This window comes from Paenibacillus prosopidis, assembly GCF_003337375.1.
GTDB lineage: Bacteria > Bacillota > Bacilli > Paenibacillales > Paenibacillaceae > Pristimantibacillus > Pristimantibacillus prosopidis.
Genome location: NZ_QPJD01000006.1, coordinates 160,515 through 218,185 on the forward strand (window position 1 = coordinate 160,515; position 57,671 = coordinate 218,185).

A 57,671-nucleotide genomic window follows, 5' to 3' on the forward strand; every position below is an offset into this window, starting at 1 on the left:
GATGATATCGTCTCCGCTTCGGAAGGCGCGGAAGTCCTGTTCCATTGCGCGAACGTGCCGTATCACGAGATGGTAAGCAAGCTGATTCCTCTTGGCGAATCGGTGATGGAGGCGGCTGACCGTCTGAGCATAAAGGTTGTCGCCATCGACGGTGTCTATCCCTATGGAAGAAGACAGATGGCTCGTGCGACCGAGGAGCATCCGAAGCAGCCGCATACGAGGAAGGGCAAGGTCAGGCTCGCTTACGAGGAGATGCTGCTCGATCAAAGGTGGAACCGAGCTAAGGTTATGATCGTCCGCTTGCCGGATTATTATGGCCCCACGGCGAATGAGGCTTCTTATCTGGGTTCTACGCTTGAAGCGATCGCGGCCGGAAAGATGGCATTTTTCATCGGCAATATGCATGTCCCCCGGGAGTTCGTCTATTTGCCGGATGCGGCGTTCATGATCACGGAACTCGCCGGAAGGGACGATGCTTATAGGCAGAACTGGCATATTCCAGGTGCAGGCTTGATCTCGGGAAAGGAGATCGAGCGAATAGCCCGACAGGCAAGCGGGAGCGCCAAACCGGTCATTCCGCTTGGAAGAGTCGGGCTGTCTTTGCTCGGCATGGCCGTACCGGTAATGAAGGAGGTAGTGGAAATGCTCTATTTGACCGAAGAACCGCTTGTCTTGAGCGGGGAGAAATACGAGCGGTTGATCGGCCCGGTACGGGCGACCGCCTTCGAAAAGGGAATCGCGGTTACTGTTCGCGAGTTGCAGGGAAGAAATGGCTCTCTTTTACATCAGAAGTAATTGATTAATCACTAATTGATTTGGAGGAAACAGAGATTTAATGTGCGGTGGAGATCGAGGCGGCCGCGGTTGACGGATGCCGGCCGATAGGAATATAACAAGATTTATTCTGCCATTGACCATGCCGGCTATTGTGACAACGACGATCTTTACCTTCATTTGGACGTGGAATGATTTCTTTAGCCAGCCGCCATGCGTTATATTATCGAAGGTATTGCTACATCCGGCATCAAATAAAAATAAACATTAATTGTACGTAGGTTCGACTAACGAGAAACAATAGTTTTCAATTTACCGCCTTTTCATCAGGGCGGTTTTCTTTGTTAATCCCGCTATCATTCGATCGTCTGCCAAATTTGACAGGCCCGGGATGTGATCGGAGGAACGCTTGTATTCCTAGCCGGATTCCTGCTGCTGAACTTTCCGGTTCCGCGCCGAGGTGACTGCTAAGGAAGCGGCGGCTCAGGCATAGTCGGAGAAATGCGATTGAGAAAGCCTATCGTCGCCGGTAGGCTTTCTCATGAAATTTCGTAATGTAGCGGAAGAGCGTTTTCCCGTCCTCGGGAATTGTGTCACTATCATTCAGAGGAAGTACCATCGCAAGGTAAGGCTCAGGTACCCATATATACTTGTGCACGTAGGCGGTAGGCCGAAAGCCGTTTTTTTCCCAAAAGCACATCCGATAGGCGTTCGCTTCCGTATCCTCCGCCTCGACTTCAATGACGATCGTATTCACGCCTTGTTCCTGCTGCGCCCATTCACGGATCTTGTCCAGAAATTGACCGCCAACGCTCCGGCCGCGCATGTCTCTGCGAACCGCCATGTAATCGATGATAAGAACCTTGTTTGTACCTTCGACGACAATTCCCGTTACCGCCATGGCTGACGCGCGGCCATCCTCAAGAACGGCATGAAGCCAGGCAATTCCTCTATCCAGCATGCTGCGGAGAATCGTTTCCGTCTTGGCGCCGCGGGGAAAAGCTTCCTGGTAAACCGGTCCGATCAAGCGCCACAATGAGTCGTTCCACTGATTAGTTGTCATGAATTCTATCGCCAATGCCGTCGCCTCCGCTACCTATAGTTCGTTTTTAAGACGATTTTAGCAGTCTCATACTGTTTAGGATAACGAGCAGGGCAGCTCCCGTATCGCTTAACACTGCAATCCATAAGGTCAGCACGTCGGGGAAGATTAGCGAGATGGCTAAGAGCTTGATCACAATGGAAAACCAAATATTTTGCTTAATAATCCGCAAAGCGCTGCGGCTGAGCTTTGCCGTAAAGGGCAGCTTCTCCAAGTTGTCAGCCATCAAAACGATGTCTGCGGTTTCCATCGCAGTGTCCGTTCCGACGCCGCCCATAGCAATGCCCAAATCCGCGGCTGCAAGAGCAGGGGCGTCGTTGATGCCATCGCCAACCATCGCAATAATGTACCCCTCTTGTTGAAGCTTGTGTATGGCTGCAACCTTATCTTCCGGAAGCAATTCAGCATAGTACCGGGTAACACCCGTCTGCGCAGCTACTTTTTTTGCGGTACCCTGATTGTCGCCTGTGAGCATAACGACCTGAGTTATTCCCGTTTGTTTAAGGCTATTAAGTGCAGTCACTGCACTCTCTCGAACAGTGTCAGCAACAGCGATTATACCGATAAGTTGTTCCTTTGTTCCGATGATAACAATCGTATTTCCTTCCTGCTGTAAGGATGCGGCTCGCGGCTCCAACTCCCTGAGATCGGATTTTAACTCTTGAAACAATTTGAGATTTCCTGCGAAATATACGGTATCTCCAATTGTCGCTTGAATTCCCTTTCCGACGATGTTCCTGAAATGCTCACCGTTTAAAGAAGGAACTCCTCGTTCGACGGCATACCGGGAAATCGCTTTGGCGATGGGGTGGGAAGAGAATTCCTCCAGCGTCCGCGCAATCGACAAAACATCATGTTCTGTTGCCAGTAAAGGAATCACCTCAGTCACTTTTGGCTTACCTTCTGTAAGTGTCCCAGTCTTATCAAACGCTATGGCGTTTACAGCCCCTGCAACCTCTAAAAAGGCCCCGCCCTTTATTAATACACCATTCTTAGCTGCATTTCCGATGGCCGAAACAATGGCAACAGGAGTGGAGATGACCAGTGCGCAGGGGCATGCCACGACAAGAAGCTCAAGTCCTTTGTAAAACCATTCTCCCCATTCTCCAGAGCCAAAAAGCGGAGGCAGCAGCATAACTGCTATAGCGAACGCAAAAACAATCGGCGTGTATACACGGGCGAATTTATCAACAAACGCCTGCATAGGCGCCTTTTGTTCCTGGGCTTCTTCGACCAGATGGATAATTTTCGAGATCGTGGTATCCCCGACTAATTTAGTGACTTTTATTTCTAACATGCCATGTTCATTAATAGTTCCCGCATAAACCTGATCTCCGGTTTGTTTATCAACAGGAATGGACTCCCCGGTAATAGGCGCCTGGTTAACGCTTGATTCCCCTTTAAGGACTTCGCCGTCAAGCGGGATTTTATCTCCGGGTTTCACAAAAATGAGCTGCCCGACTGAAATTTCCTCCACGGGTCTTTTAACCAAGTCGTTACCGCTCTTGACCCATGCTTCGGGAGGAGCGAGGTCGATTAGATTACGTATTGAATTGCGCGTTTTTTCGATGGACCTTGTTTGGAGAGCATTGCCCAAAGCAAATAACCAAACCACTGTGGCGCCTTCCAGCCATTCTCCGATAGCTGCGGCGCCGATCACCGCAGCAGTCATTAGCACATTCATGTCCATAGAGCCGCTTTTGACGGCAAAGAAAGCGCTTTTGGCAGGTTTGTATCCTCCTACAATGATGGATAGTGCATACAACACCGTTAGCAGAACAGGATTTGGATTTAGATCGGTGAGAGTGCCAACAAACCCGAGTAATAAAAGAGTTCCAGACAATATAAGCAGATTGATTCCTGATCGATCCTCCTGCTGATGCAATCTTTTATTAGATGCCAAGCTCGCTTTGTATCCAGCTTTATTAACCTCTTTAATTATTAACTCCGTATCGCCTACGTGTTCAATTTTGGCTTTCCCCGTCGAAAAGTTGACGCTAACGGTCTTGACGAAAGGCACGCTTTTTAAGTGTTTTTCGATTGTTAAGGCACAGGAGCTGCAATCCATTCCTTGTACATTGAACTCAGACGTCAGTCCCTCTGAATGATCAGCAGCTGAATCTATTAAAGGCAGCATTTTTTTGAATTTGGGCTTTGGATCCGGGGAGCAGGCTCCGTCCGTACAGCAGGATTGTTTATTGTGGTCTTCTTCCTCCATGTGTCTTACACCTCCTGTTGTCTCACGCAACAATCAAGCTGGTCATTTTTCTCGCATGCCGTTACTTCTTCTTCGACCTGGTGAAACACATGGTCCATCATCGTTAGAAGCAGCTTAATTTGCTCGCTCTGCAAGCTGTAATACATGTATTTCCCTTCCTGCCGGCTTACAATGATCCCGCAGCCTTTCAAACAGGCCAAATGCTGGGATATATTTGATTGATTTCCGTTCAGCTCTTCAACAATTTGGGATACCGGTTTCTCGCTGTCTTTGATACATTCCAATATTTGAAGTCGCGTTTTGTCACTAAAAGCACGAATGAATTTTGCTTTAACATCCAGCTTGTTTTTCACGATGCTTTTCGCCCCCAATTCATATTAGCGGGTTCTAATATGTTTATTGGCATCATATTAACACTTACTAATATATGTTACAATAACGTTTATTATTGAAGTTGCTTATAATGTTTGTTGCAATCATTATAGGTAGTGAGCGAGGTGATCTCTGCATGGGAAAATGGTTTCCGAAACTTTATGATACATTGATGGGGCCGTTTGAACGAAGAGGTTTCGGTGCGATTAGAAGGCAGCTGATTCAAAAAGCAAGCGGAGAAGTACTGGAAATTGGATCAGGGACCGGTTTGAATTTTCCTTTCTATATAAATGCCAAAAAGGTAACTGCCATCGAACCTGAGCCTCTTATGAGACAATTATCCATACAGAGAGCGCAGCAGGCCCAAGTTCACATTGAGCTCATGTCTGCAAACGCCGAAAAGCTTCCTTTCCCCGATAACCATTTCGATACGATTGTTTGTACTTTAGTGCTCTGCACAATTCCGGATCCAATAAAGGCACTGGAAGAGATTAGCCGTGTCTGTAAACCGGACGGTCAATTGTTTATATTTGAGCATGTAAAAATTGATCATCCTTTTCTCGGCCCATTACAGGATCGTCTCACACCTGTTTGGAGGAGGTTATGTGATGGTTGCCATTTAAACCGTCCAACGCTGGATCTGGTCAAACAGTCGAACTTCAAGGTGATAAATGAAAAACGTTATTATAAGGATATTTTTATCGTAGCAGAAGCGATCAAAGCCGGGCTTTGATTCTGGTGGAGAAAAAATCGAATATCAATTAAAAAAGGAGTACGCTATGTCGAGCTTCAAAACCTATTTTACATTTGTAAAACCTTATTGGAAGTTAGTAATCGTTACGGTATTGATTGGGATGATAAAATTTGGGATACCGTTGACGCTGCCTCTCCTTATGAAATATGTGGTTGACGATTTATTGCTAAGCTCACTCCCTATAGATGTGAAAATCGAAAAATTAAGTTATGTTATGCTGGGCGCTATTGCACTGTTTGTTGTGGTTAGGGCGCCCATAGAGTATCTCAGACAATACTTTGCTCAATTAATAACCAGCCGTATTCTATACGATCTTCGCAATCGTCTGTTTGTACATATTCAAAAGCTGTCCTTAAGGTATTATCAAAATCATAAAACCGGTGAAATCATATCCCGGATGATTAATGACGCTGAACAAACAAAGAGCATCGTGGAAACCGGAATGATGAATGTATGGCTGGATCTATTCACGCTGTCTATTGCCCTAGGATTCATGTTTTATATGGATTTTGAATTAACTTTGGTCTCTATAGCGGTATTCCCCTTTTATGCTTTGTCCGTCAAGAAGCTGTACAAAAGGTTAAAGTCTTATACGAAGGCAAGGTCACAAGCACTGGCGAATATACAAAGCTATCTGTTTGAACGGGTTAACGGAATGCCGGTCATCAAGAGCTTCACGCTGGAGGACGTCGAAAAAGAAAATTTTGACGTGAAGAACCGGCACTTTCTGCAAAGAGCTTTGGCATTGACCAAATGGAATGCATTGACAAACGCCATCATCAATACATTAACGGATCTTGCTCCATTATTGGTTTTATTTTATGGAGGCTATCAAGTGATACAAGAAAATATTTCGTTAGGAGCCTTTATCGCATTTTTTGCATACTTGGAACGGCTGTATAGTCCGCTTCGACGTTTAGTTAATTCTTCTACAGAATTGACACAGGCAAGCGCCTCCTTGGATCGGGTGGTTGAACTTATGAATGAACCTTACGATATTATGGATTCACCTCAAGCGAAACCGATAACGGACGTAAAGGGAAAAATTGATTTTAACGACGTCAGTTTCCGGTATGAGGCTTCGGCCGGATGGGTTTTAAACAAGCTTCAACTCAGTATCCATCCAGGAGAGACGATCGCTTTCGTAGGGATGAGCGGAGGAGGCAAATCATCGTTAATCAGTTTGATTCCCCGGTTTTACGATATCCAGCAGGGAAGCATTCGGTTAGATGATACGGATATTAAGGATATAACCATAAAAAGCTTGCGAAGCCAGATTGGAATGGTCTTGCAGGATAATATCCTATTTAGCGGCAGCGTCCGCGAGAATATCCTTTTTGGAAATCCTGATGCTGCAGAAGAACAAATCTTTAAAGCGGCTCAAGCTGCGAACGCACATGATTTTATTATGAATCTGCCAAACGGCTACGACACGGAAATAGGCGAACGGGGCGTTAAGCTGTCAGGGGGACAAAAGCAGAGAATTGCCATTGCCAGGGTGTTTCTTAAAGATCCGCGGATTTTAGTGCTTGATGAAGCAACCTCCGCCCTTGATTTGGAGTCTGAGCATTTAATTCAAGAATCTCTTGAAAGATTAGCTAAAGACAGAACGACTTTAATTGTCGCACACCGCCTGTCAACGATTACTCATGCGGATCAAATTGTACTCATTGAGAATGGGGAAATTAAAGAGAAGGGGTCCCATGAAGAACTGATGAGGAAAGACGGGGGATATGCCCGTTTGTTTAATGTGCAGAATCTAAAAGAAGTCGAACCCGTCATATAAACTTCTCAGAACGTGAAACCAATTAACCAAGGATTGGTTTCTTTTTGTTTGTACCATTTATGAAACAGGGGCTGGTCCTCAAGGTTTACGACTTTTTGGGACAGCCCTGGTTAAGAATCGAAACGAATCCATGACTAGCTTACAAGGACATCAAATCCGTTATTATAGTGGATCTAATGTCCACACGATAAATCCTTGTAGATCTCTCGCATCACATGCCTGAGCTCCGGAATAATAATGCGGTTAACGGCAAGCTTCACAGCTCCGCTCGAGCCCGGTATTGAAAATACCGCCGTATCTTCATATACACCAGCGATAGCCCGGCTGAGAATGGCAGCCGTTCCGATATCCTCTGCGAAGCTTAAGTACCGGAACAGCTCGCCGAAGCCGTGCATCTCCTTAGTTAACAGGTCCCTTACTGCTTCGTACGTCGTGTCCCTCTTGGCGATTCCGGTTCCGCCGTTCAGGAGAATGGCTTCAACCGAAGGGTTAGCCGAACCGCTGCGGATGGCGTACTGAATCTCCTCATATTCATCCTTCACAATCGCATATTTCGTGACCTTGTAACCGGATGCCTCGAGAAGCTCCCTTAGCAGAGCTCCGCTCTTGTCGGTTTCTTCCGTTCTTGTATCAGATACGGTAATAATCATACAGTTGACGGAGGAAGGCGCCTCCTTGCGGTGCTGTTCAACAGAAGCTGACACGGTGATCCCGTCCTCTCTTCATTTTCATTCTTTGGAAAAGGTGATTTTTGCAATTGCATCATGCAGATGAATCGATTCTTCGTTCCGGCATTCTACCGTGAAAGCCTGAATACTTTCCATCTCATATAAATCTGCCGCCACAAGGCGGACCATATCCTCGACGAATCTCGGATTCTCATAAGCCGTCTCGGTTACTTTCTTCTCATCCGGACGCTTCAGCACAGGATACAGCATACTGCTGGCATTGGATTCCGCCGCCTCAAGCAGCATAGCCTTCCAATCTTCGTTAACATTTATCGGATCATAGGGCACAGCGGTAATAGTGACGATCCCTCTCTGATTATGGGCGCTGTATTCACTAATTTCCTTGGAGCATGGGCATAAGGTGGTTATTGCAGCTTTTATTCCGATTTCCGCTTTAATGGGACAGTCCTTCTCATAACTGATTTTTATGAATGCCTCGCTATGCTGGAGTCCTGTTTTCTTCAAGGCAGGGGAGATGCGTTCATAGAACCAGGGAAACCACACTTCAATCTCTGCGCTGGTTTGCTGCATTCGCGCTGCTAATTCTTGAGTGAAATTGGCTAGAGTGGGTAAATTCATAACCCAGTTCTCTTGGCGGTATGCTTCCAGCTGCTCCATTATCCGGCTCATATTGATTCCTTTGGAGTGGCGTCCCAGGCTGGTCGTCATTTTGAATGCAGCCATACTGACTTGCATCGTAGGGCTTGTGCTGGAAGGTATATTAACGGGATACTTCACTTCACAAATCCCCACAGCATCCAAGGCAAACAAGTAATCGTGAGGTTTATTCTGCAGGTCTGTCATGAGTTCTTTGCTAGTCGGTTTAGTGCCTGCAGCGGGCTGGATTGATCCGAACCGGGTATGCCGTTCTTGCTTAGTAGGTAGATTCAATTTAGACATGTTGGAATTAAATACTCCTTTGTGTTGTTTAAAATTAATGAAGAGCCCATTACCGTTCAGGTAATGGGCTTTACTTTCATTTGCACATTGTGAATAGCCTTATGACGTGGCTACACAGTTTGCAAATTGTTCGTTAAACCATTCCGTGTCCAGGTTTCTGCCGATAATAACGAACTCGCTGACCCGCTGTTCATCGGCTCTCCAGTCGCGGTCAGGGTAGGAGCTAAACAACATGTGGATGCCTTGGAACACAATGCGCTGCTTGACCCCTTTAATATGAAGGACACCCTTGTAACGGAATGTATCGGTGCCATGATCCGTCAACCACTCCTGCAGGAACCGCTCTAATTTCACCAAATCAAGCGGCTGTTCCTCACGGAAGAACAGGGAGTAGACATCATCATCGTGATCATGGTCCTCTTCCTCAAGGAAGCCGGGATCAAGCTCCAGCTTCTTCTCCAGGTCGAATGCCCCGATACCCAGAATATGATGAATATCAATTTGAGATTGCCGGGTATGGTATAGCTTGGCTGCAGGGTTCATGGCTATTAGGCGATGCTCGAGTTTCTTAAGTTCGTTCTCCGTGACAAGATCCGTCTTGTTCAACAGAAGCACATCGGCGAAAGCGACCTGCTCTTGCGCTTCATGACCGTCATCCAAATGCTGGTCGGCATGCTTCGCATCGACGACAGTTACAATGGCATCCAACTTGTAGAACTCTGCCATTTCCTCGTCCACGAAGAAAGTTTGGGCCACCGGGGCCGGGTCGGCCAATCCTGTTGTCTCAATAAGCACACGGTCGAAGTTAGCTTTACGCGAATCACCGGCACCTCTCTTGGCATCCATCAGCTCACCGAGAATGCGGATAAGATCTCCCCGGACCGTACAGCAAATACAACCATTGTTCATCTCGAAAATCTCTTCATCCGCTCCTACGACGAGTTGATTATCGATACCTACCTCTCCGAATTCATTCACAATTACCGCGATCTTTTGACCGTGATCGGCCGTAAGGACGTGATTCAACAGGGTGGTCTTGCCTGCACCAAGGAATCCGGTCAAAACAGTAACCGGTATGCGAGAATCAGCTTCTACAGCTTGCGACATAAGCGACACTCCTTATAATGTAGAGTTTAATCGTAAATATTACTATTAAAGAGTATAAAAGGTTCAGTAATATTTGTCAAAGAGTACGAATCCGGTCTAATTGCAACCAGCGTTTCCATTCCGCCTCGAGCTGCTGTTCATTAAGATTTATGCCAATGAAGACGATGTAGGATTCACCGCTAAAGTCGGACTCCGTCCAAGTTATCCGTTTGCCTGCGTATTGCATGAGCATGACAGATTTCTCTTCTTTAAGGCGAATATAGCCTTTAGCCCGAAGCAGCTGTTCCTTGAATTTGAGAAGAAATTTTTCAATATGTCTGCGGCTTGGCTGTGTCGCGGATACGATCGGCAGCGTCATGGTTTGGACGCGCGAGAATGATAACGTTTTTTCAGGTATGGTTCGTTCTTTATCTTGATGATGTCCGGCGGGAACTGCCTTCAGCATCTTGAACGACCGGGCAACGGGGATCGCTTGCCGTTCCTGCTTCTTGACGGTTGCAAGGAGCAGATTCAGATCGACTTGACTATAAGCGGCAGGAATAACAAGGGCCGTATCATTCTGTTTGCGAATCACCTTGTCAATCTTGCTCAGCTTAGGTGCTGTTACAAGATCAGTCTTGTTTACGATAATGAGATCAGCCGTTTCCATCTGCCGCCGCAAGGTTCGCAGCAGCGATAGATCAGATTCAAAAATACTGTTGTAAGTAAGCACATGCTCGGCATCCAGCAAGGTTACGATCTGCTTGAGCTGAACGAGCCCGAGCACTTGAGGCTCCGTAAGCGCATCGGCTATTTCTTCGGGATTAGCTACGCCTGTCAGCTCGATAAAGATGACGTCAGGCTTCTGCTTGGACAAAGATTGGATGCTGCCGGCCAATTCACTGCGTCTGCTGCAGCAGACGCAGCCATCTAACAGTTTCTCGATCGCTGAATCTGAGTGTCCATTCAGAATATGGCCGTCGACATCCCTGCTGCCTAATTCATTCATAATGACGCCGGGCTGTAAGCCACGTGTTTTCGCTTCGTCCAGCAACCGCAGGAGCAGTGTTGTCTTGCCGCTGCCTAGAAACCCGCTTAGAACAATGACTGGTATTCTCATAGATTGATTCTCCCTTTTCTTCGTTTAGTTGTATGTATTCATGGATCGAATAAAGAGTCGTTAAAAGTAATGATTACGATTAAACGCATTCATCATACTATATTCACCTAGTTCCGTAAACCATGCCAAGGTGCATAAATATTCTTGTCATCCGACAACCGCTCAAAAACTTATTTATTGACGAATGTAAAGCTAGTTGCTACACTTTATTAAACGTAATAATTACTATTAAGCCGTCTTCGGTCGGTTTTTCTCTCGTTCAAATATCGTAATAATTACGAATTGTGCTCGTAATACCTTAGAAAGGCGGTACGTCCTGTGAAGGAAAGGGATGCAGAGCTTATTGTTCAGTCCATGACCAGACATGGACTGCGAATAACCGAACAACGTAGAACGATTGCCCAATTGTTTGCTGATGCTTCCGGATTCTTATCGGCTAAGGAAGTGTATCTCGGGATGATCGATAAATACAACGGACTCAGCTTTGATACGGTATATCGCAATTTAAGATTGTTAGAGGAAATAGGTGTCATCGAGCAATTTCAGTTTGAGGATAGCAGCAGGTTTCGAGTAGGCTGTTTCGGACATCTTCACCATCATCATCACATGATCTGTCTGACATGCAGCCGTCTTATTCCGCTCGAATATTGCCCTATGGACAATTTTCAGGCTCCAGATCATTTTCAGATTGTAAAGCACAAGTTTGAAATTTACGGCTATTGTGACAATTGCCAGCAGCAAGGTATGGGGGAGGCCGTTGATACGATGTCAGCATAGCCTCTTGCAAAATGATGAAAGAAAGGATGATTGACATTGCTTTTGTCTTCCATGAGTAAAGTAGTGTTCGGTTATAGTGACGTTCCCTGCTTAGAGAATGCGAGCATAGATATTTATTCAGGTGAATTCGTCGCGGTAACAGGCCCGAACGGCGCTTCCAAAACTACACTGCTCAAGCTGGCGCTGGGCTTGCTTAAGCCGTGGCGCGGAGATATTTATTTAGCTAAACAAAATCAGAGCGGCAAGAAGCTTGTTATTGGATATGTTCCACAGCAGATTGCTGCATTTAACAGCGGATTTCCTAGTACGATTCTAGAATTTGTTCGATCGGGCACTTATGTAAAGGGCTCTTGGCTTCGTAAGCTTAGTCCTAAAGATCACGCCTATACGGAGCAAGCTCTCCGTCAGGTGGGCATGTGGGAGCACCGCAATCGGAAGATTGGAGAGCTGTCAGGCGGACAGAAGCAGCGAATTTGCATTGCACGTGCTTTAGCGCAGCAGCCTGACCTGCTCATTATGGATGAGCCTACTACCGGCATGGATCAGGAAAGCAGATTCGGCTTCTATGAATTGATGCAGCATCATGTGAAAGAGCATGGAAGGACCGTCGTTATGGTTACCCATGGTCTTACCGAGGTCCGCTCTTATCTGGATCGTATTATTGAGCTGGAAAGGAAGGAGGACGGAGGATGGAAATGCTGCACTACGACTTCATGCAGCGGGCATTTTTCGCCGGTGGGATAATCGCTTTGGTTGCCTCTGTTCTAGGTGTGTATCTCATGCTTAGGAGGCAGGCGCTGATGGCCGATATGCTCTCGCATGTCTCGCTCGCGGGAGTAGCAGGAGGTGCATATCTTCATCTAAATCCGACGCTTACCGGCTTTGCTATTGCGGTTGTGGGGGCCATTGCTGTGGAATATGTAAGAAGATCGTACAAGACTTACAGTGAGATCTCTACAGCCATTATTATGATCGGCGGCTTGTCCAGCGCGGTTCTCCTAATGAGCTTGAATCAAGGCATGAACAAAGGCTTCTCCTCTTATTTGTTCGGATCTGTTGTAGCCGTTAATCAAACAGAATTGTCTTTAATGATAGCAGTAGCCATTATAGGGGCAATATTCTTTATTGTGTTCCGCAGACCTTTATATCAGATTACCTTCGATGAGGAGACGGCCAAGACGAATGGTATTCCGGTCAAGTGGATCTCGCTTATTTTTAGCGTCATTACCGGGATGATTGTCGCAGCAGCTATGCCGATTGTCGGCGTTCTGTTAGTATCCTCTCTTATCGTACTGCCCGCTGCCCTTGCAATCCGGGTTTCACCAAGCTTTACGGCTGCCTTATTCGTCGCTATGGGAATTGGATTAATTGGCGTTTTCTCTGGTCTAACTGCCTCGTATGAGCTTAGCACGCCGCCCGGAGGAACGATTGCGCTTGTACTCTTAGTCTTGTTGGTTGCCGGAATTGGTCTTAAGAAGCTTATGTTACAAATGGGCAAATTAAGAAATAAGAAAACAAGCAGTAAGACGGACATCGATAGTACCGTTTTTCCTCGTTACACGAAGAACTCATCCATTCATACAACTGGAGGTAAAGAAAATGAAAGTATGGTCTAGCAAAATATTTCTAATCTCTGCAGTGACTGCATTACTATTAGCAGGATGCGGAGACGAGGGCATCAACAACAGCAGCGGCGAGTCTGAAGCCAGCAGCAAGAAGTTAAAAGTTGTAACGTCCTTTTATCCGATGTACGAATTCAGTAAACAGGTTGCCGGCGAGTACGCTGACGTTATTGGCTTGATTCCGGCAGGAGTAGAACCGCATGACTGGGAGCCAAGCGCCAAGGATATGGCTGAAATTAAAGAAGCTGATGTATTCGTCTATAACGGGCTTGTCGAAGGCTGGGCAGAGCAAGCGCTAGAGAGCGCACCAAATGATAAGCGTATCGTAGTAGAAGCAAGCGGCGATATACAGCTGATGGTAAGCGAAGAGCATGGGCATGAAGAAGAAGGCCATGAGGAAGAAGAGCATGAGGAAGAGGGGGGGAGCCTCGATCCGCACATCTGGTTGAGTCCGGTATTAGCGCAGCAGGAGGTGCTTGCGATCCAGGAGGCATTCGAGAAGGCGGACCCAGCGAATAAGGATGCTTACAAGGCGAATGCGGATGCCTATATTTCTAAGCTGAAAGAACTGGATAATGCTTTTAAATCCGGACTTCAAGGTGTAAAGCATACCGAGTTTGTAACCCAGCATGCGGCATTCGGCTATCTCGCCAAGGAATATGGTCTGACCCAGGTTCCGATTGCGGGGCTGTCGCCGGAACAGGAGCCGTCTCCAGAGCAGATGGCGGAAGTTGTCGCGTTTGCGAAAGAGCATAAGATCAAAACGATTTTATTTGAGACGCTCGTCGACCCGAAGATTGCTCAGACGATCGCGGATGAGATCGGAGCTAAAACGGATGTGCTTAATCCGCTCGAAGGGCTGACGGACGAAGAGAAGAAGGACAATCTCGACTATATCGGCATTATGATCAAGAACCTGGAAGCCTTGAAGAAAGCATTAAATGAATAGCTGATGAAAGGGGCTTAGCGAATTATGGCGACATGGAATTTGTCCGGTACGAAGCATCATCTTCTTCTATGCAACGGCGGCAGCTGCATGCTAAGACATGCAGAAGAAGTGACGCAGGCCATACGTAGCGAGATTGCCTTGCATAATGCGGATTCGCTCATTCATACGACGAGAACAATGTGCAACGGTCGATGCAACGATGCTTGCACCGTCGTTCTGTATCCTCAAGGTATATGGTATCGCAACCTTACTCCTTCCCTCGGAAGGGAGCTCATTCGTCGGCTTCTAGATGAGAAGCTTCCACTGCTTGAACAGATTTCCTATACGTACCAGCATCAGCAGCTTCTTGCAACCGGCCGTGCCGCAGTCGGGGAATTCAAATCAGCCCAATTCAACAATTAAATAATAGGACAATGAATAAGCAGCTGTAATGCTGCTTTTTTTGTTCAGATAAAAATAGGGTACAGGGGTATAGTAAATAAAAGTTGACTAAATATACCTAGGTGGGGTATATTGAGGGTACAGATTGATCAAACCAAGGAGAGATGAAAAATGATAAAAACGACATTACAAGTACAAGGTATGAGCTGCCAGCACTGCGTAAATTCTATTGAAGGAGCACTGAAGGAAGTAGGGGTTGTCGGTAAAGTCAATCTTGTGAGCAGCACTGTGGACGTATCGTATGATGAGAATCTCATCACCATCGGAGCTATTAAAGAAGCCATCGAGGAACAAGGCTACGACATCGTTTAATATAACTGTTAAGTAGGCATAGGGGTGTATAACCATGGGAGAAACCATAACGAATGAAAGCAAACAAGCCAATATTTATGTCGATTTCCAACTGGAAGGTATGACATGCGCCGCTTGTGCGAACCGGATTGAGAAGGGTCTTGGTAAATTACCCGGCGTTACGAATGCATCGGTCAATTTTGCTATGGAAACGGCACGTGTAGAATATACTCCAGGTGAAATCTCCGTTACAAATATGCAGACCAAGGTGCAGCAGCTCGGCTACAAAGCGATCACGAAGCAAGAGAATGACATCAGGGGTGAACACCGCGAGAAAGAAGCGCTGCAGCAAAAACGAATGCTGCTTCTTTCCGCGATTCTATCGTTGCCGCTCTTGTGGAGCATGGTCGGTCATTTTTCGTTTACTTCGTGGATTTACGTGCCGGAAATTCTCATGAATCCTTGGGTTCAGCTTATTTTGGCTACACCGGTTCAATTTTATGTGGGTAGGCCTTTTTATGTAGGCGCCTACAAGGCGCTGCGCAACGGCAGCGCCAACATGGATGTGCTGGTATCGCTGGGAACTTCGGCAGCGTATTTCTACAGCCTATATCTAACTATCTCTTGGTTTTCAGACGGCGCATCGGCGCATCATGGACCATCCTTATACTTTGAAACGAGTGCGGTATTGATTACACTGGTTATAATGGGGAAATTGTTCGAATCGCTCGCTAAAGGACGGACGTCGGAAGCGATAAAGTCCTTGATGGGGCTTCAAGCGAAGACGGCTTTGGTTGTCCGCGATGGTCAGGAGCTCACTATTTCGGTGGATGAAGTTATCACAGGAGACGTCGTACTCGTCAAACCAGGCGAGAAAATCCCTGTAGACGGGAATGTCATTGAAGGAACATCATCCGTCGATGAGTCGATGTTAACGGGGGAGAGTATTCCGGTAGAGAAGAAAACCGGCGATGCCGTTATCGGAGCGACGATTAACAAAAACGGCATGCTCCGAATTTTAGCGACGAAGGTTGGCAAAGAAACGGCTCTGGCGCAGATCATTAAGGTCGTTGAAGAAGCGCAAGGATCAAAAGCGCCGATTCAACGTGTGGCAGACGTTATTTCCGGTATCTTTGTTCCGATTGTTGTCGGTATTGCATTAGTTGCATTCATAGTCTGGTACTTCTTCCTAACAGCGGGTGATTTTGCGGAAGCTTTGGAAAAAGCGATCGCGATCTTAGTTATAGCATGCCCTTGTGCGCTTGGACTTGCAACACCGACCTCTATCATGGCGGGATCCGGCCGTGCAGCTGAGCTTGGGATCTTGTTCAAAGGCGGCGAGCATCTGGAACAGACCCATAAGATTGACGCGATTATTTTAGACAAAACAGGAACAGTCACGAAAGGGAAGCCGGAGCTGACGGATGTTTTGACCGATCATCATGACGAAGCGCAATTTCTAAGGCTTGTCGGCGCAGCGGAGAAGAACTCAGAGCATCCGCTTGCAGAAGCGATTGTTGCGGGGATTAGGGAAAAAGGAATCTCGCTGCCCGGGACGGAAGCTTTCGAGGCCATTCCGGGCTTCGGGATTAAGGCCGCTGTGGAAGGCAAAGAGCTTCTGATCGGTACCCGCCGCTTGATGGAGAAGTTTGGCGTGGACGCCAAACCTGCCTACGAGTCCATGACTCGTTTAGAAGAAAGCGGCAAAACGGCGATGCTAGTCGCAGTAGACAACCGCTACGCAGGCATTGTAGCTGTGGCGGATACGATAAAAGAGACCTCAAAAGCCGCGATTACCAGACTCAAGGAAATGGGCATTCAGGTCATTATGATCACAGGCGATAACGAACGGACAGCCAAGGCTATCGCGGCCCAGGTCGGCATCGAGCATGTGCTTGCGGAGGTCCTTCCGGAAGGAAAAGCGGAGGAAGTAAAGAAACTGCAAGCCCAAGGCAAATTAGTAGCCATGGTCGGCGATGGCATTAACGATGCGCCTGCCCTTGCAATAGCGGATGTCGGGATGGCTGTTGGTACCGGTACGGATGTAGCCATGGAAGCTGCGGATGTAACCCTAATGCGCGGAGATCTTTCGAGCATCCCGGATGCGATCTACATGAGCCGCAAGACAATGAACAATATCAGACAAAATTTGTTCTGGGCTCTCGGTTATAACACGCTCGGGATTCCGATCGCAGCGATTGGTTTACTGGCGCCATGGGTCGCAGGTGCGGCAATGGCATTAAGTTCGGTTTCCGTCGTTCTCAATGCTCTACGGCTGCAGCGTCTTAAAGTGCGGCATTAATTCCTCTTACAGAAGATTGGAGAGATCAAGCTATGAATAAGAAAATGTTACTAGTCTGGGCGGTACTGATTTTAGCATTATTATCCGCCTGCGGAAATTCAAATGATAACCACGCTTCCGGCCATGGGAACCAAAGCGGGCAAACGCCGGCCGCGAATAACACAACTGAAGATAGCCATGGCGGTCATGGTGGCGCTCAAAAAGAGGTGTCTGATAACCTCAAAGCAACGTTTGCGTTCGCCTCTGGAAGCGCAAAAGCAAACCAAGAAACGGAATTGACCATTCAAATTACAGATGAGGACGGTAAACCTGTAAGCGAGTTTGATATCAATCATGAAAAATTGCTTCATCTAATCGTTGTTAACCACGATCTGTCGTTTTTTAACCATATCCATCCCGAGTTCCAGGGAGATGGCAAATTTACCGTAAACACCTCTTTTCCAGCTGGCGGCGAATACAAATTGTTCGCGGATTTCATTCCAACGGGCGGATCTAATATTACTCTTAGCGAATGGGTAAATGTAGAGGGTCAAGAGGGTGAGCATACGGCTATCACACCTGACGAGAAGCTGGTGAAGGAAGTCGAGGGGAAAGAAGCCGAGCTTGCCTTGAGCGGAACGAAACCGGAAGAAGAAGTTACGCTGACATTTAATATTCGCGATGCCAAGACGAAAGAGGGAATTGACAGCTTAGAGCCTTATTTGGGAGCAGTAGGCCATGTCGTTATATTGTCAGCTGATGCGGAGCATTATCTTCATGTTCATCCGCTGGATGAAAAAGCAACCGGGCCGGCAGCAGAATTCGCAACCTCCTTTCCGCAAAGCGGAACCTACAAGATTTGGGGACAATTTCAACATGAAGGAAAAGTGTTCACCGTTCCCTTTGTCGTTGCTGTAAAGTAAACCTGCCTATGAACGTGAATAACCCATGAAGCGCCAATACTTCATGGGTTTGGGTTTAGGGCGGGTAGGATAGTCTGCTTTCCCTATCATGCGCCGACAATATCCTCTTGAAAAAAAGCTTTTGAAATGGAGAATCCCAGCTGATTGCAGGATTGTAACAATTCATGAAGCAAATCGGAATCGAGAAGCCGGGAATTGGGCAGTTCCATAAAATTAAAGTCTTCCTGCTTGATTGCCTTCAAATAGCTTTCCAACGATGCAAAAGCGAATTGGATGGAACGTGGAAAATGGGGATTCAGAATCAAAAATTCCATCACTCTTGCAAATGTTACGTTATCGGCATGCGACTTGCGGAAGGCCTCATAGCCGCCTACTGACTTCAAAAGCACGGTCATGCGGTTATAATGGCTCTTGTCTTGTGAAGAAGCGGGATCACTTATAAAATTGGTTTGGATGGTTTGAAGGATACGTACCGTGTTCTCCGCACGCTCCAAATATTTGCCGGCTTGCAGGAAATTCCATTCCTGTTCCCGAAGCATGGTCGAATCCGCGGCCCCGTAAAAGAGGGATACCCACTCTCTTACACGCTGATAGAACATATAGGGAGATTGCTGCATCAATTTATTTACATCCTGATCCTGCAGCCATAGGTATAAGGAGTTTGTAATTTCCCACAGCTCTCTCGGCAGCAGCTGCCGTAAAGCCCGGATATTATTTCTTGACTGATGAATAATGGAATAGATCGAATTGTTGTTTGTGCGTTCAAAAGTCAGAAAGTGAAGAACAGTCCATTCATTCGCGATGGCGTTATTCTCCTTGAACCGGGCGAGATCTCCCACTGCCGATACAAGCTTTTCCCATGTATAGTCCCGATCATTTTCGTTTCCTCTTAATTCATGACGCATATGATAATTGGCATCAATCAGTCTTGAATGATTTTCGGCTCTTTCCATATAACGTCCTATCCAAAATAACCATTCCGCGTAGCGATTCATCATTTTTATCCTCCTCTTTTATTCGGTTTATTATTTTGTGTGGATTTACAAAACCCAAGTATCTTTTGTACCCCCGCCCTGTGAGGAATTTACGACAAGCGAACCTTCCTTGAGGGCTACCCTTGTCAGTCCGCCCGGAACAACGTGAGTCTCTCTCCCCATAAATACGAAAGCGCGCAAATCGATATGGCGGGGAGATACATGGCTATCCGTTAAAGAAGGGCTGCATGACAGTTTCATAGTCGGCTGGGCAATATACAGCTCTGGCGATAGCTTAATTTTGCCGGCGAATGCTTTAAGCTCCTGCTCGGAAGCGGCTGGACCGATCAGCATCCCATATCCTCCGGAAAGCGATCTTTCTTTAACCACCATCTCAGACAAACGGGCAAGCACATACTCTCTTTCATGCGGCCTTGATAGAATATAGGTTGGCACGTTCTTCAAAAGCGGTTCTTCCTTCAAGTAGTAACGAATCATATCGGTTACGTAAGCATAAACGGCTTTATCATCTGCAACTCCTGTGCCCGGGGCATTGGCAAGCGCGACATTCCCGGCGCGGTAAGCTTGCATCAGTCCCGGCACTCCGAGTAAAGAATTCGGCAGGAAAGCGAGCGGGTCCAGAAATTCATCATCAATCCGTCTGTAGATCACATCCACCTGCCGAAGTCCCTGCATGCTTTTCAAATATACTTTGTGATCAATGACGGTTAAGTCTCTTCCTTCCGCCAGTTCAATCCCCATTTCTTGTGCCAGAAACGTATGATCGTAGTAAGCAGAATTATGAATACCGGGTGTCAACAGCACAACGAGCGGATCCGGCTTAGGATGAGGGGCAATACTGCGCAGGCTGCTCAATAAAGCGTTCAAGCCGTGTTCGATATCGCGCACCCGGTTTTCGAAATACAGCTCGGGAAAAAGGCTCGTCATCAACGAACGGTTTTTGTAAACATAAGACAAGCCCGAGGGCGTTCTCAAATTGTCCTCCAGCACATAAAATTCACCCGTTTCGCTGCGGATGATATCAATTCCGGACAAAGGGATATAAGTGCCGTCCGGGACATCCAGACCGACCATTTCCGGGCGGAAATAGGGATTATCTATGATCAATTTCCTTGGGACGATGTCATCCTCCAGGATGTGCTGCTCATGGTAGATGTCCCAAATGAATGCATTCAAAGCTTGAACCCTTTGTTTTAGACCCCGCTCAAGCAGCTCCCATTCATCTGAAGTAATAATCCGCGGAATCATATCAAAAGGAATGGTCCGTTCCAGGGATGTATCTCCAAGGCTTTCACTGTTTAATGTAAACGTAATGCCTTGCGTGACCATGTGGGATTGCATGAAAGCGTTCCTTTTGTTCAGCTCTTCAATACCCATCTTCGATAAACGTTGGAAAATTTTGCTGTAGGAGGACCTCACTTTACCGTACCGGTCAAACATTTCATCATAAAATGCGGGGCTGTCATAATGGGTAAACAAGTGCTTGCGTTTCGTCATCAGCATATTCATGAGTCATCCTCCAGTTTTCTCATCTCTTTGTTCAATTGAGTGTCACTTTTTCTCACGCACTGAGAATATGGTTAAGTATAGGGGATGGCAACCATGTCTGTATGTCGAAATTACCCCTCTTAATTGTGACAACTTTGTGACTTATCGTTTTTAATCATTTTGTTAGTTGACATTTTGTAAATTTATATACCAACCATGGTTAATTATAGTTACATTGAGGAAAATGGAGTGTATTCGCAAAAAAGGATAGCTGAGCTGGGTTTCTGCTGCAATTTCGCCTGTATTGGGGCTTTGTCAAACAAAATGGACTAATATATGATAGGAATAGAATGAATAACAAACCGGCAATGGCGCCTTTTCCAACGACAACGATGTCTCTATCCGATGGATAGAGGCATTTTTTTTAGAAAAAGATGAAAACCGGCGGTGACGACAAATGAGGTTTACGATTGGAAAGAAAATATTTACGGGTTTTTTATCAGCGGCTGTTTTACTCGGCGCTGCGAGCGGCCTCTCCTATTACTTCATGAACAAAATCAATGATTCCTATACCGATTTAATTAACCGGCGGGTAACGATTCTTACCGCCACCAAGGATATTCAGGTTTTGGCCTTGCAGCAAACGAACGGTTTGCGGGGCTATCTGCTGACGCAAAGTCCGGAATTTATTAATGAACTTGAAACGGCAAACGAGCAATTAAACGTTCGGATTGAACAAACAGGAAGTCTTGTGACCCAGCCGGAAAGTAAAGACTCCGTGCAAAAGTTAACAAGCTTAAACCGTCAATTCAAAGAGAACTATGAACAGCTGCTGGCCAATTATGAGAAGGATCGGAATCAAGAGGAAGCCTTGAATTATTTCAAAACGAAAGTGCTGCCTTTGGGGATCCAACTGGGACCGCTGGCCAAGTCAATCATGGACCGTCAGCAGCAAATATTGAACCAAGGAATACAAATGAATACGGAAATGGTTAAACAAGCCAATGAAGCTGCCTTCTTATTAAGCATTCTTGCATTTATTCTGACCCTATTGATCGGATTTGTCATAACGCGGCACATCACGGGCAATTTATTTAAAATCACAAAGGTGATGGCGGGTGTTACTTCAAATTCTGGCTTGAGAACAAGATTGCCGCGTATTGATGTCCGTACCCGGGATGAAATTGGCGAGATTTCCTATACCTTCAATGAAATGGCTATAGCGCTCGAAAATTATTCAACCCAAGAGCAGGAAAAAAGTATGCTCGAAACAAACATTGCGGAAATGGCTACGATGTATCAAGGGATCCATGATTTAAATGCGCTCGCGCAGCTGTTCATTACCAAGATTACGCCGATGACGGGTTCAAGCTGCGGTGTGTTTTATATCAAGCAGGGCTCCGGGGACAGGCAGCGGCTTCAAAGGCTGGCCGGCTATGCCGACAACCGGCAGGAGATTGGTTTCGAAAGCTTTCTTTTCGGAGAAGGACTTGTCGGGCAATGCGCTTTGGAAAACCGGACCATCATGCTCTCCGACATTCCGGAGCATTATATTCAAATCGTCTCGGGGACCGGGAAAGCATCGCCTTCGAACTTGATCATCATGCCGGTGGAATATGAAGGACAAGTCGTTGCTGTCATCGAATTGGCCTCGTTTACGAAGTTCAGCAAGGCCCAGCAAACGTTATTGCAGCAAGTTTTGAACCATGCCGGGATTACGATTAACAGTATTGCAGGCCGCATGCAGGTGGAAAGACTGCTGCAGGAATCGCAGGCTTTAACGGAAGAACTGCAGAATCAGTCCGAGGAGCTTCGATTGCAGCAGGAAGAACTCAGAAGGATCAACGGTCAGCTGGAAGAGCAGTATAAAAAATCCGAACAAAAGACCAAGGAATTGGAAATTACGAAAATGGAGCTTGAAGAGAAGGCCGATCAGCTTGCGCTCAGCTCCCGGTATAAATCGGAATTTCTGGCCAATATGTCGCATGAATTGCGAACGCCGCTTAACAGCTTGCTAATCCTGTCGGGCCTGCTTGCCGAAAATGCCGATGGCAATCTGAGGGCGAATCAAGTGAAGTACGCTCAAACGATCCATTCATCAGGAAATGACTTGTTGCATTTGATCAATGACATCCTTGATTTATCCAAAGTCGAGTCGGGAAAAATCGAGATCGTCCCTGATGAAATCAGCTTGACGTACATCTGCCATTTTGCGGAGCTTGAATTCCTTCAGGTCGCGCAGCAGAAGGGACTGAAATTTACGACAGAGCTGGATGCCGGACTGCCGCCGACTATTTGTACCGATACGCACCGATTAATGCAAATTTTGAGGAATTTATTAGCTAACGCCTTCAAATTTACGGAACATGGTGAAGTGGCACTTCGCATACATAAAGCGGACAAAGAGATTTTATCCGGTTATCGCGGTCGGATAGATCTGGAGTCGGCCGTTGCCTTTTCCATATCGGACACAGGCATCGGAATTCCGGAAGAGAAGCTGAGCCTCGTATTTCAGGCGTTTCAGCAAGAGGACGGAACGACCAGCCGGAAATACGGAGGGACGGGATTGGGGCTTTCGATCAGCCGGGAACTGGCTCATTTGTTGGATGGATTCATTGAGGTTAGCAGCGATAAGGGGAAAGGAAGCACTTTTACGCTCCTATTACCTGGTATTGTAGGGGGCCAGGCAGCCGGAACTCCGATTTATAACGATGAAGCCGACGCAGCTCATGTTGAAGTTACCGAAAACGAAGAAAAGGCTCCTTTATTACAGCTTGAGGATACCGCCTTCGCAGGTAAGAAAATCTTAATTGTCGATGACGACATGCGCAATATATTTGCTATCACAACCGCCTTGGAAAACAAAAAAATGAAGGTGGTGTTTGCGGAAAACGGAAGAGAAGGCATTAGGGTCCTGCAAGAAAATCCGGATATCGATCTTATCCTTATGGATATTATGCTGCCGGAGATGGACGGATATGAAGCGATGCGTACGATACGGCAAATACCGGAATTCCAGTCTATGCCGGTTATTGCGCTTACGGCGAAGGCCATGAAGGATGACAAAGAGAAATGTATGGAGGCCGGCGCCTCGGATTACATCAGCAAACCTGTGAGCTTGGAGCAGCTTTTCTCGCTCATGCAGGTTTGGCTGTACAGACAGGCGGGATCATATGAGCAGCAAACCGTTTGACCTTTACACGACGAATGAAGCGGAAGAAATTGCCGAGCTGGAAAGGATCGAAATGGAATTGTTTCTGGAAGCTATTTTTAGGCATTATGGCTGCGACTTCAGAAACTATGTGACCCCTTCGATTCGGCGTCGAATTTGGCATCGAATCCACGCCGAAAGTTTGTCGACCGTATCCGGTCTTCAGGAGAAGGTTCTGCATGATCGCCGGGTCTTAAAGAAGCTGCTGTCGGACTTCTCCATTAACGTGACCGAAATGTTTCGAGACCCGAATTTTTTTGCGGCCTTCCGGAAAAAAATCGTACCGTTGCTTAAAGACTATCCTTCTATAAGGATTTGGCACGCAGGCTGCTCAACAGGCGAAGAGGTCTATTCGATGTCCATTCTTTTGCACGAGGAAGGCCTGCATCACAAAACGAGAATATATGCCACGGATATGAATGAAGATGTCATTGAAGAAGCCAAAAATGGCGCTTTCCCACTCGAAAAAATGCAAACTTACACAAAAAATTATGTAAATGCCGGGGGGACGAAAGCCTTTTCCGAATATTACACCGTAAAACACGAACGAGCCGTTTTCCACCCTTTTTTGAGTGAAAATATCGTTTTTGCCCAGCATAATTTAGCCGTCGACGGCTCGTTTAATGAATTTCATGTTATTATTTGCCGTAATGTTATGATTTATTTTAACCATATATTGCTGAATCGTGTTCATAATTTGTTCTACGAAAGTTTGGTCTGCTCCGGATTTTTGGGACTCGGGAATAAGGAAAGCATTGCTTTCACCAGTCAAACAGCGAATTATGAGGAGATGGATGCGAATGAAAAACTTTATCGAAAAATTAAGTAGCGGCATTCAAAAAGTTAATATTTTACTGGTAGATGACCGCCCTGAAAATTTACTGGCACTCGAGGCTCTATTGGACTCCCCTCATTATCGCTTGTTCAGTGCAAACTCCGGCGAGGAAGCATTGAAGTATGTTCTTTCTGAAAACTTTGCGGTTATTTTATTAGATGTGCAAATGCCTGGTCTAAACGGGTTTCAAACGGCAAGCCTCATCAAATCAAGAGAAAAATCGAAGCAAATCCCGATCATTTTTGTAACTGCAATCAGTCAGGCTATGGAGCATGTCAAGCACGGTTATTCCGTAGGCGCGATTGACTATATATTCAAACCTTTCCATCCCGAAACCTTAAAAATGAAAATAGAAGCGTTCGTGAAAATGCATCAATATCAGGAGCAGATTAAGCTTCAGAACGAATTATTGAAAGCGATCGGTGAAACATCCAGCGATACCATCGTTACTACCGACGGGGAAGGGAAAATGTTAACCGTAAGTTCCGCAGTGACACGGATGTTCGGCTACCACCCCGAAGAGTTAATTGGCCAGCCTATCGATAACCTTGTCCCATCGTTGTTTTCCTATTTTTCAGAGGAGCAAGGATTAAGAAAGATCATTGAAACCTCGGGATTGCGCAAAGATACAGGTATATTCCCGGCCGACATCCAGACAGGAGAAGCAAGCATAGAAGGTCAGCGCATATGCGTCTTTTCTATCCGCGACGTGACCGAACGCAAGCTGATGGAGGAGGAACGTTTCCGTAAAATATTCGATGCGACTCCTAATTTAGTTTCCTTGAGATCGCTTAAGGACCACAGATATATTAATGTGAATGAAAGTCTGCTGAACGCTACCGGTTATTGCCAAGAGGAGGTAATCAACCAAACTACGGATGTGCTGCAATATATTGTTGCTTCTGATGAAAAGGGGGGAGTTGAGGATTTATCTGGATCGGGGAAACAGGACAAAAATGTAAGAATTAGTTATATGACGAAATCAGGTGATATGCGTGAAGGATTAATGTCGTCTGAAATTATGGAAATACATGGCGAACAATGCCTGCTTAGTGTAGTGACGGATATTACGGACCGTCTGTTTCTTGAGAAGGAAATGGTCAGGCTGGACCGACTTAATTTAACGGGGGAAATGGCAGCTGGGATTGTGCACGAAATCCGTAATCCGATGACAACTGTGCGCGGTTTCCTACAATTGTCAAAAAGCCGTCCGTCAGCGGAATATACAGACATTATGATTGAGGAACTGGACCGGGCTCATAACATCGTGACGGAGTTTCTCGCCGTTGCTAGCATTAACCCGACGAATCGTAAAATAAAGCAGCTGAATGCAGTGGTAGAAGCGCTATTTCCGTTAATCCAGTCGAAGGCAATGTGCGATAATCATCATGTCAAGCTTGAGCTAGGAGATTGCCCTGACTTGAAATTGGATGAAAAGGAAATTCGCCAGCTGCTTTTAAATCTCGCGCTCAACGGTTTGGACGCGATGCCTGCCGGAGGAATATTAACTATTAAATCGTACAAGGAAGAAAATGAGGTCGTCCTGGAGGTAAGGGATCAAGGCTGCGGGATCAAAGAAGAGCTGATTCCAAAATTAGGGACCCCTTTTTTCAGTACAAAAGCGAATGGCACCGGGCTCGGATTATCCGTAAGCTATGGCGTTGCCGCCCGGCACGATGCGGTTATTAAAGTGAAGACAAGCGAAAAGGGAACGATATTTTATGTTCACTTCAGGTTGCATTAATCAAAATTATATAAAAATTTATGGAAGAATCAAACGTTTTCATTTACTTTAAAGTCTGTTATTCTACTGAGGTATGAATTAATGGGCTGAGGGGTGAGCAACTATCAAACCGGTTACTGTTTATGATATCGCTAGGGAAGCTAACGTCTCAGTAGCCACTGTGTCGCGCGTGCTTAACAACACGGCTCCTGTAAAAAAGTCGACGAGAGATCGAATTACGGAGCTGATCAACAAGTATCAGTTTCAGCCGAACGCGCTTGCCAGAAGCTTATTTAAGAAGGAGACCGGTATGATCGGCGTGATCCTGCCGGACATTACAAACCCGTTTTTTCCAGAGGTGCTTTCCGGACTCGATCAGGAAGCAAGAAACAAGGGGTATACGTTTTTCCTTTGCGATACCGTGTCGACGAATACGAATGGGGATTCTGGGGAACAATACGTGCGCGAATCAGAGTATTTGAATATTCTCGTCGAGAAGCAGGTCGATGGGATTATCATGCTCGGAGGCCGAATCAACTTGGCCAAACCAAGCGCGGAATTAGTGAATGAGGTCGTTGAGGTCTGCAAGCGCGTGCCGGTGCTGTTGATTAATGGAAATCTTCCTGGTGAGGGCATGAACCGCGTTTATGCCGATGAGAAGGTGGGTGCGGAGCTGGCGACACAGCATTTAATTGATCTGGGTCACCGTGATATAGCGTTCGTTGGCGGTTACAGGCATATGTCAAACACGCTTCAGCGTATCCAGAGCTTTGTCAAAACGATGGAAAAAAACGGATTGAAGGTTCGAAAGGAATGGATGCTGGACGGAGGATTTTCCGTAGAAAGCGGCAAAGCATTTTTGAATATTCTTCTTGGCCTGCCTGAGCGTCCGACAGCTGTTTTTTGCGCGAATGATCTTGTTGCCATCGGGGTTATGAAGGCGGCAAATAAAGCGGGACTTCGGGTGCCGCATGATTTATCACTTGTCGGGTTTGACGATATTCCCTATGCATCTAACAGCATTCCTGAATTGACTACCGTCTCATTAAAATGCTATGACGTAGGTCGAAACGCGGCTGATTTGCTCCACCAAATGATCACCAAGAACAAGGTCAGCAGAAATACCAAAGTAAGACCTGAGCTGATTGTTAGAGAGTCTACAGCCCCTCCTGGCGGGAAAGGACTAAAGGCATAGATTCGTTATAAAAAAATATTGACAACGCTTACAATGTCGAATAGAATCAAGGTGTCTAAAGTTTACGGACTGACGCGGAATCAAATGTAACCCGTTACATGCTGCTGCAATATCTAATTATTTTTATACTAGTCCCAACACAAATACACATCAGAATACCGTAGTGAAAAACAATTGTTGTTTATATCGGTTTATGAGTGTATTTATTTTGTTTAAAAATGTAACGGGTTTCATGAAACGGGTTACATTTTTCGAGTTTTTAACCCATTTATTTGGAGGTTGTGACATGAGCATGGAAACCCAGGCAAGGACGGTTGTCGAATTCGAAGCAGAAGCCGTACGTATCCACAATAAACCTCACATTCTGCTGTGCGCATCGCTTTTTTACTTCCGTATTCCGAGAGCGCTGTGGAAGGAGCGGATGGAACAGTTAAAAGACTTCGGCTACAACAGCATTGATGTCTACTTTCCATGGAATTACCATGAACCGGAGGAAGGGGAGTGGGATTTCAGCGGTGAACGGGACGTTGCCGCATTTCTGGCTGCCGCTGCGGAAGCGGGCCTATGGGTAGTCGCCAGACCTGGTCCTTACATTTGTTCCGAATGGGACGGCGGGGCTCTTCCGGCGTATCTGCTCGCTAAAGAAGGCATGAAGCTTCGCGACAATGATTCAGAATATTTGCATTATGTTTCTGGGTGGTTTGACCGGATTTTGCCTTTGCTGAAGACAAACCAAGCGGGAGAGGGCGGTACGGTTATTGCTGTTCAGCTCGATAATGAGCTTGATTTCTACGGCTGTACCGACCCCGAAGGTTATATTGCAGCACTTCGCGATATGGCGCTTAGCCATGGCATTAAGGTTCCGATATTTGCCTGCGCGGGCCAAGGCGGGCTGCTGCAAGCATCGGGACTCGCAGAGGACGTCGTTCCAACCTGCAACTTTTATCCGGACAATCGGGATCCTGAATTCGAAGAGAAGGTGCTGCACTACCGTGATCTGTTAGCGGGAATGGGTTATCCGCTTCTCGTAACGGAGACGAACCGGGCGCATTACCTGCTTCGGAGACTTCTCTCTTGCGGAGCGAAGCTGCTGGGACCCTACCTTCAGGTGTCAGGTACGGATTTTGGCTTTACGAACGCGACGAACAACTGGGGTAAACCGCTGGCGTTCATGACCTCTGACTATGATTTCGGCGGCATGATCTCGCCGGAAGGGCATATCCGGGAGGAGGCATACGAAGGCAGGCTCCTTAGCCGGCTAATAGATGCCTATGGCGCTGCGCTGGCGGAAGCTTCAGTAGCAAGCACTTCCTCCGGTGCAATATCTCTTGCAGGAGAATGTAAGAACGTGATTGGACCTTATGCCCTGGAGCTTAAGGGAGGCGGCAGCCTTCTGTTTGTAACGAATCTTGAAGACATCGATAGAGAGATTGCAATCGTACCGGCTAACGAGCCGGCAAAAGGAGCTTTCAAATTGAGAGCCGGACGTTCGCTTTCGCTGCCTTTTCAAGTACCGCTTGCAACATGGGGATTCGAGGGGCGGCTGGAAAGTTCGACCGCTGAGCTTTACATGGCCGAGGGGGGAGCGGCTGGATCGCTGCTCGCGTTTCATACCGAAGGCAGGGGGGAAATCATTCTTCTAATCGATAGGCCTCTCGAGGTTGAATCGGTGAATGCAGCGGCCGAATATCGCGATGAACGGCTTGTTGTAGCCTTTGATGGAAAAGATGAAGCGTCCTGTTCGATTCATTTTCATAGCGGCCGTGAGCTGAAGCTTTTCATAAGTGATCGTTTGAAAGCGCTTTATACGGAGGGTGTGGATGAGACCGGGACGCTTAAATTCGGGGAGCCGTATCGATATCCGGACAGCCCGGAAGAAGCGGCGGCTGAATGGAAGCTAAGCGAGCTCGATGCTTCGCAGCCGATGACGGACGTGAATAAGCGGATTTCGCGGGAGAAGGCGGATTTTCTGGAGCGCGAAGGTGTCTTCCGGGGTTATGCCTGGTATGAAGCAGATGTTCAGGTACCGGACGGTAAAACGGTGGAGGGAGTACTGATCCGTCAGGGCAGTGATGTGATATCGCTGTATACGGGAGACAGATATGCAGGTACGGTGACGCCGGGAGGCGGAAGCTCCTTCATACCGCTGAGCGGTGGCCTTCAGGGTGAAAGGCTGAGCGCGAGAGTGGAGATTTGGGGACATTCAAACTTCGATGACGTCCGTCTCCCCGGTCTTCGCCTGCAAGCGATGAAAGGAATAAAAGGGATGTCGGCCGTAACGGAGGTTCGCGAGCTCACCCGGAATTGGAGCGTGTACCGTGCATCGGATCGAACGCTGCCTGAGGAGCTTACGGATCCAATCGACTGCAGCATGTGGCCAATTGTGAACTTTGGAGGCTGGATGTCTCCGGATCACCCCGCATTCGAGTACTACCGGAGGTCATTCACAGCATCCGGGGATGCGAACTCGTGGACACTGCATTTTAAAGACCTCCAGTCTCTCGCAAGGTTGTTCGTGAATGGGAAGGAAATTGGAACAGTGAATCCTTTCGATCCTTATATCGACATATCGGCGTTCGTATCGGCTGGGCAAACGGTCCAGCTAATGGTATACGTCGAGAGGGTGCTTGGCTTGTCGGCAGGAAGAGTGCACTTGTATGAAGGGGTTGAAGCCGAAGGATGGACGGTGAGTGCAGCGGAGGAAGAAGAGCTACTCACTCATGCCGGACTTCTGAAAGAGTACGCTTCGTCAGTGCAGCTGCCCGTTGCCTTGGAGCCGGGAGCGACAGCATGGTTGTATGCATCTACTGTCAATTCGGATGCGGGCAAAGGATGGCGCGCTAAAGTTACCGGTACCGGACTCAAGCTGACCGTATTTCTGGAGGATCGCATCGTTGGCCGGCTTTGGCTTCCATGCGGGTCAGATCGGCCTGTTCTAACGGGCGGCAGCCCGGACTCCTTTTATTTGCCTGGAGCCTGGTATCAAGAAGGGAAGGGCAGACTCTCGATAATGCTGGAAGCGGTTGACCGAAATCAGCAGGGACGTTTGGAATCGATTCAATTCATTTCTGTTTAGAACTTGATAACAAGGGGGGATTAAGGTGGCAGCCATTGTCGAAAGGGCACTCGAGAGCAAACAGCAAAAACAGCAGCGATTAAGCGCAGGCAGGCTGAGACGTTTTTGGAACAATAAGACGCTGCTTATCATGTGTTTGCCGGCCATCGCTTTTTTTATCATTTTTGCCTATTTGCCGATGCCAGGCTTGTATCTTGCTTTCATTAATTACAACTACTCGGACGGCATATTCAAAAGCCCGTTCGTTGCCTTCGATAACTTTCGCTTTCTAGTGATGAACGGCGATTTGTGGAGGCTTTCGTTCAATACGGTCGCTTATAATCTGGTCTTCATTACGCTGGGGAACGTGCTGCAAATAATGGTCGCAATCCTGCTGAATGAAATCCGCAAGAAATGGTTCAAGAAGGTAACGCAAACGATTATGTTTTTGCCCCATTTCATATCGGCGGTTCTTATCGGTTTGATCGCTTATAACATACTGAGCTACGATTACGGTTATTTGAACGGCGTCCTGCAGTCGCTTGGCATGGAACCGGTCAAGACGTATTCCAATCCGAGCATTTGGCCGTTTATTATCGTGCTGACGTTCTTGTGGCAGTCGACCGGCTACGGATCCATTGTCTATTTTGCAGCGATCATGGGGCTTGACAACGAAATTATCGAGGCTTCGGAAATCGACGGCGCCAATGCTTTCCAACGGATCATCTATATCATTCTTCCGTGGCTGAAGCCAACCTTCATTATTCTGATGCTCTTCTCGCTCGGCGGCATCCTGAAAGGAAACTTCGGACTGTTTTTCAACCTGGTAGGAGCTAACAACACCGCACTATATGCGACGACGGATATTATCGAAACCTACGTGTTCCGCTCGCTGATGACGAACTTCAACTTCTCGATCGGCAGCGCCGTGAGTCTCTATCAGTCGGTATTCGGATTTATCATCGTCATAACGGTAAACTGGCTCGTTAGAAAGGCTTCGCCTGAAAACTCGTTATTCTAGGAGGTGTCGAATATGGAAAATACAGAGGAATCCCGGAGTATTCGTACAGATCTAAGCGGAATAGCCGTGAAGGCATTCGGTTATCTGTTTATCGGCTTCTTCTCGCTCTGCTGTTTATTGCCCTTCTTGCTCGTCCTCGGCACCTCATTTACGTCTGAGGGTATGATCAAGAAGCACGGATTTAATTTTTGGCCGCGTGAGTTTAGCACGTTCGCTTATAAAATCGTATTTGAAAATCCCGACCTTATGATTGGATCTTATCTCGTCACCATGGGCATCACGATTGTCGGAACCGCCGCAGGGCTGTTCATCGTGGCTATGACCGGATATGCGCTCCAACGTCCGGATTTTGGATACCGCAACGGCATCTCGTTTTTCATTTATTTCACAACGCTGTTCTCCGGCGGTCTCGTGCCGTTCTACCTGCTCATGACGCAGTATTTGAGCTTGAAGGATAATTACTTGGCCGTATTGCTTCCGGGGCTGCTGAGTCCTTTTCTCATCATCATGATGAAGAGCTTCGTGCGTTCCATCCCGCATGCGATTACCGAGTCGGCCAAAATCGACGGAGCCGGCGACTTTACGATATTCATGAAGCTCATTCTGCCTATGACAACGCCAGCGCTTGCAACAATTGGTCTGTTCATAGCGCTAGGTTACTGGAATGAATGGTACAACTCGATGTTGTTCCTTTCACCGGATATGGACTACCGTCCGCTGCAGTTGTTCCTGTACAACGTCGTCACAAGCGCAGATTTTATCCGGAATTCCGCGGCCGCTTCTAACGTGGAGCTCCGGGATATGCCGCTCGAATCGATGAAAATGGCAACTGCAGTCGTTGCGACAGGTCCTGTCATCCTGTTCTATCCTTTCGTACAGCGTTATTTCATCAAAGGTATTACAGTCGGTGCTGTAAAAGGCTGATGTGCCGCGGGCCAAGGTTTGGCCTCTTCACATAACGGGCAATGCCCGATCAATGAAACCAAAGGGGAGAAGTACCAATGTCCAATTTGAAAAAGGTTTCCGCTCTGCTGATCGCGATCCTTATGATCATCAGTCTTGCAGCTTGTGCAGGTGGCAACAGTGGAGGAAGCAATGAAGGCGGGAAAAACGAGGGCACGGGAAATACAGGCAGCACGAATAAGCCGGAAGGCGATACGGCCGTTGATACTTCAAAATTCGTAAAAATCAGCTATGTCGTTCTAGGCAATAAGCCGACAAACGGTCAGTTTGAGAAAGTAATGGCTGAAGTAAACAAGAAGATGAAGGAAAAAATTAATGCCGAGCTCGAGTGGAAATGGGTGGAATGGGCAGACTGGCAGACAAAATACAATCTGCTGCTTGCATCCGGCGAGCCTGTGGACCTGATCACGATCGGTACGGACTGGCTTGATACTTGGGGCAACGCGCAGCGCGGCGCTTTCATGAATCTTGACGAGCTGCTGCCGAAGTACGCGCCGCAAACCTTTACTTCGATCCCGGAAGAGGATTGGGCGGAAAGCAAGTATAAAGGCAACATTGTGCTGATCCCGGAAAACGACTATACGCAATGGGTTAACCACGGCTTCTTCTACCGCGGCGACTGGGCGAAGGAAGCGGGCATTACCGAGCCGATCAAGGATTGGGAAGGTATCGCCACTTATCTTCAATATATTAAAGACAATAAACCGGATGTTGTTCCTTGGGATGCTGTTGCTCAAACAAGTACTTTCGGAGGATTCAATCAATCCTACTCGGATAACCTGGAGCTGCCGATTTCTACAGGCTACCTGCCTGTATTTGCAGCCAAATCGTTTGATGAGAAGTACACGGTTGTAAGCCCGGTATTTGAAGATACTTTTGTAAAATTTGCTACGATGATGAAGGATTGGGCTGACAAAGGCTACTGGCGTGAAGATGTGCTCAATAATAAGAACGATGTCCGCGCTGCTCTGAGAGCGGGATTGACGGGACTTGATCAGCATCATACGCAAACCTTCGGCGGACTTCGCGTAACCATGGATAAAGACCAGCCTGGTTCTGAGCTGCAAATGTTTCCTTTTAACCGCACAAGAGGCACAAACCTGACAGAACTGTCTATCACGCACGGCGGAACATCTGTCGGCGCGCACAGCAAAAATCCGGAACGCGCTCTTATGGCTTATGACTTGATTCGCAATGACGAAGAAATTTACCATCTGATCAACTACGGTATGGAAGGCGTTCAATATGAAGTCAAAGACGGCAAGCGCGTACTGCCTGAAGGCTATGACGAAACAAACGATGCATTCTACGCTGATTTCTGGGGCGGCCGCGTCGATAAATTCGAGATTCCGAGCATAAATACATGGGATCAAATCGAAGAGACGCTCTATGCGGAGTATGATGCCATCAAAAAACCATACCCTTATGGCCAGTTCGTGTTCGACAAAACGCCGGTTGAGGCTGAGCTTACGGCGATTACACAGGTTTCAGGCGAAATGGGACCTGCAATCACGTACGGTAAAGCAGGCGATCCTGTTAAAGCCGTTGAAGAATTCCGCAACAAGCTGAAAACAGCAGGCTACGACAAGGTGCTTGCCGAGCTGCAGCGCCAGATGGATGAGTATAAGAAATTGATTGAAGGGTAAGACACTGGGCCATACGGCCCGAGAAGAGAGGGATGCACGAAGGTGCATCCCTCTTTTTTGTGCTTGTTTAGGGAATGATGAACGTAGTTGATCACTGTAAGTTTCGTTTTGCCACCGCAACTAAATGACTAGGACCGCTCTGGAAGCGGGCGACCCTTGCCTTACTTAAAGGAATTCCTACAGTTAATATGCAATCGAAATTATGAGACATCAAACTAACCGGAAAAGCTCCCTCTAAATCGGCTGATTTCTTAATTATTGACCGAAATGGATTAAAATAACGGGAGGTTTTCCATGTATAGGCCTAGTTATCGATCAAATAGAACAATTAGCGGGATGTTTTCCCGTTATGTCTCCCTACCGAACTAATCTGCTTTTGAGCCTTAAAACAATTGATGATATGATTAAAACGGTAAGCGTTGATATTACACTTCCAATAAATAAATCATCACTGTACTCTTGGATTTTTTCTGTTAATAGTAAGGCTTTTCCGTCTTCATTGCCTGTTGGCAGGAAATAGATGAAATGGTCTGCGGCTAAATCCATTAAAGCGAGTATCCAAAACAATGAAAATCCCATAATTGTTGAACTGATCACGACAGAATTGTACTTTTTCTGATGATTAAAATAAACATTGAACGCTATGGAACTAATAGAAAGGGAAACAATGATAATAAACAGCTCTGTCCATTCCACATAAAGGGATTTAGTTATAACAAGCATGATTAACGTGAAGGCTGCTAGAAACCCAATAACTTTTTTCACTTTATTCCCTCCTCATGTCTATCCTAATTTCTAATCCATATAGACGAAATTTAATGATAAATGGTTACAATTTTTGTTAGTATACGTTGACCCCCGTCAGCAAAAAGATGATAAAATGATTTTGTATAAACAGAAAGGCGGAGAAGATATGGGACATGCTTTTATCATCGATCCAAACACGTATTACGCCTTCGAAAACGAGGCGGCACTGATTGAAAAATGTAAAGAATGGGGTTTGCTGTCAGAGAAAGCAACCAAAACAAAAGATTTTTTCTATAAAGGAAACGGTAAGAATATGGCCTGCAGCATTATCGGTTATGTCGATAACATGAGCGCGGTCATTCAATTTGATAACAAACAATTGCACTGCATTCACCCTTCGTACCTGAAGGAGATGCAGGCATCCACTTATGGCCAGAGGCTTTCGGCAGCAGCGGAAAAACCGGTAGAGCCCGAGGTCGTCGTGCTTGAGACGCTGCAAGAAGAAGCTCCTCCTATTGAGGTAGCCAAGATTAAAGAAGCGAAGGTCGAAGAGCCGCCGAAGGGAAAAGCCAAAAAAGAAAAGGCACCGAAACCTCAGCTGCCTGAAGAAAAAGTCAAAATGACCGCTACCGTAAAAGAATTTACTACGGTACCAAACCATTTCTCCGATGATGATGACGAAGTAGTCATCTACGAAGCGGTTTCCATTCTCGAGCCGGAAACCGAAATCGGCACAGCCTGGTCCAGCCACAGCAACACGATTAAAAAATTGGAACTGGAAATCGGAGACAAGATCACGTTTGAAGGTAAAATCGTTGCAAAGAAGCTAACCAAGCATCCCGTGCCATACAAGATCAACAATCCCGGGAAAATACAAAAAGAAGAATCCTGAAGGCAATAATAAGGGAGTGTGCGACTGCACACTCCCTTATTAGACCAGTCCTGCATAATATCCGCGTATCATCCTCAGAATAGTAAAGAAGGTTAAATGAGGTGAAAGCACGTTAACTTTCGTTCGATGTTTGGTCGATTAGGATTTTTTAGTTTCGCATTACTTATGTTCATGACGATCATAGTAAGTGTTTTTGATCGAATCCGGCAGAGTGTGCTCTGTTGCTGCGAACCTTATTTTCTCCATGAATTCGGGCCGAATAAGATGAATCAGCGGTTGTTCAACATCATAGAAGTTTTTTAAAGCCTCTATTACCTGCTGATCCCATTCTTCGTAATAATAAAGAAGATCATCTGGGTATACGGTCCTCCGCTTCATCCCTTCTTCAGGAATACATTCAAAAGGTTCATCCATATTTAAAGTTCCATAATCATCCGTTAGCTGCTCTCCTGGATAAATGTCCCTGACAGCAACTTCAAATTCATATGCTGTTCCCATGCAATTGGCTTGAAAACTGTGGTTCACATATCTGCCTATATCCCAACAAAGAATATATTTACCTTCTTGATTACGAAATGAGTATTTCTTAAGTATCTCGCTGCTGTATTTATCTAGAGTATCAAAATAAGCCGGTTCAAGTATATGATCCAGCCCATCCAATGCCCACGTAATTGTTCCCTTTGGAATGAATTTAGTAGCAAATACTCCAAAACCGATTTGATCATTTATATATCGCAGTTCCGTATGCGGATAGATCATGTTGGGTATTCCCCTTCACTAAATTGGTTTTACCCATAATATGCAGAGGCGGACTGCTTGTTGAAACATTATAAATTTTACTTTTTATCTTATCAGCGCAAGGATAAATAGTAACAAAGGCATGAAGAAAACCGCCTGCTTTACAGGCGGTTTTCTATATAGTTGCTATTAAATCGCATACTTAGTTAATGAGCGGCTGCGTACTGTTCCGCTTCGGCTGCCGGGTCCAGCTTTTCCTTGCTCATCATGAATGCCGCGGCTAAGGCTAACACAGCCGGGATGAGACCGACCGCAAATGTGAAGACGATAGAGGAAGAAAGCCCCTCTGTAATGAGGCCCAGTGACTGCTCCGGGATTTGTGCACGGGATGCAGGATCCATTAGCGCATGCGGATCGCTGAAATCAATGCTTTGCAGGCCCGCAGCAGAATCATTTCCCGCGAACGCTTCTGTGAGCTTGCGCGTTAGGGAATGGCTCTGAACAATGCCGAAAATCGTAATGCCGAGCGTCATGCCGAGCGAACGCAGGAAGTTGAGCGTTGAGCTCGCTGTCCCCCGCTGCCGGATCGGCATGGCGTGAATCGCCGCGTTGCTCAGAACCGAGAAGGATGCGCCGATGCCAAGGCCGATCATTATCATATAGACCGTTACCGTGAGCCGCGAGGAATCCGGAGTTAGTGTCGTCAGCAGCGCGATTCCTGCGACAAGGATGATTACAGTCGAAATCATAATCGTACGGTAGGATAGTTTAGTCATCAAAGAGCCGCCGGCGGTCGCAGTCACGACTGTGCCCAGCATCATCGGCAGCAGGACGAGCCCGGCGTTAGTCGCGTTCCCGCCGAGAACGCCTTGAATATAAAGTGGAATGTAAACGGAAGCCGTAATGAAAGCAGCTCCACTGAGAAAAGCCAGCGCATTGCTTGTTGAGAACAAACGGGCTTGAAACAGGCCGAACGGGATAATTGGCTCTTCGGCGCGTTTCTCAGCAAAAATAAACAGAGCGGTAAAGAAAGCGGATCCTACGAGCATGCCGATGATCGGCAAAGAACCCCAAGCAAATTGTCTGCCGCCGAGCTCCATGGCGAACATGAAGCAGATGACCGCGCCGACAAGCGATATTGCGCCCAACCAGTCGATTCGTTGTTTGGAATGCTCATGCGATTCCTTGTAGAAGAAGGCAATAATCCCAAAGGCGATCAGGCCAAGCGGCAGGTTAATGTAGAAGATCCATGCCCAATGGATGTGGTCGGTTATATAGGCACCGAGCAGCGGACCGAATATACTCGACATGCCGAATACGGCACCGAATAGTCCGCCAAGCTTGCCTCTGTTCTCCGGAGCAACGGCATCCATCATAATCGTGAAGGTAATCGGGACTAAAGCGCCTGCGCCAATTCCCTGAACTGCGCGATAAATGCTTAGCTGAATAATCGAATCCGCGGTTCCGCATAGTACGGAGCCGGCCATGAAGACGATAACACCAAAGATGAAGAAACGCTTGCGGCCGTACATGTCGGACAGCTTGCCGAATATCGGCATTCCGGCCATTTCCGCGACCATATAAGCCGAGGTGACCCAAATAAATTTGTCGAGTCCGCCGAGTTCGCCAATAATCGTCCCCATCGCGGTCGCCATGATCGTGTTGTCCATTGAAGCCATCAGAATCGCAAGCAGTAAGCCTGCAATAACGATCCCGGTTTTCTGTTTTGTTTTGTGCATGATTTGGTTCCCTCCATTTGATCTCATGTAATAGCTTCATTATAAGGGGCCATTACTGACAGCATTATGTCAGTGTTGCTGGAGAAAATAAAATACTAAACAACAAAATAAAGTGTTAGACTAGAGCAGAATATTTAGGGGGTATGGTTATGGATCACAACAAAAGCAAAAAATCGAAACAAGGAACAGAGATGCTGGAAAATGTACGTCGTATTTGCAGCTCCCTGCTTGAAGTAGAGGAAATCATCGACGGATTTGGCCATACAACGTTTAAAGTAAAAGGCAAATCGTTTATCATGATGGGCGAAAACGAGGATGGTGCCGGATTATCCTTCAAGTCGGACCGAGAGAATCAAGAAATTCTGCTGCAGCAGGGCCGGTTCATCAAAACGCCGTACATCGGCCAACACGGTTGGGTATCGACGAAGACCGGCGAACCGATCGAGTGGGACGAGCTGGGCGAGCTGCTCAAGGAGGCTTATCTCCGGGCTGCACCAAAACGGCTGGTCAAGCAGCTGCTATCGGAATCCTATTAAAAACTCAAACATTGGATATGATCTTTCGTTGAAAGAGGTCATTGTCATTATCTGTTCATTGTCATTATCTGTACTCCACCCTGTCTAGTAAGTTATGATAGGTTGGCTTTCAAAAATCCTAAATGGGATTAAAACTAACGAGCGTATAGTTTTAATCCCATTTAGGATTTTATTATAGATAGAACAGACGACATTGATAACTAATTGACCTGTTATACTCTAAACATTCCTGTAGAGCCTAAGAAATGGCTTTGTAAAAAAAGGAATATTGACGATCTGTATCCATTCCATTTCACCTCACGTCTTTTTATAAGCTCCTCTTTCAGTTCTTTCCCAGTGTATTATTCAAATTGGCGATAATCCTCGTATAAATTGTTTGAAAGTATGCAAATCTTGCAGTAGAATTGGATTGATTTAAGCGAGGTGACATTATGGAGAGCAATTGTGCCATATTTTCAAAGAGGAGACCGGCTATTCGATTCATCAATATATTACTTATAAAAGGATGGAAATCCTCCAAAGGCAAGCGGAAGTGAACTATGACCTGCATGATGCGCTTGTCGCTTGATTACCAACACTTGCAGCATACGAACCTCTAGTAAATCAAACATAAGATCGGTATACTTGTTGTGCGTATGTCATTCGCTCCGGCGGATTGGTTGTGACAACCACATTGCGGAAAAATCTAACCTATTAATTTGACTTTTGTCATCAGGGTATGTGCCAGGAGGGATCCTTATGAAAGCGTTGCTTTTCTACAGAAATACTTTTTTTACCCGTCTCATCTTATCGTTTACGGCATTAGCTGTCGTGCTGCTCGGACTTACGGGAGGTTACCTGTACACGCAGGCTAATCAAATGATGGTGGACGAAATCGCCAGGGATAGTCAACGACGTCTCGTTACAGCGAAAGATTATGTAGAACAGACATTGCTGCGAAAGTACGAAGAAAATCTTCAAAATAAGGCCGTAACCACAATTCTCACTCGGAACAGCTCTAATTTGAATTATTTACTCAATAATAGTTGGTCAGAAAACCTCGACCGTGTATTGTCATTACAACAAGATCTTGAGATTTTTAAAACAACAATTGAAGGCGCTTCCAATATAACCGTGTATTTTCATCAAGGAAATTACGCTGTAACCAGTAGTCTTTTCTTTGAAAATCCAGAAAATTCCAAAGACTTCGTATTTATCGAGGGGCTTCCGCAAATGACTCCGAACCGGTGGATGATCCGGACATTGCCGGACGGAAAGCAGGCGATGACGTATGTCGTTAAGCTCCCATACGGGATAGGCAGTTCTCCGCCGAAAGGATACTTATATGTTGATGTCGATCTGGAGTACCTGAAGCAGGCCGTCTCTAAAATCATCCACTCCTCCTTCGAGAGGTACTATATATTCGATGCAAACGGGAATTTGATCCTGCAAACAGCCGGGGCGAATCCAGAAGATGTCGGGTTGATCCGGCAAGCCATCAGATCCGGTAAGACCGCCACACAGATCAACGACAGTTTAAGCGGCACATTCGTATTATCGCATCTCGCGGGTCAAGAGTCGGAACACAGTTGGACCTATGCGATGGATCGGCCGATGAATTCATTTGTGCTGGATACAAAAAAAATGAAAACCAAGATTTTAATAGCCTGCTGTCTTATGCTCGTGTTTGGGCTTGCTATTTCCTACATGATTTCCAAACGTTTCTATCTCCCGATGAAAAAGCTGATCCAGCATGTTCGCAACCTGTATCAACCGGGTCTGAACCCCAGCCATGCGAATGAATATATGATAATCGGAAGTGCGCTGAATTTCATGGATCAAAAAATCGTCAGTTTGGAATCTCAGGCTAAAAAAAATGAGATGAAAAACCTGGTGATGGGCGCCAGTCTCGGGCTGGAACATGTGGATGGCCTTCAACAGGGTTTCCGCTATCAGTTGGTGCATATTCAACTCATCGAAGGCGATAGTGAGAAGCTCAAATTGCGATACGAGCAATTCGACCGCCCCGTGCCATACGAGGTTGTTTGTTTGAACCCGCAGGAAGCGGCCATTATCTACTTCCTGGATTTACGCGCCGACGAGATGGATGACGGGATGATAGCTGCGGAATTGGACAAAATCCAGGACGAAGTAAGAGGAGAGCTCCGATTTGGAGCGGGTATCGGCACATCGGTCTTATCGCCCGAGAAAATTCCTCTCTCCTACCGAGTGGCTCATCAAGCATATCGCTACCGGTTTATGTACGGTCATGAAGCAATCATTCCGCATTCTAAAATTTCCGCTTTCGATCCGAAGCCGCCACTGATTTCTCTAGATATATTTCAGAATACGCTTAAGGCCGGGGATGTGGAGAGCGTTAATCAATTTATCGATGAATTTGCCACTATTCTGATGGAACGGAATATGCAGCTTGAATCGGTGGAGCTTGCGCTTCTTCAGCTCGTTTCCGCACTGTACGAAACGATTATTGAGCTGGAGCTGCAGCAAATCATTCCTCCTTCCAATCTGTTTGACGAGTTGAAGAAAGATACGCTGGCAGACACGATCGCATCGATTCGCAGCCTTTCCGAACGTATTGGGGTCCATGTACGGGATTCAGTCAAGCATAAGCATGCGGAGGTCATTTTCAAGCTGAAAGCCTATATCGATGAGCATGTGCACGAAGATCTTTCGCTTAATATTCTTTCCGAGGTGGCTTCACTTGCTCCCGCCTACATTTCCACCTTATTCGGCGAAGTGATGAACGAATCGTTTACCGAGTACGTGACCCGAATCCGACTCGAGAAAGCCGCCCGCATGCTGCTCGAAGACGACAAGTTGTCCGTCACGGAAATCGCGTCTCTTGTCGGGTATCGCAACCTGCAATATTTTCATGTCAAATTCAAAGCGCGATTTGGTATTACTCCCGTTCGGTACAGGCAAACGAAACAAACGTCGAGCGCGGCCAATTAGCAAAATTTCTATAGACAAGCTGTTAGAGCTGAGCTTTTTCTTCCATTTTTTGCATTTGAATATTTCAAAAAACGGAATCTAACGGGTATGAAACTTTTGCTTTCATCAGAAAAAAAAGGGAGGTCAAAGCAATGCATCTAAGAAAGAAACAAAGAAAGAAAACTTTGCTGAGTTTGACGGGCATTGTCTTATCGATGACGTTCGTCGCGACCGGTTGCGGCAAGCTAAGCGATAGCGAGACTACACCGGGTTCATTCGTTGAAGCTGTGAAGCCCGAGGCCAACGACAAACGGATCGAGATTACTTGGGCGAACAACTTCAATGCTCCTGAAGCTGATGACAACTATGTGCAGAAACAGCTGGAGCAGAAATTCAACGTCAAAATCAAAAATGTCAAATTGGAACGGCAGGGATGGAGGGATACATTCAATGTCCTGCTTGCTTCCGGTCAAATTCCCGACATTTTTCCAATCGATGCGAACGAGATCGATTTTGCCACATGGGCGGATCAGGGCATCATTGCCAGCATTTCCCCGGATGAAATCAGAAAAAATATGCCGAGTTATTCGAAAGCGCTGGAATCGTTTGACGCCGGCGCATGGAATGCCGGTTTCTATAATGGAAGGAACTGGGGAATTCCGAAGGTATGGCCTACCGGCAATTCAGGCATGATCCCAGGTTATAATGAAGCATGGTTGAAGAAAATCGGCTACAACGAGCCTCCGAAGACGCTCGCGGAGCTGGAGGATGTGCTCATCAAATTCGTGAACAATGACCCGGACGGTAACGGCAAGAAGGATACGTACGGCATGTCGGGCCGAGGCAAGCTCCCGATCCAAATGTTTACTTCCGTATTCTCGGCTTATGGCGTATCGCCGTATCAGTTCAAGTTGGGCGCAGACGGAAAGGTTGTGTATGGGGGGATCACCGAAGAAACCCGCTCGGCACTCAAGCTTCTGAATAAGTGGTTCGAAGCCGGACTTATCGATCCGGAGTTCATAACAGCAGATAACGTCCAGCTCAATGAAAAATTTGCTAACCAAAAGATCGGCATGGTCGATAACATGAGTTGGCGCAACTTCGGCGCTGAATCCGGCTATATTACGAAACCCGCATTGGAAAAGGGACAACGCGTTATCGGCGGAAAGCCGGTTGTAGGACCAGCCGGTAAAGCCTACGCATTCTCCTCAGGCACGCGTCAAACCCCTTTACTGTTAGGCGTGCAGCTTGAGGAGGATGCAGCTAAACGGATCATTATTGAGCAGATTCTCGAATACGTTGCAACAAATCCGGAAGGCTGGCTGCTTACGGTTTACGGTGAGAAGGGTGTCAACTACGACTTGAACGGCGACTTAGTCGTTGTAAGGACGACACCGGCGGCCTCAAAAGCCGGAGCAGGCAGCTTCTATAATCCCCTCGCCAACGCAGATACTTCGATGTTTAAATATAACACGACTAAGGAATTGTTGGATTTGAAAGCGAAGCTGGATACCGGTTATGAGCCGCTCAGGGACGTTATTGCACCGACTGCATTGAGCGCCAAGGGGAAATATTGGGCGAATCTGCAGACGCTCGTGGACAATTATTTAATTAAAGCCATCATCGGCAAAGCGGATACGGATAAAGGGTTCGACGACTTTAAGGTAAGTTGGCTGAAATCCGGCGGTCAAGAATTGACGGACGAAGCCAACATGGTTTATGCAGAGAGGCATATTAAGTAATCGAATAGGATGGTCAGATTGGTAGAACAGTCAGACGAATACGAATGCATGGGCCAAGGCGGGGTTGATGTTCCGGGAATCGCTAAGCCCGAACGCCAAGAATGTGTTCGTTGCGATGACTGGCTATACTTCACCAGATGGAACGAACTGGACGCAGCTCGTATCCACGACTATCACGATGTCAAGCACCGCCTATATTGGCTTCGCCGTAACATCGCACGATAATCCGATGCTGAGTTCGGCAAGCTTCGACAATGTCACGAACAGATTAAGAGCGGAGCAACTTGAAAGACCGCCATAGCGATAAGCTGGCTGGCGTTAGCGGGAGTTCTACTGAAAACGGTGCATGTATCGTGCGGCAAACCGATACCGGGAGATACCGGAGGAAGCAACCAACAATGGTATTTGATTAAGCAGTAGCAAAATAGTAAGAATAGAGATTCAAAGGTTATATCCATGAGAGACACTGCCTGTGGTTTGGGTATGTGTCTTTTTTGCATGCAGTATCCTTTTGGTTTCCTTTTTAGGGTGTATTTGTAAGAATCGTGAGTTTTGTTTGTTTTAAATCGGCCCATGACAAAAAAACAAAACGATTTTTGAAAGAATCTAAAATGAATTTAATGATTATAAAATAGAAAAAGCGCTTGCATAGTTCTACAATGTGAGACATAACCAGTCATCGCTGAAAGGAGTTTGTCACATGAACACAACCAATGCCCCTGACATTGGCGGCATAGGAAGCCCCCATAAAAAGCTGAAAAAGTCGTCCGGCACGTGGATCGACAATGTTAAGCAAATCGGGAGGGACTATGTAAAGAACAGATATTTATTATTGCTGCTTTTTCCCGTATTGATCTGGTATGGCATATTCGCGTACGGACCCATGTACGGGGTTCAATTAGCTTTCAAAGACTTTTACATTAAAGAAGGCATCTGGGGCAGCCCGTGGGTAGGATTGAAGCACTTTGAATATTTGTTTACCGCTTCGCCGCAGTTCCCCCAGATCATGAAGAACACGATCATAATCAGCTTTTATCAAATCATTTTCGGATTTCCGGCTCCGATTATTCTGGCGCTTCTGTTCAATGAAATCCGGTTTACGTTCTTTAAGAAAGTTGCCCAAACGATCTCTTACTTGCCGCATTTCTTGTCCTGGATCGTTATCGGCGGAATTTTGATAACGCTTTTATCGCCCTCCACCGGGGTCGTCAATTACATTCTGGAGATATTCGGTTTTGATCCGGTCTATTTCCTTGGCACCGAAAAATACTTCCGCTTTACGCTCATTACATCGGCGATATGGAAGGAAATTGGGTGGGGAACTATTATTTTCCTTGCTGCCTTGTCGAGTATTGATTCGCAAATGTATGAAGCGGCAGTCATCGACGGTGCGAACCGTTGGAAGCAAACGATCTATATTACGCTTCCGGCTCTCATGCCAGTCATCGCCATATTGCTCATTTTACGGGTTGGCAATGTGCTCGATGCCGGATTCGACCAAATTTTTAACTTATATTCCCCTGCCGTTTACGGTGTCGCCGACATTCTTGACACTTATGTATACCGAATAGGCTTGCAGGAATTCCAATTCAGTTTGACTACGGCCGTCGGTTTGTTCAAGAACGTCGTCGGGTTCATGCTGGTATTGACAGCGAATTTCATTATCAAAAAGATGGGGCAGGAAGGCCTCTATTAAAGTAAACCAGATTCGAGAGGTGTGAGACAACTTGCGTCTAACAAAAGGCGAGAAAATTTTTCAGTGGTTCCTGATTGTTATCATCACGATGTTATGTATTGTCATGGTCTATCCGTTCTTGCATGTGCTGTCGATTTCGCTTAGTACGCCCGCGGAAGCGCTGCGTCCGGGAATTCATCTCTATCCGAAAGAAATCTCGCTGTTTGCCTGGGAGCGCGTATTGTCGACGGACAGTATATGGCGGGCGTTTGGCATTACAGTGTTCAGGACCGTTGTAGGCACTTTGCTTTCTCTTGTATTTATGTCTATGGCCGCCTACCCGCTGTCCCGTAAATATTTGCCACATCGCGGGTATTACACAACGTTTATTATCATCACAATGTTCTTTGGCGGCGGTCTGATTCCGACGTACTTGCTGATAAAGTCACTGGGATTGATTAATTCGGTATGGGTCTATATTATACCTGGACTAGTCAGCACATTTTCCATGCTTATTCTTCGCAACTTTTTCATGGGTATTCCGATGGAACTGGAGGATTCGGCGAAAATTGACGGCGCGAACGATATTCGCATTCTGGTACAGATTATTGTGCCGTTGTCAGCCCCCGTGCTGGCAACGCTCGCGCTTTGGGCTGCGGTGGCGCATTGGAATAACTGGTTCGATGCGATGTTATATATGCAAGATAAAACGAAGATTACACTGCAGTTACTTTTGAGAAGGCTTGTTATCGCCAATATGGGAGACCCGATGATGCCTGTGCCGACGGAGGAGGAAGACCCCGCAATGGTTAAAGCGGCAATCATTATGTTTACCGCCTTGCCGATATTGGTTGTTTACCCGTTCTTACAACGATTTTTTGTTAAGGGCGTCATGGTAGGGTCACTCAAGGGTTAGTAACGACTTTTGGTACCACTTGTTTTAAACAGCATTCATATTACGTGTTGCTGTTTAAATAGATTAAGAAACAACAAAAGGGAGGAAAAACATCAATGAAACACAGTAAAAAGAAATGGACGACCTTAACAGCCCTCCTGCTTTCTCTGGTGCTGGTGCTAAGCGCTTGCAGCGGAGGAAACAGCGGAGGCGGGAACACGAACACTTCCGAGGGCAGCAACACGGGCAGTAAAGAGGAGACGGTGGCTCAAGAAGAGCCGATCGAGATTGTGTGGGCGAACAACTTTAGCTCGCCTGAAGCAGACGGTAACTATGTACAGACTGAAATCGAAAAGAAATTCAATGTAAAGATTAAAAATATCAAGCTGGAAAGATGGGGCTGGAAAGAGCAATTTTCCGTCTATCTGGCATCCGATGAAATTCCGGATATCTTCCCGATCGACGCCAATGAAACAGACATGGCGACGTGGGCGAAACAGGGAATCATCGCCAGTCTCGATCGCGCCGAAATTGAAGCGAACATGCCCAATTATGCTGCAGCAGTAAATGAGTTTGACTCTGGTGCTTGGATGGTAGGTATGGTTGACGGGAAAAACTGGGGCATTCCAAAATATTGGCCGCCAGGAAACGACGGGTTCATTCCGGGTTATAATAAGGGCTGGCTGGAAAACATCGGCTACAGCGAGCCGCCGAAGACGCTTGAGGAATTCGAAGATGTCCTGACGAAATTTACGAAGAACGATCCGGACAAGAATGGAAAGAACGACACTTACGGGATGTCGGCAAGAGGCAAGCTGCCGATCCAGATGTTCACTTCCGTATTCACTGCGCATGCCGTGAGCCCATACCAGTTCAAGCTGGATGCCGAAGGCAAAGTTACCTGGGGAGCCATTACGGAAGAGACGCGCACAGCATTAAAGCTTCTCAACAAGTGGTACAAGGACGGATTGATCGATCCGGAGTTTATTACGAACGATAATGGTCAAATCAACGAGTTGTTTGTGAATCAGAAAATCGGTGTTGTTGACAATGCGGGCTGGGTCAACTTCAATCCGGAGTCGGGATATGTGACGAAGCCTGCGCTTGAAGCAGGAATAATCAACACGCCAGGCAAGCCGCTTGTCGGTCCGAACGGCGACGCATACGCATTCGCATATGGAGCTCGCCAGGCGCCTGTATTACTGGGTGCACAAGTCGAAAAAGATGAAAAGAAACGTAAGAAAATCTACGAAATTCTGGAATGGGCAGCGACAAGCGACGAAGGCTGGTTGTTAACCGTTAAAGGGCAAGAAGGCGTCAGCTACGAGTTCGACGAGAACGGATTCCCTGTTGCAAAGCCGGATGAAAGCGTTGCGGCACCGAAATTGGGCTATGGCAGCTTCTATAACCCGCTTACTCACATTGACATCAGCAAGCAGAAATACAACTTCGATTCTAAAATGATAGAACTGAGAGACGAGATCACGCCGGGAATCGTACCGTTGCTTGACGTATTGGGCCCTGTACACATGGAAAGCAAGAGCCAGTATTGGGGTAACCTGTTAACGCTGCAGGACACGTATCTCATTAAATCGATTTACGGGGAAGCAAACACGGACAAAGACTTTGACAAGTTTAAGGAAGACTGGCTGCGTTCCGGCGGACAAGCAATCATTGACGAAGCCAATAAGATCTATCAGGAGCGTAAGCAATAATTACCGACTTATTGATAAGGCCGACTTGTAATGCAAGTCGGCTTTTCTTGCGATTAAAGTAGATCTCCAAGCGTTTCTATATCCCGATGAAAAGGCTGACCCAACAGATCCGGCGCGGCAGAGTAGCGCGTATCTATACCAAATTCCTAACAGACATCCTAATTTCAGGAGTTTGTTAGAAATTCCGAAAGAAATTGAAACCCGGTTTTGAAGGAATTAAAAACAATCGAATGATTTTGAAATATAAAAAAGCGTTTACAATCGTTACAATTAATTAAAGAAAGCCTCGCTTTAGAGACGTTCTGCAAGCGGCCGTCCTGGAACCCACAACGCAATATTGGCCGAATCTTCAGACGATGCAGGACACTTATCTGATCAAAGCGGTCATCGGCGAAGAGAATAAGAACTCCAATTTTGACACATTCAAGGCGCAATGGCTGAAACCAGGCGGTCAAGCCTTGACAGACGAAGTCAATCAGGTGAACGCAGCGCGCAGCATCCAAAATTAGGTTTTGAGGAAAGGACGAGACAATCATGACATACGTGTCAAATCGGTTAATCACGTATCCAGATCCCGAGGGTGCGATTGGCAATTCCGATTATACGGTGCGCGTCCGGCAGGGACAAGGCGAATGGCGGCAGCTGTTCAGCTATAACGTGAAGGTGGACATGCATGATGTGCGGGATGCCTCCATGGTTTATTTCGATTGTGCCGGCGCGGTTGAAGTCGAAGTGATCAAGAATGACGGGGAGATTCGCGACGTGGCGATCCGCCCCTCATCAGCGGGGATTGACGGCGTCGTGGGTGGAAACCGCGTGACGTTCACAATGGACGAGCCCCGTAAATTGTCGCTCGAAGTGAACGGAGACCGATTCCATAATTTGCATATCTTTGCCAATCCGATTGAGAAAGATGCGCCGATGCAGGACGATCCGGGCGTCTTAGTCGTTATGCCGGGCAAACATCAGACCGAAGATCTCCAGCGTCTGATCACGCCGGAAGTATCGGTCATCTATTTCGATACCGGCATACATGTTCTGGAACAGCCGCAATTCCGCTTGCCTTCCGGTGTAACGGTCTATGTTGCCGGAGGATCGGTCGTCTATGGGGCGTTCATCTGTGATCATGTACGGGATGTGACGATCCGGGGTCGCGGGATCGTCTATATGTCCGACTTCGAGAAAACGACGTATTATCGCGCCGTTGAGATTTTGTTCTCCGAACATATTGCCGTCGAAGGAATCATTGTTATTGATCCGCCCCATTATACCGTTAAGATAGGGAGTTCCGAGCATATCTCGATCCGCAACATCAAATCGTTCAGTACCCGCGGGTGGTCGGACGGCATCGACATGATGTCAAGTGCCCATGTGGACGTTGACGATGTGTTTCTGCGAACGTCCGACGATTGCATCGCAATTTATGGCAGCCGATGGGACTATCAGGGGGACACACGGGATATCACAGTCCGAAATTCCATCTTATGGGCGGACGTGGCTCATCCGATGAATGTCGGCGGGCACGGCAATCACGATAAAGGGGACGTTATCGAAAACATTCTTTTTGAAAATATAGATGTGCTCGAGCACCATGAGCCACAGCCTTATTATTGGGGGTGTTTTTCGATTAACTGCGGCGATAACAATACAGTCCGGAATGTGACCTATCGGAATATCCGGGTAGAACAGTTCGAGCTCGGACAGCTGATCGACATCCGTGTGCTCTTTAACCCCAAATATAATCCATGTCCCGGCTTCCGGGTGGAAAATATTTATTTCGAGAATATCGCGTTCAACGGAATTTGCGATAACCCGTCGCTTATCGCGGGCTTCGACGAGTCTAAATTCGTAAGGGGGGTGAAGTTCAGGAATTTGCGAATCAATGATCGGCACATCCTCAGTCCGGAGTCTGGAAATATTCGGATTGGAGATTATGCGTATGATGTCAAGTTCACCTAAAGCAAGTCGCATCAAAAGATTGTATTGGGGGAGTGCAACATGAAGGTTCGTAACAAAGAATCTGGTAAAGTATTGAAAAAGTTTCTGCCGTTACTCATTATCGCTAGCATGATCGTCGCATTGTTGCCCGTATCGGCGGGAACCGTATCAGCCGAAACAGGCTCGGAATCGGTTATAACGGATTATTTGCCGACGATTTACGAGACCATAGATGCAAACGGTTTCAAGCATCCGGGTGTCGGACTAACCAAGGAATTACTCGAGAATTTGCAAACGCAGGTACGGGCGCAGAAGGAGCCTTGGAAAACCTATTTCGACCAGTTGGTAGCGTCGACTGACCCATGGGGAACCCCGCTTGCGACCCGGACGGTCTCGTCCAGATTTTCCGAAGGCTGTTGGTGCAGCCAGGGCTATAACGAAAAATTCATATGGGATGGCTTAACAGCGTATACGCAGGCTCTTATGTATGTGATAACGGGCGATGAGGTTTATCGGGCCAATACGATGTATATTATCCGGAAATGGGAGCAGAAGAACCCTGCGGATTACGCGTATTTTGTCGATTCGCACATTCACACGGGAGTGCCTCTCTACCGTATGGTTACCGCCGCGGAGATCATGAGGTATACCAGCACGCAGACGCCGGAACTGGAATGGACAAACCAGGATACGGCCAATCTCACGAATAATGTGATCGTTCCGGTCACCGATACCTTCAATCATACGAATGGCCGCTTCATGAACCAGCATCTTTATCCGCTGATCGGAGCCATTTCCGGATATATCTTCACCGGCAATGTGGAGCGGTATCACGAGGCAGTCGAGTGGTTCACGGTGAACAAGACGGCTGTGGATCAGCACGTGAACGGTTCCATCAAGAGATTGTTCCGGCTCGTCGATACGAATGCGGCGACGGGCGAGAAGGTGGAAAACCCGCAGGTGCAGATTACGGAGATGGGCAGGGACCAGGCTCACAGCACCGGCGACGTCATCAATGTCTCCATTATATCTCGTCTGTTGCAGGCTCAGGGAACCAAGGTGGATCCGGTTGACGGTACGGTTTCCACTGCGGAGAATGCGGTTACCTCGTACGATTTTCTCGGCAAGCGCATTCTGGCAGGCACCGATCATTTTGCCCGGTATATGAACGGCTATGATACGCCTTGGATCCCGACAGAGGCGCGTATGCGTGAGGATGGCAGTCCGGTCATTTACCAGGTATTGAGTACCGAATATCGGGGAAGAATCGGCGGCAATGCCTATGATCTATACTATTACTATAAATATGAGCAAGGCTTGGACATAGAGCAGGTTGCTCCGTACTTCGCCGAGATGTTCAAAAAGAGGACGAATTACTGGTGGGCATCACGGGATTCCGGAGGGGAATATTGGTTGTACATCCCCAAGGAAGCCGAGGTCGAGGGAGCGACAAATCTCCCGAAGGTTAACCCGAACCCGAATTGGAAGGAGATTGAGGATCGGTTCACCAGCTTGGACGGCAACTCGACCGCCATGCAAGAGGGCGATGTTTCCTTCGTCCGCATTAACGCCACGGAATCCGGCAGCAAAATCGCTTTGGTTGAATCCGGCAGCGGTACGAAAGTGCTCGGATACAAGATTCGGACAAACGGTGCGGCGAAGCTGGAAGCCTTCGGCGAAACGATCACGTTGCCGGATACCCAGGGGCAATGGAGATATGTATATTATGAAGGCCATGGGCTCGGGGCCCTGAATTATTTCACGATTATAGGCAGCGGAACGACGGTCGATATCGACCATATCAATGTCAACGCGGCCAATGAACTGACGCCGCCGGTGTTTAATGAAGGAAATGCCGCTTTGAACCTGTTTACCTATGTTGGGTCCGGGGCGGCGCTCCATTTAGATTTCTCGGCGACGGACGCAGGCACGTCCGATGTTGTGACCTATCGGATTGCGGGTGTGCCCGAAGGCGCCGTATTCGATATAAGCACCGGCGCATTTGACTGGAAACCGACGCAGGCCGGAACGTATGCCTTCGTCGTGGAAGCTTCCGACGGCACGACGGTATCCACGAGAGATGTCATGGTGACCGTCGCCAATGATCGGCAGTCGGCGGTGGATGCCGTCATTGCGCCCTATGACGCCAATAAGGATTATATCTGGGCAACGCTCGATACGTATAAACTAACAAACGATGACACCATGAGCGTCATTGACACCGCAACGGATGCCGAGTTCTATCAGAAGCTGGCGGCTCTGGATGACGCCGTGCAAGGACTTGAGTTAACCACGCCGTTACACACTGACGGCAGCATTTATTATCAGAATATTTTCGTATCTTCCGGCTTTAACTTGAAGACTTATCTGGACAGTGTCACGAGTACGTTCGGTAGGGACGTTCATATGGACATGGGGCCCAATTTCCGGGTTTCGGCTAGTAGCTTCCAGATTCAGGCACGGGCAGGATTTCCTGAACGCGGCGGCGGCATTACCATGTACGGATCCAATGACAATGAAACCTGGACCCGGTTGACGCCGGGAGTGACCCCCGTGTCATCAGAGATGCACACGTTGACGGTGTCGCCGGAGCTCCAGAATGAGCAATTCCGTTTTCTGAAAATCCAAATGATTCATAAGCCGTACGACGCTCCCTTCATTGAGTTGTCCGAGTTCCGGATCTTCGGGAAGCGTCACGAGGTCATCAACAAGATCTCATCGGTCTCCATCGGTTCGGATCAGGCCTTCGGAGGGCGGATTGTCCTGGGAGACACAGCGAAATTATCCTTCCAATCAACTGAAGCCATTCAGAATGTGAAGGTTACGCTTCAGGGTGTACCCGCGACCGTTCATTCGGAGGATGGCCTGAATTGGACGGCCAAAGCGGTCATGGGACCGGATGCGGCGCCCGGCACGTTGAAATTTAAACTCAATTATCAGACGGCGGAAGGTATCGATGCCCCGGCAACGTTGTTCGTAACCGACGGGTCTCGCTTGATACTGGTGGACGAATCGGACGTGATCCCCGGTGTGACGTCAATCGCTGCAGTGAGCGATTCTTACGGCAGATCGCCGGCAGACGCGATCGCATCAGCGAACAGATTGTTCGATAACAATCCGGGTACGGTGACCGATTACCGCTTGAACGGAAGCGGTGCCGGAGCATGGGTCACCTTCGACTTTAAACAAGGCGGCAACGCGCGATTGAAGTATGTGGAGCTACTGGCAAGGCAAGACGGATATTATACAAGAATCAACGGTACGGTCATTCAGGGCTCCAACGACAATGTAACATGGAAGACCATCTCCACAGGAGCCGTCTCCACGCGGGACTGGCAGATCTTGTCTATTACCGACAAGAACCCCTACCGGTATATCCGTATTATCAATGGGAACAGCTGGTTCGGGAATATGGCGGAAGTGAGATTCCACGGCGATCTGGATTATGATGCAGCTTACTTTGATTCCATCGTGCTGGCGCCGGACGGCTATACCCGAGGCAGCTACTACCTGTATCAACAAAAAGTGAAAGAGATCAAGGCGGAATTGGCGGAACTGGGAGCGAACAAAATGGCCATTCTGAATGAATTGCTTCAGGCGAGTTCGATACTGGTGCCGATAAGCGCTATTACACCTTCTATGGTGACGGCAAATACGGTTTCGTGGGACGGCAAGTTGAGTGCGGCGGCGAACGGATGGCGTGCTTTTGACGGCAACGCGAACACATCCCCTGACACCAAAACCGCAGCCGGTTGGGTGAATGTTGACTTGGGCGAAGGAAACGCCATAACGGTTAACGGCATCAAGTTTATACCACGCTCCGGCAATGAAAACCGAATGAATGGAGCGCTGATCCAAGGCTCCAATGATGGGGTTAACTTCAACACTTTGCATACAATCAATGGGGTATCTGGTCAGCAATGGTATACGCAAGCGATCAACAACAATACGGCATATCGTTATCTGCGATATTACACGCCGAATGGTTTTGCCAACGTCGGGGAGTTGCAATTCCTCTTCATGGATCGCACGTTGCTTGCGCTCTTGCTGAACCAAGCGGATCAGGTCGTTACCGACCACTATACGGCTGAAAGCGTTGCAGCGCTTCAGGCTGAAGTATCGGCGGCACAATCTGTGAATAACAATGCCGGGGCACCGCAGGGCGAGATCGATGCGGCAGCTCAGAAGCTGCGTGAAGCGCTGGAAGGTCTGGAGATTAAGATCACGGCTTCGCTCGATCCTTCCGCACCGAACGGCCTGAACGGTTGGTATACAGCTCCCGTGACGGTGACGTTATCGGCCTACGGGAATGTGCAGTACAGTCTGGACGGCGGAAGCAGCTGGAGCGTTTATGACGGAGCTGTTGCCTTGAGTCAGGAAGGGCCGAACCTAATGCTGTATCGGCCGGTTACGGTTACCGATTCGGTTTATCCGAAATCGGTGAATGTCAAAATCGATCTGACTGCACCGCAAGTCACGATTGCCGGTGAAGCTTCGTACACCATTGATCAGACGGTTAACATCACGTGCAGCGCGGTGGATACCGTATCCGGCGTGACCTACTCGCCGTGCGATGCACCGCTTGTGAATATCAAAGCGTATACGCTTGATCCGGGCCCTCATAAGGTGACGGCGGAAGCGGAAGATGGCGCGGGACACCGCAGATCGGCTGAACATTCGTACAGCGTAGTGGCGACATTCGACAGCCTTTCTGCGCTGACCGGTACTTTCGCGGCCGAAACCGGTGCTGCAGGTGCCGATCAAATTGCGGCATCGCTGCAGCAGCAGCTGGAAACGGCTGAAGCGAGAGCGGCAGAAAGAAAAGGCGCGGAAGCCCGCAAACTGCTGCAAGCGTATATCACGGAAGTGAACAAGCAAAGCGGTAACGTGTTCACGGCCGAGCAGGCGGCAGTGCTTGTTCGCTGGGCACAGTGGCTGCACGATGTGACGCCGTTAGCATCGGGAGCACCGGGTAAACCGGTCCTTTCCGACAACAACGGACATGACACGGGACTGAAGGACGGCAGCTATACCGTCACCATGAACCTGTGGTGGGGGAACAACGGCACCGAATTCAAGCTGTACGAGAACGGCAAGCTGATCTCTGCGCAGAAGCTGACGGACAACTCGCCGGAGGCCCAAACCGTGAAAATCGATATCACGGGTAAAGCGAACGGTACGTATACGTACACCTGCGAGCTGACGAACGTCTTCGGCACGACAGCATGCGACCCGCTTATCGTAAAAGTCACCGACGCTTCGCCGGGCAAACCGGTATTGTCCCATAACAACTGGGACGGCGACGGGAATTACGATATTACGATGAACATGTGGTGGGGAACGAACGGTTCCGAGTACCGCCTGTACGAGAACGGCGTATTGATTGACACGAAGACGCTGAGCGTGGCAACGCCGAAAGCCCAGCAGGCGGTAACGAATATATCCGGCAGGGCGCCGGGCGTATACGAGTACCGCGCTGTGCTGGTCAATGCGTCGGGCGAGACGTCCAGCGAGACGATCACCATTACCGTCAAGCAGCAATAAACCGGACAAACCGGTACGTTTGGCAAAGTCGCTGAATTATTAGGCATCAAAGCATGGAATAAATGGAAGGCCGAAAGGAGCGCATACCGAGTCGGCCTTCCCCTTTAGTTTGATATTTCGCTTTCAATCCTGCTCATGATTTCGGCCATCCCTTTAGGCGTAACGGTCAACCGAAAAATGTAAGCGCCGCCACAACGGCGCACGAGGGAATCTTGTACACGCAAGCCGATTTTGACCGCGCCAAGCAAAAAGTCGCAATAGGCGCGAGAGGATTAAGATTTTTCCCGCATATAAGACGAATTTTCAATCAACGATAATGTTGTAAGCGATTACAACATGTTGAAGAGCGAAAGCACTTCAATCCAACGATAGCTATATATTTGTACATGATTTCAGAAATGCGTTTGAAAGGGGGGGATGCGATAGAGGAAGTGATTGTAAACGGGCTGCGGAGATAAAACAGGCCACAATGAGCAGTTAAAAAAAGGAGGAAATGACATGTATCTCTTCGAGAAGAACAGTTTTCCCCACAGGATTGTTTCTGGCATTCTTTGTTTGGTGTTGGCGATGACGACCTTTCTCACGATCGGCAGCCAAACGGCACAAGCGGCGATTTCGCCGCTGATAACTCCTTATAAGCCGCAGGTAGTAAGTACGTCTGCAAATTTGTCCTATACCGATTCCTCCGGGAACACGGTAACGGGAACCATTAACCATCCAGGCATTGCAATGAGTCAGACGGATTTGGACAACATGCGCGATCACGTTAGAGCGGGGGATGAACCTTGGAATACGGCGTTTAATGCCTTTGCCGCCGACTCTCAATCCAGTAAAACGCCAAGAATCTATTATGAAAATACTTATATCTTCAAGCACATACAAGGGCCTTGGGGGTTTAACGATATTTATACCGACCCAGCGAATCCTAAATATTACAGTAATCCCAGCGAATATGTAGGAGCGCGTGCCAATACCGATTCTGAAACTGCTCTCATGCAGGCGGTTATGTGGTATATTACCGGCGATGTAACGTATCGCACAAATGCCATGAAAATCATCAGGAGTTATTCTGCCGCAGAGGATATCGTTACCCATACGAACTTCCGTTTTGCTATAATGAGTTATCTTCTCTCGGCAGCGGCGGAAATCCTGCGCTATTCCGATACGCTTACGTTGAGTGAGAAATGGACGGATGCAGATACAGCGAATCTTACCCATCTCATGGACATCGTTGCCGTTACTTATAACGCTCATGGAATGTTTATGAATCAGCATCAGTTCGGGGTTATGGGAACGATGGGAAGAGCGATCTTCACCAATAATCTGCAGCTTTACGATGAGGCTGTAGAAGCCACGACTGTAAATGCTGCTGGCAATGACGGGGGAAGAAACGGTTCCATCAAGCATCAGATGCGGTGGATGACGAAAAATGAAAGGACAGGAGAACCGCTAGACCCGTCGGATTACCATGTGCAATTAGTAGAAATGGGACGCGATCAGGGACATACGTACGCCGATATCGCCGGACTGTCTACATTGGCGCAAACCATCAATGCCCAAGGCACGAAGGTTGACCCGGTAACCGGAGCGAGATCTACTGCCGCTAATGCGGTGAATGCATTCAATTACCTGGATGACCGCTTGCTGGAAGGGACGACTTATGCTCTGAAATATCATTTGGGGTATGAAATGTTATGGACGCCTGCATGGGCAAACGAAAACAGTACTATTCAGTATTATGATAAGATCAACCCATGGCCGGGCAGGGGCAGATTCGATCCTTACTTAAGTGTGTTGTACAACTATTATAAATATATCGAAGGGCGGGATATGACCCAGGAAAAATACAAATACTTGGCCTACGCATATGAAACGAGAATGCCGGAGGTTGCACAGAAGGATTATCCGCTTGCTTCTTTGCTGTACACACCTGATACGGCAAAGACGGATGGCTTGAGCAATAAGATCACATTAGGCTCGATAACGGGATTGACGGCAACGGCGGCGGGTGCGAATACGATCTACTTAAGCTGGGAGGGAGTGCCGAATGCGCTTGGGTATAACATCTACCGGTCCACAGATCCGAATGGCACCTTTACAAAGATTAGCAGCGCCCCCACTGCAGCGACAGTATATCGCGATACAAGCTTAACCCCTGATACGACCTACTATTATCAAGTTGAGGTAGCCGGAGGATCGAAATCCGCTGTCGTATCTGCAGCTACAGGAGGAAGTTCAGGGACTGCTTCAGTCAGATTCAAAAACGCCGCCACCGGCTTGTATATCGATGGGATAGGCCGCACGGTGAACGGCTCCGCTGCCG

43 protein-coding genes (2 of these 43 cut by a window edge) are annotated in these 57,671 nt (G+C 47.5%); 31 read left to right on the forward strand and 12 right to left on the reverse strand.

All coding sequences use genetic code 11. From position 1 onward, the window contains the following. On the forward strand, positions 1-795 hold the 3' portion of the coding sequence (locus tag DFP97_RS11085; RefSeq protein ID WP_245976113.1) for an SDR family NAD(P)-dependent oxidoreductase. Its footprint begins 183 nt before the window's first position; the window shows 795 of its 978 coding nt (coding positions 184-978); its start codon lies off the left edge, out of view; its stop codon occupies positions 793-795. Between the two features lie 496 nt (positions 796-1,291). Here the strand turns inward: DFP97_RS11085 and DFP97_RS11095 are convergent, their stop codons facing one another. The 3 genes from DFP97_RS11095 to DFP97_RS11105 are packed head-to-tail and all read right to left on the reverse strand — an operon-like array spanning position 1,292 to position 4,450. Beyond that, positions 1,292-1,852: a GNAT family N-acetyltransferase gene (locus tag DFP97_RS11095; protein ID WP_114380050.1), complete on the reverse strand. Its 561-nt coding sequence runs from the start codon at positions 1,850-1,852 to the stop codon at positions 1,292-1,294. A gap of 31 nt (positions 1,853-1,883) precedes the next feature. Further along, positions 1,884-4,094 carry a heavy metal translocating P-type ATPase gene (locus DFP97_RS11100; RefSeq protein ID WP_114380051.1) on the reverse strand — a complete coding sequence of 737 codons (2,211 nt, stop codon included), beginning with the start codon at positions 4,092-4,094 and terminating at the stop codon, positions 1,884-1,886. A 5-nt stretch (positions 4,095-4,099) separates the two neighbouring features. After that, a complete protein-coding gene (locus tag DFP97_RS11105) occupies positions 4,100-4,450 on the reverse strand; it encodes an ArsR/SmtB family transcription factor (protein ID WP_114380208.1) in 351 nt (116 codons plus the stop codon). 152 nt (positions 4,451-4,602) lie between these two features. On the opposite strand from DFP97_RS11105, the gene DFP97_RS11110 reads away from it, so the two are divergent. Together DFP97_RS11110 and DFP97_RS11115 are read left to right on the forward strand one after the other, a co-directional pair. After that, positions 4,603-5,199: a class I SAM-dependent methyltransferase gene (locus DFP97_RS11110; protein ID WP_114380052.1), complete on the forward strand. Its 597-nt coding sequence runs from the start codon at positions 4,603-4,605 to the stop codon at positions 5,197-5,199. 46 nt (positions 5,200-5,245) lie between these two features. Further along, positions 5,246-7,006, forward strand: a complete 1,761-nt coding sequence (locus DFP97_RS11115; protein WP_114380053.1) for an ABC transporter ATP-binding protein — start codon at positions 5,246-5,248, stop codon at positions 7,004-7,006. A gap of 173 nt (positions 7,007-7,179) precedes the next feature. Here the strand turns inward: DFP97_RS11115 and DFP97_RS11120 are convergent, their stop codons facing one another. From DFP97_RS11120 to DFP97_RS11135, 4 genes are all read right to left on the reverse strand, one after another. Beyond that, on the reverse strand, positions 7,180-7,656 hold the full coding sequence (locus DFP97_RS11120) for a MogA/MoaB family molybdenum cofactor biosynthesis protein (protein WP_114380054.1): 477 nt from the start codon (positions 7,654-7,656) through the stop codon (positions 7,180-7,182). A gap of 78 nt (positions 7,657-7,734) precedes the next feature. Then, positions 7,735-8,634, reverse strand: a complete 900-nt coding sequence (folE2, locus tag DFP97_RS11125; RefSeq protein ID WP_114380055.1) for a GTP cyclohydrolase FolE2 — start codon at positions 8,632-8,634, stop codon at positions 7,735-7,737. A 99-nt stretch (positions 8,635-8,733) separates the two neighbouring features. Then, positions 8,734-9,741, reverse strand: coding sequence for a CobW family GTP-binding protein (locus tag DFP97_RS11130; RefSeq protein ID WP_114380056.1), 1,008 nt, complete (start codon positions 9,739-9,741; stop codon positions 8,734-8,736). A gap of 76 nt (positions 9,742-9,817) precedes the next feature. Continuing rightward, positions 9,818-10,840, reverse strand: a complete 1,023-nt coding sequence (locus tag DFP97_RS11135; RefSeq protein WP_114380057.1) for a CobW family GTP-binding protein — start codon at positions 10,838-10,840, stop codon at positions 9,818-9,820. A gap of 318 nt (positions 10,841-11,158) precedes the next feature. On the opposite strand from DFP97_RS11135, the gene DFP97_RS11140 reads away from it, so the two are divergent. The 8 genes from DFP97_RS11140 (at position 11,159) to DFP97_RS11175 (ending at position 18,124) form a co-directional block, all read left to right on the forward strand. Continuing rightward, complete coding sequence (locus DFP97_RS11140) at positions 11,159-11,617, forward strand: Fur family transcriptional regulator (protein ID WP_245976115.1); 459 nt, start codon at positions 11,159-11,161, stop codon at positions 11,615-11,617. A gap of 36 nt (positions 11,618-11,653) precedes the next feature. Next, positions 11,654-12,361: a metal ABC transporter ATP-binding protein gene (locus DFP97_RS11145; RefSeq protein WP_181873465.1), complete on the forward strand. Its 708-nt coding sequence runs from the start codon at positions 11,654-11,656 to the stop codon at positions 12,359-12,361. Next, the gene (locus tag DFP97_RS11150) at positions 12,307-13,233 is read left to right on the forward strand and encodes a metal ABC transporter permease (protein WP_114380058.1); all 927 of its coding nucleotides are present in this window, start codon (positions 12,307-12,309) and stop codon (positions 13,231-13,233) included. The genes DFP97_RS11145 and DFP97_RS11150 overlap by 55 nt, the downstream gene beginning before the upstream one ends. Then, positions 13,217-14,188: a metal ABC transporter substrate-binding protein gene (locus DFP97_RS11155; RefSeq protein ID WP_114380059.1), complete on the forward strand. Its 972-nt coding sequence runs from the start codon at positions 13,217-13,219 to the stop codon at positions 14,186-14,188. Before DFP97_RS11150 ends, DFP97_RS11155 begins: the two co-directional genes overlap by 17 nt. A gap of 24 nt (positions 14,189-14,212) precedes the next feature. After that, the gene (locus tag DFP97_RS11160; protein ID WP_114380060.1) at positions 14,213-14,590 is read left to right on the forward strand and encodes a (2Fe-2S) ferredoxin domain-containing protein; all 378 of its coding nucleotides are present in this window, start codon (positions 14,213-14,215) and stop codon (positions 14,588-14,590) included. Positions 14,591-14,740: 150 nt separating this feature from the next. Continuing rightward, positions 14,741-14,941, forward strand: coding sequence for a copper ion binding protein (locus tag DFP97_RS11165; RefSeq protein ID WP_114380061.1), 201 nt, complete (start codon positions 14,741-14,743; stop codon positions 14,939-14,941). A 34-nt stretch (positions 14,942-14,975) separates the two neighbouring features. Further along, entirely contained in the window at positions 14,976-17,222 is a 2,247-nt protein-coding gene (locus DFP97_RS11170; RefSeq protein ID WP_114380062.1) for a heavy metal translocating P-type ATPase, read from the forward strand. A gap of 32 nt (positions 17,223-17,254) precedes the next feature. Further along, entirely contained in the window at positions 17,255-18,124 is an 870-nt protein-coding gene (locus tag DFP97_RS11175; RefSeq protein WP_114380063.1) for a hypothetical protein, read from the forward strand. A gap of 86 nt (positions 18,125-18,210) precedes the next feature. Here the strand turns inward: DFP97_RS11175 and DFP97_RS11180 are convergent, their stop codons facing one another. Together DFP97_RS11180 and DFP97_RS11185 are read right to left on the reverse strand one after the other, a co-directional pair. After that, positions 18,211-19,122 carry an alpha-E domain-containing protein gene (locus DFP97_RS11180; protein WP_114380064.1) on the reverse strand — a complete coding sequence of 304 codons (912 nt, stop codon included), beginning with the start codon at positions 19,120-19,122 and terminating at the stop codon, positions 18,211-18,213. Between the two features lie 42 nt (positions 19,123-19,164). Continuing rightward, complete coding sequence (locus tag DFP97_RS11185) at positions 19,165-20,628, reverse strand: circularly permuted type 2 ATP-grasp protein (RefSeq protein WP_114380065.1); 1,464 nt, start codon at positions 20,626-20,628, stop codon at positions 19,165-19,167. Between the two features lie 436 nt (positions 20,629-21,064). On the opposite strand from DFP97_RS11185, the gene DFP97_RS11190 reads away from it, so the two are divergent. The 8 genes from DFP97_RS11190 (at position 21,065) to DFP97_RS11225 (ending at position 34,256) form a co-directional block, all read left to right on the forward strand. Next, positions 21,065-23,800: a response regulator gene (locus DFP97_RS11190; RefSeq protein WP_114380066.1), complete on the forward strand. Its 2,736-nt coding sequence runs from the start codon at positions 21,065-21,067 to the stop codon at positions 23,798-23,800. After that, positions 23,781-24,647, forward strand: coding sequence for a CheR family methyltransferase (locus DFP97_RS11195; RefSeq protein WP_114380067.1), 867 nt, complete (start codon positions 23,781-23,783; stop codon positions 24,645-24,647). The genes DFP97_RS11190 and DFP97_RS11195 overlap by 20 nt, the downstream gene beginning before the upstream one ends. Next, entirely contained in the window at positions 24,619-26,397 is a 1,779-nt protein-coding gene (locus DFP97_RS11200) for a PAS domain S-box protein (RefSeq protein ID WP_114380068.1), read from the forward strand. Before DFP97_RS11195 ends, DFP97_RS11200 begins: the two co-directional genes overlap by 29 nt. Before the next feature lie 103 nt (positions 26,398-26,500). Then, entirely contained in the window at positions 26,501-27,571 is a 1,071-nt protein-coding gene (locus DFP97_RS11205; RefSeq protein WP_114380069.1) for a LacI family DNA-binding transcriptional regulator, read from the forward strand. Between the two features lie 286 nt (positions 27,572-27,857). Continuing rightward, entirely contained in the window at positions 27,858-30,647 is a 2,790-nt protein-coding gene (locus DFP97_RS11210) for a beta-galactosidase (protein ID WP_181873466.1), read from the forward strand. Between the two features lie 130 nt (positions 30,648-30,777). Then, positions 30,778-31,647 (forward strand): ABC transporter permease, encoded by an 870-nt coding sequence (locus DFP97_RS11215; RefSeq protein ID WP_114380211.1) that lies wholly within the window; start codon positions 30,778-30,780, stop codon positions 31,645-31,647. 12 nt (positions 31,648-31,659) lie between these two features. Further along, positions 31,660-32,571 carry a carbohydrate ABC transporter permease gene (locus DFP97_RS11220; protein ID WP_114380071.1) on the forward strand — a complete coding sequence of 304 codons (912 nt, stop codon included), beginning with the start codon at positions 31,660-31,662 and terminating at the stop codon, positions 32,569-32,571. A 77-nt stretch (positions 32,572-32,648) separates the two neighbouring features. After that, complete coding sequence (locus DFP97_RS11225; protein WP_114380072.1) at positions 32,649-34,256, forward strand: DUF3502 domain-containing protein; 1,608 nt, start codon at positions 32,649-32,651, stop codon at positions 34,254-34,256. A gap of 357 nt (positions 34,257-34,613) precedes the next feature. Here the strand turns inward: DFP97_RS11225 and DFP97_RS11230 are convergent, their stop codons facing one another. Further along, on the reverse strand, positions 34,614-35,021 hold the full coding sequence (locus DFP97_RS11230) for a hypothetical protein (protein WP_114380073.1): 408 nt from the start codon (positions 35,019-35,021) through the stop codon (positions 34,614-34,616). A 148-nt stretch (positions 35,022-35,169) separates the two neighbouring features. Here DFP97_RS11230 and DFP97_RS11235 point away from each other — a divergent pair, with 148 nt between their 5' ends. Continuing rightward, on the forward strand, positions 35,170-35,895 hold the full coding sequence (locus DFP97_RS11235; RefSeq protein WP_114380212.1) for a hypothetical protein: 726 nt from the start codon (positions 35,170-35,172) through the stop codon (positions 35,893-35,895). Between the two features lie 159 nt (positions 35,896-36,054). On the opposite strand, the gene DFP97_RS11240 is transcribed toward DFP97_RS11235, so the two are convergent. Further along, entirely contained in the window at positions 36,055-36,654 is a 600-nt protein-coding gene (locus DFP97_RS11240) for an SET domain-containing protein (protein WP_114380074.1), read from the reverse strand. Positions 36,655-36,839: 185 nt separating this feature from the next. Beyond that, entirely contained in the window at positions 36,840-38,372 is a 1,533-nt protein-coding gene (locus tag DFP97_RS11245) for an MFS transporter (RefSeq protein WP_114380075.1), read from the reverse strand. 149 nt (positions 38,373-38,521) lie between these two features. Between DFP97_RS11245 and DFP97_RS11250 the strand changes: the two genes are divergently transcribed. From DFP97_RS11250 to DFP97_RS31170, 11 genes are all read left to right on the forward strand, one after another. Beyond that, positions 38,522-38,908 (forward strand): MmcQ/YjbR family DNA-binding protein, encoded by a 387-nt coding sequence (locus DFP97_RS11250; RefSeq protein WP_114380076.1) that lies wholly within the window; start codon positions 38,522-38,524, stop codon positions 38,906-38,908. Between the two features lie 738 nt (positions 38,909-39,646). Continuing rightward, positions 39,647-41,860, forward strand: coding sequence for a helix-turn-helix domain-containing protein (locus DFP97_RS11255; RefSeq protein ID WP_114380077.1), 2,214 nt, complete (start codon positions 39,647-39,649; stop codon positions 41,858-41,860). Positions 41,861-41,991: 131 nt separating this feature from the next. Further along, entirely contained in the window at positions 41,992-43,581 is a 1,590-nt protein-coding gene (locus tag DFP97_RS11260) for an extracellular solute-binding protein (protein ID WP_114380078.1), read from the forward strand. A 67-nt stretch (positions 43,582-43,648) separates the two neighbouring features. Beyond that, positions 43,649-43,882, forward strand: coding sequence for a hypothetical protein (locus tag DFP97_RS11265; RefSeq protein ID WP_114380079.1), 234 nt, complete (start codon positions 43,649-43,651; stop codon positions 43,880-43,882). 399 nt (positions 43,883-44,281) lie between these two features. Then, positions 44,282-45,277 (forward strand): ABC transporter permease, encoded by a 996-nt coding sequence (locus tag DFP97_RS11270; protein WP_114380080.1) that lies wholly within the window; start codon positions 44,282-44,284, stop codon positions 45,275-45,277. A 31-nt stretch (positions 45,278-45,308) separates the two neighbouring features. Then, the gene (locus tag DFP97_RS11275) at positions 45,309-46,172 is read left to right on the forward strand and encodes a carbohydrate ABC transporter permease (RefSeq protein ID WP_114380081.1); all 864 of its coding nucleotides are present in this window, start codon (positions 45,309-45,311) and stop codon (positions 46,170-46,172) included. Positions 46,173-46,267: 95 nt separating this feature from the next. After that, positions 46,268-47,866: an extracellular solute-binding protein gene (locus DFP97_RS11280; RefSeq protein ID WP_114380082.1), complete on the forward strand. Its 1,599-nt coding sequence runs from the start codon at positions 46,268-46,270 to the stop codon at positions 47,864-47,866. A 356-nt stretch (positions 47,867-48,222) separates the two neighbouring features. Continuing rightward, positions 48,223-48,375 carry a hypothetical protein gene (locus DFP97_RS30710; protein ID WP_181873467.1) on the forward strand — a complete coding sequence of 51 codons (153 nt, stop codon included), beginning with the start codon at positions 48,223-48,225 and terminating at the stop codon, positions 48,373-48,375. A 25-nt stretch (positions 48,376-48,400) separates the two neighbouring features. After that, complete coding sequence (locus DFP97_RS11285) at positions 48,401-49,825, forward strand: glycosyl hydrolase family 28 protein (RefSeq protein WP_114380083.1); 1,425 nt, start codon at positions 48,401-48,403, stop codon at positions 49,823-49,825. A 39-nt stretch (positions 49,826-49,864) separates the two neighbouring features. Beyond that, a complete protein-coding gene (locus tag DFP97_RS11290) occupies positions 49,865-55,348 on the forward strand; it encodes a discoidin domain-containing protein (RefSeq protein ID WP_114380084.1) in 5,484 nt (1,827 codons plus the stop codon). A gap of 498 nt (positions 55,349-55,846) precedes the next feature. After that, on the forward strand, positions 55,847-57,671 hold the 5' portion of the coding sequence (locus DFP97_RS31170) for an RICIN domain-containing protein (RefSeq protein ID WP_220271152.1). Its footprint extends 323 nt past the window's final position; the window shows 1,825 of its 2,148 coding nt (coding positions 1-1,825); the start codon lies at positions 55,847-55,849; its stop codon lies off the right edge, out of view.

What these genes read in the sequence shown, in the direction of transcription:
- DFP97_RS11100 (WP_114380051.1), bottom strand. Translation starts at nt 4,094, where the DNA reads ATGGAGGAAGAAGACCACAATAAACAATCCTGCTGTACGGACGGAGCC.
- DFP97_RS11110 (WP_114380052.1), top strand. Translation starts at nt 4,603, where the DNA reads ATGGGAAAATGGTTTCCGAAACTTTATGATACATTGATGGGGCCGTTT.
- DFP97_RS11115 (WP_114380053.1), top strand. Translation starts at nt 5,246, where the DNA reads ATGTCGAGCTTCAAAACCTATTTTACATTTGTAAAACCTTATTGGAAG.
- DFP97_RS11120 (WP_114380054.1), bottom strand. Translation starts at nt 7,656, where the DNA reads ATGATTATTACCGTATCTGATACAAGAACGGAAGAAACCGACAAGAGC.
- folE2 (WP_114380055.1), bottom strand. Translation starts at nt 8,634, where the DNA reads ATGTCTAAATTGAATCTACCTACTAAGCAAGAACGGCATACCCGGTTC.
- DFP97_RS11130 (WP_114380056.1), bottom strand. Translation starts at nt 9,741, where the DNA reads ATGTCGCAAGCTGTAGAAGCTGATTCTCGCATACCGGTTACTGTTTTG.
- DFP97_RS11135 (WP_114380057.1), bottom strand. Translation starts at nt 10,840, where the DNA reads ATGAGAATACCAGTCATTGTTCTAAGCGGGTTTCTAGGCAGCGGCAAG.
- DFP97_RS11150 (WP_114380058.1), top strand. Translation starts at nt 12,307, where the DNA reads ATGGAAATGCTGCACTACGACTTCATGCAGCGGGCATTTTTCGCCGGT.
- DFP97_RS11155 (WP_114380059.1), top strand. Translation starts at nt 13,217, where the DNA reads ATGAAAGTATGGTCTAGCAAAATATTTCTAATCTCTGCAGTGACTGCA.
- DFP97_RS11160 (WP_114380060.1), top strand. Translation starts at nt 14,213, where the DNA reads ATGGCGACATGGAATTTGTCCGGTACGAAGCATCATCTTCTTCTATGC.
- DFP97_RS11165 (WP_114380061.1), top strand. Translation starts at nt 14,741, where the DNA reads ATGATAAAAACGACATTACAAGTACAAGGTATGAGCTGCCAGCACTGC.
- DFP97_RS11170 (WP_114380062.1), top strand. Translation starts at nt 14,976, where the DNA reads ATGGGAGAAACCATAACGAATGAAAGCAAACAAGCCAATATTTATGTC.
- DFP97_RS11175 (WP_114380063.1), top strand. Translation starts at nt 17,255, where the DNA reads ATGAATAAGAAAATGTTACTAGTCTGGGCGGTACTGATTTTAGCATTA.
- DFP97_RS11180 (WP_114380064.1), bottom strand. Translation starts at nt 19,122, where the DNA reads ATGATGAATCGCTACGCGGAATGGTTATTTTGGATAGGACGTTATATG.
- DFP97_RS11185 (WP_114380065.1), bottom strand. Translation starts at nt 20,628, where the DNA reads ATGAATATGCTGATGACGAAACGCAAGCACTTGTTTACCCATTATGAC.
- DFP97_RS11190 (WP_114380066.1), top strand. Translation starts at nt 21,065, where the DNA reads ATGAGGTTTACGATTGGAAAGAAAATATTTACGGGTTTTTTATCAGCG.
- DFP97_RS11195 (WP_114380067.1), top strand. Translation starts at nt 23,781, where the DNA reads ATGAGCAGCAAACCGTTTGACCTTTACACGACGAATGAAGCGGAAGAA.
- DFP97_RS11200 (WP_114380068.1), top strand. Translation starts at nt 24,619, where the DNA reads ATGAAAAACTTTATCGAAAAATTAAGTAGCGGCATTCAAAAAGTTAAT.
- DFP97_RS11210 (WP_181873466.1), top strand. Translation starts at nt 27,858, where the DNA reads ATGAGCATGGAAACCCAGGCAAGGACGGTTGTCGAATTCGAAGCAGAA.
- DFP97_RS11215 (WP_114380211.1), top strand. Translation starts at nt 30,778, where the DNA reads ATGTGTTTGCCGGCCATCGCTTTTTTTATCATTTTTGCCTATTTGCCG.
- DFP97_RS11220 (WP_114380071.1), top strand. Translation starts at nt 31,660, where the DNA reads ATGGAAAATACAGAGGAATCCCGGAGTATTCGTACAGATCTAAGCGGA.
- DFP97_RS11225 (WP_114380072.1), top strand. Translation starts at nt 32,649, where the DNA reads ATGTCCAATTTGAAAAAGGTTTCCGCTCTGCTGATCGCGATCCTTATG.
- DFP97_RS11235 (WP_114380212.1), top strand. Translation starts at nt 35,170, where the DNA reads ATGGGACATGCTTTTATCATCGATCCAAACACGTATTACGCCTTCGAA.
- DFP97_RS11240 (WP_114380074.1), bottom strand. Translation starts at nt 36,654, where the DNA reads ATGATCTATCCGCATACGGAACTGCGATATATAAATGATCAAATCGGT.
- DFP97_RS11245 (WP_114380075.1), bottom strand. Translation starts at nt 38,372, where the DNA reads ATGCACAAAACAAAACAGAAAACCGGGATCGTTATTGCAGGCTTACTG.
- DFP97_RS11250 (WP_114380076.1), top strand. Translation starts at nt 38,522, where the DNA reads ATGGATCACAACAAAAGCAAAAAATCGAAACAAGGAACAGAGATGCTG.
- DFP97_RS11255 (WP_114380077.1), top strand. Translation starts at nt 39,647, where the DNA reads ATGAAAGCGTTGCTTTTCTACAGAAATACTTTTTTTACCCGTCTCATC.
- DFP97_RS11260 (WP_114380078.1), top strand. Translation starts at nt 41,992, where the DNA reads ATGCATCTAAGAAAGAAACAAAGAAAGAAAACTTTGCTGAGTTTGACG.
- DFP97_RS11265 (WP_114380079.1), top strand. Translation starts at nt 43,649, where the DNA reads ATGTTCCGGGAATCGCTAAGCCCGAACGCCAAGAATGTGTTCGTTGCG.
- DFP97_RS11270 (WP_114380080.1), top strand. Translation starts at nt 44,282, where the DNA reads ATGAACACAACCAATGCCCCTGACATTGGCGGCATAGGAAGCCCCCAT.
- DFP97_RS11280 (WP_114380082.1), top strand. Translation starts at nt 46,268, where the DNA reads ATGAAACACAGTAAAAAGAAATGGACGACCTTAACAGCCCTCCTGCTT.
- DFP97_RS30710 (WP_181873467.1), top strand. Translation starts at nt 48,223, where the DNA reads ATGCAGGACACTTATCTGATCAAAGCGGTCATCGGCGAAGAGAATAAG.
- DFP97_RS11285 (WP_114380083.1), top strand. Translation starts at nt 48,401, where the DNA reads ATGACATACGTGTCAAATCGGTTAATCACGTATCCAGATCCCGAGGGT.
- DFP97_RS11290 (WP_114380084.1), top strand. Translation starts at nt 49,865, where the DNA reads ATGAAGGTTCGTAACAAAGAATCTGGTAAAGTATTGAAAAAGTTTCTG.